Annotated in this window: 51 protein-coding genes and 8 pseudogenes (1 of these 59 only partly in view); 32 read left to right on the forward strand and 27 right to left on the reverse strand. The window is 59.5% G+C overall.

Annotated elements, in window-relative coordinates; translation table 11 throughout:
* Positions 1–238: 238 nt before the first annotated feature.
* Positions 239–568 (reverse strand): helix-turn-helix domain-containing protein, encoded by a 330-nt coding sequence (locus tag V7S54_RS30785; protein ID WP_336409751.1) that lies wholly within the window; start codon positions 566–568, stop codon positions 239–241.
* A gap of 35 nt (positions 569–603) precedes the next feature.
* Here V7S54_RS30785 and V7S54_RS30790 point away from each other — a divergent pair, with 35 nt between their 5' ends.
* Positions 604–1,494, forward strand: coding sequence for a LysR family transcriptional regulator (locus V7S54_RS30790; protein WP_336409752.1), 891 nt, complete (start codon positions 604–606; stop codon positions 1,492–1,494).
* 42 nt (positions 1,495–1,536) lie between these two features.
* Here the strand turns inward: V7S54_RS30790 and V7S54_RS30795 are convergent, their stop codons facing one another.
* From V7S54_RS30795 to V7S54_RS30815, 5 genes and pseudogenes are all read right to left on the reverse strand, one after another.
* Positions 1,537–1,860 (reverse strand): helix-turn-helix domain-containing protein, encoded by a 324-nt coding sequence (locus V7S54_RS30795; protein WP_336409753.1) that lies wholly within the window; start codon positions 1,858–1,860, stop codon positions 1,537–1,539.
* A pseudogene (locus V7S54_RS30800) lies at positions 1,850–2,209 on the reverse strand (type II toxin-antitoxin system RelE/ParE family toxin). Before V7S54_RS30800 ends, V7S54_RS30795 begins: the two are co-directional and overlap by 11 nt.
* A gap of 27 nt (positions 2,210–2,236) precedes the next feature.
* Positions 2,237–2,996: pseudogene (locus tag V7S54_RS30805) on the reverse strand (hypothetical protein); the annotation flags it as partial.
* 20 nt (positions 2,997–3,016) lie between these two features.
* On the reverse strand, positions 3,017–4,792 hold the full coding sequence (locus V7S54_RS30810) for an adenylate/guanylate cyclase domain-containing protein (RefSeq protein WP_336409754.1): 1,776 nt from the start codon (positions 4,790–4,792) through the stop codon (positions 3,017–3,019).
* Positions 4,793–5,291: 499 nt separating this feature from the next.
* The gene (locus V7S54_RS30815; protein WP_065375096.1) at positions 5,292–5,636 is read right to left on the reverse strand and encodes a heavy metal-binding domain-containing protein; all 345 of its coding nucleotides are present in this window, start codon (positions 5,634–5,636) and stop codon (positions 5,292–5,294) included.
* Between the two features lie 214 nt (positions 5,637–5,850).
* On the opposite strand from V7S54_RS30815, the gene V7S54_RS30820 reads away from it, so the two are divergent.
* The 3 genes from V7S54_RS30820 (at position 5,851) to V7S54_RS30830 (ending at position 6,981) form a co-directional block, all read left to right on the forward strand.
* The gene (locus V7S54_RS30820) at positions 5,851–6,105 is read left to right on the forward strand and encodes a FitA-like ribbon-helix-helix domain-containing protein (protein WP_065375095.1); all 255 of its coding nucleotides are present in this window, start codon (positions 5,851–5,853) and stop codon (positions 6,103–6,105) included.
* Positions 6,102–6,554: a type II toxin-antitoxin system VapC family toxin gene (locus tag V7S54_RS30825; RefSeq protein WP_336409755.1), complete on the forward strand. Its 453-nt coding sequence runs from the start codon at positions 6,102–6,104 to the stop codon at positions 6,552–6,554. Before V7S54_RS30820 ends, V7S54_RS30825 begins: the two co-directional genes overlap by 4 nt.
* Before the next feature lie 181 nt (positions 6,555–6,735).
* A complete protein-coding gene (locus V7S54_RS30830; RefSeq protein ID WP_336409756.1) occupies positions 6,736–6,981 on the forward strand; it encodes an NAD-dependent epimerase/dehydratase family protein in 246 nt (81 codons plus the stop codon).
* A 312-nt stretch (positions 6,982–7,293) separates the two neighbouring features.
* On the opposite strand, the gene V7S54_RS30835 is transcribed toward V7S54_RS30830, so the two are convergent.
* Positions 7,294–8,193 carry a LysR family transcriptional regulator gene (locus tag V7S54_RS30835; RefSeq protein ID WP_336409802.1) on the reverse strand — a complete coding sequence of 300 codons (900 nt, stop codon included), beginning with the start codon at positions 8,191–8,193 and terminating at the stop codon, positions 7,294–7,296.
* A 106-nt stretch (positions 8,194–8,299) separates the two neighbouring features.
* Between V7S54_RS30835 and V7S54_RS30840 the strand changes: the two genes are divergently transcribed.
* From V7S54_RS30840 to V7S54_RS30860, 5 genes are all read left to right on the forward strand, one after another.
* Positions 8,300–9,040: an SDR family oxidoreductase gene (locus V7S54_RS30840; RefSeq protein WP_065375092.1), complete on the forward strand. Its 741-nt coding sequence runs from the start codon at positions 8,300–8,302 to the stop codon at positions 9,038–9,040.
* A gap of 109 nt (positions 9,041–9,149) precedes the next feature.
* Entirely contained in the window at positions 9,150–10,049 is a 900-nt protein-coding gene (locus V7S54_RS30845; RefSeq protein ID WP_336409757.1) for an SDR family oxidoreductase, read from the forward strand.
* A gap of 114 nt (positions 10,050–10,163) precedes the next feature.
* Positions 10,164–10,658: a DUF1097 domain-containing protein gene (locus tag V7S54_RS30850; RefSeq protein WP_336409758.1), complete on the forward strand. Its 495-nt coding sequence runs from the start codon at positions 10,164–10,166 to the stop codon at positions 10,656–10,658.
* A 74-nt stretch (positions 10,659–10,732) separates the two neighbouring features.
* On the forward strand, positions 10,733–11,002 hold the full coding sequence (locus tag V7S54_RS30855; protein WP_336409759.1) for a hypothetical protein: 270 nt from the start codon (positions 10,733–10,735) through the stop codon (positions 11,000–11,002).
* Positions 11,003–11,165: 163 nt separating this feature from the next.
* The gene (locus V7S54_RS30860) at positions 11,166–11,327 is read left to right on the forward strand and encodes a Thivi_2564 family membrane protein (protein WP_176707576.1); all 162 of its coding nucleotides are present in this window, start codon (positions 11,166–11,168) and stop codon (positions 11,325–11,327) included.
* Positions 11,328–11,705: 378 nt separating this feature from the next.
* On the opposite strand, the pseudogene V7S54_RS30865 reads toward V7S54_RS30860, so the two are convergent.
* Both V7S54_RS30865 and V7S54_RS30870 read right to left on the reverse strand, forming a co-directional pair.
* Positions 11,706–11,939: pseudogene (locus V7S54_RS30865) on the reverse strand (leucine zipper domain-containing protein); the annotation flags it as partial.
* A gap of 84 nt (positions 11,940–12,023) precedes the next feature.
* Positions 12,024–12,392 carry a hypothetical protein gene (locus tag V7S54_RS30870; protein WP_234793083.1) on the reverse strand — a complete coding sequence of 123 codons (369 nt, stop codon included), beginning with the start codon at positions 12,390–12,392 and terminating at the stop codon, positions 12,024–12,026.
* A gap of 197 nt (positions 12,393–12,589) precedes the next feature.
* On the opposite strand from V7S54_RS30870, the gene V7S54_RS30875 reads away from it, so the two are divergent.
* The 6 genes and pseudogenes from V7S54_RS30875 to V7S54_RS30900 form a co-directional block, all read left to right on the forward strand.
* Positions 12,590–12,985: a hypothetical protein gene (locus V7S54_RS30875; RefSeq protein WP_336409760.1), complete on the forward strand. Its 396-nt coding sequence runs from the start codon at positions 12,590–12,592 to the stop codon at positions 12,983–12,985.
* Positions 12,986–13,090: 105 nt separating this feature from the next.
* Entirely contained in the window at positions 13,091–13,225 is a 135-nt protein-coding gene (locus V7S54_RS30880) for a hypothetical protein (RefSeq protein ID WP_336409761.1), read from the forward strand.
* 347 nt (positions 13,226–13,572) lie between these two features.
* Positions 13,573–13,862, forward strand: a pseudogene (locus V7S54_RS30885) (DUF1488 domain-containing protein).
* Positions 13,856–14,668 (forward strand): transglutaminase-like domain-containing protein, encoded by an 813-nt coding sequence (locus V7S54_RS30890; RefSeq protein WP_336409762.1) that lies wholly within the window; start codon positions 13,856–13,858, stop codon positions 14,666–14,668. The pseudogene V7S54_RS30885 and the gene V7S54_RS30890 overlap by 7 nt, the downstream one beginning before the upstream one ends.
* A 51-nt stretch (positions 14,669–14,719) precedes the next feature.
* Positions 14,720–15,163: pseudogene (locus tag V7S54_RS30895) on the forward strand (Na+/H+ antiporter NhaA); the annotation flags it as partial.
* A gap of 35 nt (positions 15,164–15,198) precedes the next feature.
* A pseudogene (locus V7S54_RS30900) lies at positions 15,199–15,468 on the forward strand (DUF1003 domain-containing protein); the annotation flags it as partial.
* Positions 15,469–16,056: 588 nt separating this feature from the next.
* On the opposite strand, the gene V7S54_RS30905 reads toward V7S54_RS30900, so the two are convergent.
* The 5 genes and pseudogenes from V7S54_RS30905 to V7S54_RS30925 all read right to left on the reverse strand — a co-directional run bounded on the left by V7S54_RS30905 (position 16,057) and on the right by V7S54_RS30925 (position 21,442).
* The gene (locus V7S54_RS30905) at positions 16,057–17,835 is read right to left on the reverse strand and encodes an SLC13 family permease (RefSeq protein WP_336409763.1); all 1,779 of its coding nucleotides are present in this window, start codon (positions 17,833–17,835) and stop codon (positions 16,057–16,059) included.
* A 538-nt stretch (positions 17,836–18,373) separates the two neighbouring features.
* Positions 18,374–19,111, reverse strand: coding sequence for an NYN domain-containing protein (locus V7S54_RS30910; protein ID WP_058329891.1), 738 nt, complete (start codon positions 19,109–19,111; stop codon positions 18,374–18,376).
* A 116-nt stretch (positions 19,112–19,227) separates the two neighbouring features.
* Positions 19,228–19,416, reverse strand: a pseudogene (locus V7S54_RS30915) (hypothetical protein); the annotation flags it as partial.
* A gap of 31 nt (positions 19,417–19,447) precedes the next feature.
* Positions 19,448–21,082, reverse strand: coding sequence for a chaperonin GroEL (gene groL, locus V7S54_RS30920; RefSeq protein ID WP_336409764.1), 1,635 nt, complete (start codon positions 21,080–21,082; stop codon positions 19,448–19,450).
* A gap of 48 nt (positions 21,083–21,130) precedes the next feature.
* Positions 21,131–21,442 carry a co-chaperone GroES gene (locus tag V7S54_RS30925; RefSeq protein WP_336409765.1) on the reverse strand — a complete coding sequence of 104 codons (312 nt, stop codon included), beginning with the start codon at positions 21,440–21,442 and terminating at the stop codon, positions 21,131–21,133.
* A 1,288-nt stretch (positions 21,443–22,730) separates the two neighbouring features.
* Here V7S54_RS30925 and V7S54_RS30930 point away from each other — a divergent pair.
* Positions 22,731–23,168 (forward strand): YybH family protein, encoded by a 438-nt coding sequence (locus tag V7S54_RS30930; protein WP_234793078.1) that lies wholly within the window; start codon positions 22,731–22,733, stop codon positions 23,166–23,168.
* 294 nt (positions 23,169–23,462) lie between these two features.
* On the opposite strand, the gene V7S54_RS30935 is transcribed toward V7S54_RS30930, so the two are convergent.
* Both V7S54_RS30935 and V7S54_RS30940 read right to left on the reverse strand, forming a co-directional pair.
* On the reverse strand, positions 23,463–23,846 hold the full coding sequence (locus V7S54_RS30935; RefSeq protein ID WP_336409766.1) for a type II toxin-antitoxin system VapC family toxin: 384 nt from the start codon (positions 23,844–23,846) through the stop codon (positions 23,463–23,465).
* Positions 23,843–24,043: a type II toxin-antitoxin system VapB family antitoxin gene (locus V7S54_RS30940; RefSeq protein WP_013851145.1), complete on the reverse strand. Its 201-nt coding sequence runs from the start codon at positions 24,041–24,043 to the stop codon at positions 23,843–23,845. Before V7S54_RS30940 ends, V7S54_RS30935 begins: the two co-directional genes overlap by 4 nt.
* A gap of 357 nt (positions 24,044–24,400) precedes the next feature.
* On the opposite strand from V7S54_RS30940, the gene V7S54_RS30945 reads away from it, so the two are divergent.
* Complete coding sequence (locus V7S54_RS30945) at positions 24,401–24,943, forward strand: isochorismatase family protein (RefSeq protein ID WP_057248299.1); 543 nt, start codon at positions 24,401–24,403, stop codon at positions 24,941–24,943.
* A 16-nt stretch (positions 24,944–24,959) separates the two neighbouring features.
* Here V7S54_RS30945 and V7S54_RS30950 read toward each other — a convergent pair whose 3' ends face one another.
* Both V7S54_RS30950 and V7S54_RS30955 read right to left on the reverse strand, forming a co-directional pair.
* Complete coding sequence (locus V7S54_RS30950) at positions 24,960–25,808, reverse strand: PhzF family phenazine biosynthesis protein (RefSeq protein WP_336409767.1); 849 nt, start codon at positions 25,806–25,808, stop codon at positions 24,960–24,962.
* A 415-nt stretch (positions 25,809–26,223) separates the two neighbouring features.
* Entirely contained in the window at positions 26,224–26,955 is a 732-nt protein-coding gene (locus tag V7S54_RS30955) for a prolyl oligopeptidase family serine peptidase (protein ID WP_093234836.1), read from the reverse strand.
* A gap of 964 nt (positions 26,956–27,919) precedes the next feature.
* On the opposite strand from V7S54_RS30955, the gene V7S54_RS30960 reads away from it, so the two are divergent.
* Positions 27,920–28,219 carry a hypothetical protein gene (locus tag V7S54_RS30960; RefSeq protein WP_336409768.1) on the forward strand — a complete coding sequence of 100 codons (300 nt, stop codon included), beginning with the start codon at positions 27,920–27,922 and terminating at the stop codon, positions 28,217–28,219.
* Between the two features lie 70 nt (positions 28,220–28,289).
* Here the strand turns inward: V7S54_RS30960 and V7S54_RS30965 are convergent, their stop codons facing one another.
* On the reverse strand, positions 28,290–28,733 hold the full coding sequence (locus V7S54_RS30965; RefSeq protein ID WP_336409769.1) for a MarR family winged helix-turn-helix transcriptional regulator: 444 nt from the start codon (positions 28,731–28,733) through the stop codon (positions 28,290–28,292).
* Between the two features lie 111 nt (positions 28,734–28,844).
* Here V7S54_RS30965 and V7S54_RS30970 point away from each other — a divergent pair, with 111 nt between their 5' ends.
* The 10 genes from V7S54_RS30970 (at position 28,845) to ggt (ending at position 40,901) form a co-directional block, all read left to right on the forward strand.
* A complete protein-coding gene (locus V7S54_RS30970; protein ID WP_336409770.1) occupies positions 28,845–30,290 on the forward strand; it encodes an aldehyde dehydrogenase in 1,446 nt (481 codons plus the stop codon).
* 12 nt (positions 30,291–30,302) lie between these two features.
* Positions 30,303–31,133 carry a p-hydroxycinnamoyl CoA hydratase/lyase gene (locus V7S54_RS30975; protein ID WP_192494978.1) on the forward strand — a complete coding sequence of 277 codons (831 nt, stop codon included), beginning with the start codon at positions 30,303–30,305 and terminating at the stop codon, positions 31,131–31,133.
* Positions 31,134–31,154: 21 nt separating this feature from the next.
* A complete protein-coding gene (locus V7S54_RS30980; RefSeq protein ID WP_336409771.1) occupies positions 31,155–32,597 on the forward strand; it encodes an AMP-binding protein in 1,443 nt (480 codons plus the stop codon).
* A gap of 418 nt (positions 32,598–33,015) precedes the next feature.
* A complete protein-coding gene (gene mhpT / locus V7S54_RS30985) occupies positions 33,016–34,206 on the forward strand; it encodes a 3-(3-hydroxy-phenyl)propionate transporter MhpT (RefSeq protein WP_336409772.1) in 1,191 nt (396 codons plus the stop codon).
* A gap of 291 nt (positions 34,207–34,497) precedes the next feature.
* On the forward strand, positions 34,498–35,727 hold the full coding sequence (locus V7S54_RS30990) for a serine hydrolase domain-containing protein (RefSeq protein ID WP_336409773.1): 1,230 nt from the start codon (positions 34,498–34,500) through the stop codon (positions 35,725–35,727).
* A 472-nt stretch (positions 35,728–36,199) separates the two neighbouring features.
* Positions 36,200–36,874, forward strand: coding sequence for a GntR family transcriptional regulator (locus tag V7S54_RS30995; RefSeq protein WP_336409774.1), 675 nt, complete (start codon positions 36,200–36,202; stop codon positions 36,872–36,874).
* A gap of 90 nt (positions 36,875–36,964) precedes the next feature.
* A complete protein-coding gene (locus V7S54_RS31000; protein ID WP_336409775.1) occupies positions 36,965–37,816 on the forward strand; it encodes a transporter substrate-binding domain-containing protein in 852 nt (283 codons plus the stop codon).
* A 66-nt stretch (positions 37,817–37,882) separates the two neighbouring features.
* On the forward strand, positions 37,883–38,596 hold the full coding sequence (locus V7S54_RS31005; protein ID WP_336409776.1) for an ABC transporter permease: 714 nt from the start codon (positions 37,883–37,885) through the stop codon (positions 38,594–38,596).
* Positions 38,593–39,285, forward strand: coding sequence for an ABC transporter permease (locus tag V7S54_RS31010; RefSeq protein ID WP_336409777.1), 693 nt, complete (start codon positions 38,593–38,595; stop codon positions 39,283–39,285). The genes V7S54_RS31005 and V7S54_RS31010 overlap by 4 nt, the downstream gene beginning before the upstream one ends.
* Positions 39,286–39,308: 23 nt before the next feature.
* Positions 39,309–40,901, forward strand: coding sequence for a gamma-glutamyltransferase (ggt, locus tag V7S54_RS31015; protein ID WP_336409778.1), 1,593 nt, complete (start codon positions 39,309–39,311; stop codon positions 40,899–40,901).
* A gap of 306 nt (positions 40,902–41,207) precedes the next feature.
* Here the strand turns inward: ggt and V7S54_RS31020 are convergent.
* Positions 41,208–41,321, reverse strand: a pseudogene (locus V7S54_RS31020) (helix-turn-helix domain-containing protein); the annotation flags it as partial.
* Positions 41,322–41,591: 270 nt separating this feature from the next.
* Positions 41,592–42,317 (reverse strand): DUF2726 domain-containing protein, encoded by a 726-nt coding sequence (locus V7S54_RS31025; RefSeq protein ID WP_336409779.1) that lies wholly within the window; start codon positions 42,315–42,317, stop codon positions 41,592–41,594.
* 584 nt (positions 42,318–42,901) lie between these two features.
* On the opposite strand from V7S54_RS31025, the gene V7S54_RS31030 reads away from it, so the two are divergent.
* On the forward strand, positions 42,902–44,608 hold the full coding sequence (locus tag V7S54_RS31030; RefSeq protein WP_336409780.1) for an adenylate/guanylate cyclase domain-containing protein: 1,707 nt from the start codon (positions 42,902–42,904) through the stop codon (positions 44,606–44,608).
* Positions 44,609–45,118: 510 nt separating this feature from the next.
* Here V7S54_RS31030 and V7S54_RS31035 read toward each other — a convergent pair.
* The 6 genes from V7S54_RS31035 to V7S54_RS31060 all read right to left on the reverse strand — a co-directional run bounded on the left by V7S54_RS31035 (position 45,119) and on the right by V7S54_RS31060 (position 52,705).
* Positions 45,119–46,558 carry an NAD-dependent succinate-semialdehyde dehydrogenase gene (locus V7S54_RS31035; RefSeq protein ID WP_336409781.1) on the reverse strand — a complete coding sequence of 480 codons (1,440 nt, stop codon included), beginning with the start codon at positions 46,556–46,558 and terminating at the stop codon, positions 45,119–45,121.
* A 151-nt stretch (positions 46,559–46,709) separates the two neighbouring features.
* The gene (locus tag V7S54_RS31040; RefSeq protein ID WP_336409782.1) at positions 46,710–48,323 is read right to left on the reverse strand and encodes an ABC transporter ATP-binding protein; all 1,614 of its coding nucleotides are present in this window, start codon (positions 48,321–48,323) and stop codon (positions 46,710–46,712) included.
* A complete protein-coding gene (locus tag V7S54_RS31045) occupies positions 48,320–49,138 on the reverse strand; it encodes an ABC transporter permease (protein WP_336409783.1) in 819 nt (272 codons plus the stop codon). The genes V7S54_RS31040 and V7S54_RS31045 overlap by 4 nt, the downstream gene beginning before the upstream one ends.
* Positions 49,135–50,079, reverse strand: a complete 945-nt coding sequence (locus tag V7S54_RS31050) for an ABC transporter permease (protein WP_336409784.1) — start codon at positions 50,077–50,079, stop codon at positions 49,135–49,137. Before V7S54_RS31050 ends, V7S54_RS31045 begins: the two co-directional genes overlap by 4 nt.
* A gap of 15 nt (positions 50,080–50,094) precedes the next feature.
* On the reverse strand, positions 50,095–51,654 hold the full coding sequence (locus tag V7S54_RS31055; RefSeq protein ID WP_336409785.1) for an ABC transporter substrate-binding protein: 1,560 nt from the start codon (positions 51,652–51,654) through the stop codon (positions 50,095–50,097).
* Between the two features lie 139 nt (positions 51,655–51,793).
* Positions 51,794–52,705: a GntR family transcriptional regulator gene (locus V7S54_RS31060; RefSeq protein WP_336409786.1), complete on the reverse strand. Its 912-nt coding sequence runs from the start codon at positions 52,703–52,705 to the stop codon at positions 51,794–51,796.
* 131 nt (positions 52,706–52,836) lie between these two features.
* On the opposite strand from V7S54_RS31060, the gene V7S54_RS31065 reads away from it, so the two are divergent.
* The 3 genes from V7S54_RS31065 to V7S54_RS31075 form a co-directional block, all read left to right on the forward strand.
* On the forward strand, positions 52,837–53,955 hold the full coding sequence (locus V7S54_RS31065; RefSeq protein WP_336409787.1) for a C45 family peptidase: 1,119 nt from the start codon (positions 52,837–52,839) through the stop codon (positions 53,953–53,955).
* 57 nt (positions 53,956–54,012) lie between these two features.
* Positions 54,013–55,341, forward strand: a complete 1,329-nt coding sequence (locus tag V7S54_RS31070; protein ID WP_336409788.1) for an aminotransferase class III-fold pyridoxal phosphate-dependent enzyme — start codon at positions 54,013–54,015, stop codon at positions 55,339–55,341.
* 663 nt (positions 55,342–56,004) lie between these two features.
* Positions 56,005–56,301, forward strand: partial view of a hypothetical protein gene (locus V7S54_RS31075; RefSeq protein ID WP_336409789.1) — the 5' portion only. Its footprint extends 414 nt past the window's final position; only the first 297 of its 711 coding nucleotides appear in the window; the start codon lies at positions 56,005–56,007; its stop codon lies off the right edge, out of view.

Genomic DNA, 56,301 nt, shown 5'->3' on the forward strand with positions numbered 1-56,301 from the left:
CCATAGAGTGCAGTGCAGTGATGCGCTCGCCGCCTGCCGCTCCTCCTAGTCATGGAAGGTTCCTGGTCGAATTTGAGGTGGACAGCTAGAAGTTCCGCCGCAGGCAGGATGATGCCGTTTTCACGCCAGCGTCGTTGGCGCGGAGCTGGTGAAGTTTGTCGTTCAACACATGTTCCCGCAATCGCATAATGTATCGACCGGAACCGCCCGCGGGTCAGCGAGCGCGTGGGCGCAAAGGCTAGTCCAATTCTGCCTTCCGCATGATCTCAAACGGATCTGCGCCGATCGCGCGGCTGACCTTCACGAACTCAGCAGGATCCAACCGGCGCTCCCCAAGTTCAAACTTGGAAACGAACGTTTGCCGTTGGCCAATGCGCTCCCCCAATTCGACTTGAGTGATGTTCGCCGCTTTGCGAGCTGCGATAAGCCCGTCAATCATTCGGCCGTAAACAATTGCGTGGAACGAAGACAAATTGGTGCGCCAGTTTGAGAAAACTGACGCCTTCAATAAAACCGATTTTCGGATACCCCAAAATAGGGTATTAATGGTTGCACGGGGGCGGATCACTCGCGTTTTCGTGGGCCGAAAATCGGAGCATGGACATGGAACTACGTCAGCTTTCCTATTTCGTTGCGGTGGCCGAGGAGCTGCATTTCAATCGGGCGGCTACGCGGATGTGCATCGCGCAGCCGGCGTTGAGTTCGCACATTCAGGCGCTGGAGAAGGAGCTGGGTGTACGGCTGCTGGAGCGATCGACGCGCAGGGTCGAGCTGACGCGGGCAGGGGAGGTGTTCTATGACCGCGCAGTCCGGATCATCGGCGATGTCGGATTGTCGGCCGAGGTGGCGCGATCGGTGGCAGGGAAGGCGGCGCGCACGATCAAGATCGGAACCGTCTATCCGGCAACGACCGGCGTGTTGCCGGCGTTCCTCGCCCGCATCGGCCGGAAGTTTCCCGATGTCGCTTTGCATGTGACGAGCGGCTCGACAAGCGACATTATCCGCGGACTAGAAAACGGCCAGATCAATCTCGGCTTTATCCGGCCGGTCGAAAACATCGGCTCCTTGCGCTTCTTCTCGATCGCGCATGAGCGCTATCTGCTGGCGGTCGAAAAGACGAGTCCGCTCGCGCTTCGAAGCGAGATCGACATTGAGGACCTTCGCTCCGAGAAGATCATCGCCTTTTCCCGCCAGAACCTTTCCTATTCGGAGCGCTATTTCTCGGAGATGTTTGAGACCCATGGTCTGACCGGCAACATCGCCTATAGCTGCGATGACACCTTCTCGCTGGTATCGCTCGTCTCCGCCGGTCTAGGTATCGGCTTTGCGCCTGAATGGACGAAGGACCTGCCGAACCGTAACTTCGAGCTTCGTCCCGTGCGCGGTATCGATCTCAAGATCGGTCTCGGTGTTGCCTGGAATAAGGAGGATCCGACCGCATCACGGGACGATATCATCGATATTGCCCGGTCTCTGGCTCGGCCGGGTAGGTGAGGGAAGTTAGGCGCTGGATGGAAGCCGGATGGCCTTCCGCAGTTAAGACAGCATTCCGAGACCATGCTTTTGCACGATCGAGAGCAGCTTTAATGCGGGGCCGCTCGGCCGTTTAGCGCCGGTTTCCCACTTTTGTACCGTCGACTCGCTGGTGTTTAGATAGCGCGCGAAGACTGGCTGGCTGACATGATTATTCTCGCGCAGCGCCTTGATCTCGCTTGGCGTCAGTTCCTGTGGGATGGACAGGCAAGTCTCATCGAAGGTCTTCATGGTTTCCTTGTCGATGGTGCCTGCCGCGTACATGTCTTCGACGGCGCTATGGATCGCCTCAAAGGCATCGCTCTTGAATTTGCGCTTAGTCGCCATTGCAAATCTCCAATAGGGCGCGGTCCCGTTTTCGGCATCAAGCTCGGCCTGCGTCTTGCGCCGATAGAGTTCGGCGAGCTTCCGGAATGCCAGGAGCTCGTCGTCATCGATGTTTGCGCGGTCCTTCTTCGCGAACAGATAGGCGAACACCCAGGACTCACCGGCTTTTGCCAGAACGATCGAACGATGCAGGTTGTCGTTGAGCCGCTTCTTGAACACGCCGCCACCGAGATCATCAGCCTGTCCGCGTGCGACTTGCTCAATCGCCTTGCAAAGGGCCTTGGTCAGAGATCCGCGCCTTCTTCGCTGCCTTGGAAAACCACGCCGTTTTGAAAGTCCGTTCTGACATCGCTTCATATAGCACTAGGTGCTACACCTAGCAAGTTGTCGAGAAAAGTTGTGGAGAATACGCCGCTTCCCATACCTGATTCAAAATCTTGGCAGCAAGAGCCGCTTTGTCTTGTGGCAAGAAGCGCTCTAGCGGTTGGCGACCATCTCCGGCGTATCTTGGATTGCGTAGCTTGCCTGCTCGTAGGACCCGGTCTGCTTCAGGATATGAGTGGCAAGGACGTCGCGGACATTGTGAGGACCATACGGAAGCAAGCCCATGATTGCGCCGCGACCAGCGTACGGGTTGTAGATCCCATAGGGTTGGATTGCAGTCCGCCACGCCTCGTAGAAAGTTGTCTGGTTATAAGAAACGTCTTTGCTCGTGGTTTTGACCGTCTTCACGAATAGGGTGCCCGGATCTTCGGCACCGGCAAGCAGCAAGGCGCGGTGCCACTCGATGTAGGCGCTCAGATGAGGGTACAGGTCCTGGAGGTTGGGGAGAACCAGACGGAACGGCTTCCCAAAGAATGAAGAGTTCGCATTCTTGAAGCCGTTGGAGGGGATCAGAACTTCTCAGCCGCCACCTCTCTCGCTCCAGCGGATCTCACCACGCTTCATGTCTTCAAGACGGCACTCCGACGTCGGGAAATGTCCCCGCGGGCAATCAAGAAGTCGCCTGAGGTTCTTCTGGCGGAGACCGAGACGGAGGCCGAGGCGAAGCATGAGGAAGGACCGGCGGCTTCAGCGGTTGGTCGGGGATAGCGATGCTCGTCCGGCATCCGCCTGATGATTTCGTCGGTGCTTTTGTGCTGGCAGTACGACGCGATTATTCTTCGATACGACGCTTCTCTCCCGGGGGAAGCCCATGCTCGATCAACCTGTCGAGGTAGTCGCAGTAAGGACTGCCTTCATAGAATGGGTGGGCCGCCTCTCGGACGTATTCCGCATTCAGGTTTGGAAACTTCTTCAAAGCGTCAGAGATCCAGATCTTTACTTCATCGGTATTGCCCGCCCTGAGGGCGAGCAACGCTGCCCCAATGAATGGATAATAGGTTGTGCGTTCGAAGGACGCGCCTTCCCGTAGATGCATCCGGGCCGTTGAGAGGTCATCGGGCTCGCCCCTCAGCATTAAGCCAATACCGAGTAGTGTCTTGAACGCAAACGTAGATGGATCGTGAGGACTGAGATCGATGGCATTTTGTGCGGCCCTAATCGTCGTATCGGCGTCCCTGAGCCGCACAGCTGCCATTCCATGTGCGAAGTGAAGAAACGCGTAGTTGGGATTTAATGCAAGGCCCTGTTCAGCGACAGGCATGGCCTCAGCCGCTCGCCCGTCCACCGTAAGAAGGAGCGACATCATCGCGTACGCGATATCGCTCCGCCTGTCGATTTCTAATGCCTTCGTGGCGAACGATAATCCTTCCTTGACAGCGACAGGCACGTCTGCGGCACGCCCCCAAAGGACGAGTGCGTATCGGTGACGAGCTAAATAGGCGTAGGGAAGTGCGAAATTCGGATCGTGTTCGAGAGCTTGTCGAAGGAATTTCTCGGCAGTGGCTTGAGAACCTGCTTCGAAGGAAAGCAATTCAGCAAGGCCGCGGTGACAAAGTTCCCAAGCAGTAAGGTTGTCGGTCGATTTGGCGAGGGCGAGGCCCCTTTCGTGCGCTCCCAGTTCTGGTTCGATGCCCGCGATAATTCGGCGCGTTATCTCATCCTGCACATCAAAAAAATCGGCGATCGGACGATCCCACCGCTCGGCCCAGATGTGTGCTCCGGACAGCGCGTCGATTAGCTGTACAGTAATCCTCAACCGATCACCTGACCGCCGAACCGATCCTTCCACGACATAGCGCACACCAAGTTCTCGGGCGATCTGGCGTACGTCCTTAGCTGTTCCCTTGTAGGCGAAAGTCGAGTTGCGAGCGATCACGAACAACCATCGAAAGCGACCTAGTTCCGTGATGACGTCTTCGACCAGTCCGTCGACAAAGAAGTCCTGATCGGGGGTGGCAGAAAAATTTTGAAATGGGAGAACCGCGATCGAAGCACGTTCCTGCCCAGAGAGCCGAACCGGGCTCGGCGCCGTGCCGTCCACCTCGACCTGCCACACGTCAATTGGTTCGGGGATGTTCTTAACGGACTGCGGCCCGAGCCGCGTCATCCCAGCCTCTATCTTGCCTTGCACATGATCGTAGATTGCACGAGATATGCAGATGCCTCCGGCGGGTGCGATGGTTTCCAAACGCGCAGTGATGTTGACGCAGTCGCCGAGGATGTCGTCCCCATCGATCACCACGTCTCCCAGATGAATACCGATCCGGAAACGCAGACGTCGGTCTTCCCCTTGAGGAGACTCGCGCGAGATCAAGTTGCGCTGCATTAGAAGAGCCGCTCTTACCGCCAACACTGGCGATGAGAAATCGACTAGGAGCCCGTCGCCCATGGTTTTGACGATGCGGCCACCGCCTTCCATAATCGCCGGGTCAATCACGCAGGTTCGCGCGTCGCGCAGCCGCGAAATGGTGCCTTCCTCGTCCGCCGCCATGAGACGAGAATAGCCGACCAAATCGGCAGCCATTACTGTGGTAAGGCGACGTTCCATGCTTGCCCCTCCGCCAAGAAAATACAGTATCGCCTGACAAGCAAATGCGAAAGCGCTCCTGAACCGCGCCAATTAGTTGTCGGTTTTAGAACTAATGTCCATCCGGTAGAAGGCCGCTCCCGACTTGTGACCTGAGTCGTTGCAACTCCATTCGCTCGCCAGCGATCCAACGCTGCGAGCGACCGGTACTCTCGATATTGGGGTTTGAGACGTCATGATCGGCCGCCGAGATCGATGAAATCCCCGGCTTTGGGGTGTCGGATAGCGTTAGAAACAAGGCCGCGCCGCGAGACAAAGGGGTTGATAGGCTATGCATTGCGCCCTTGTTGTAAAGCACCCCGATGTCACCCATGATGGAGCGATCGGCTGCCGAGATATCGTGGTGACGGCTAGCCACTTGGTTGAGCGTGGCATCGGTCCCGATGAATGTCACCGGAGCCCGCTAGGCAGGGTCGAGCGTTCGACTTGGTTCAAGACGCGAGATTTGTATGGGAGTGGTCTAGGAAACCTCTGATGCTGCTGCCAGCTTCACGGCGGTTCCGGTAACCACCACAAGTAGCATGCCGTACTTGCCGCCGCCCGCCAGTTCCTGGAAATCGAGATCTATTCCTACAACCGCATCAGCGCCAAGATTGCGTGCTTCGACTGTTAGCTCATCGAATGCTGCCTTGCGGCTGTCGGCGAAAACCTTTTGCTGGGCCTTTGCCCGTCCGCCGACGAGATCGCGGACCTCCGTGAAGATGTCCTTAAAGATGTTCTGGCCGAACGCGACTTGAGCCGAGACAATGCCGAGGCATTCTGTGATCTCTCGACCGGGCACCATTGGTGTGGTTGCCATAACCATTGGCGCCGGAGCGGGATGCTCGGACTTTAGACGCTTTTCTTCCTGAATCTGGCAGTTGCGGCAAAGTCGTTTTCAGATATGGCCACTGCATGGCGTCGGTTTCGGTTTAGGCTCTTGCTTGCCTTCCATTCTGGCACTCAAACTTCGAAAACTTGCAGAATGACTGCACCGGAACTATATTGCAGTCAGTGAAGGCGACTGCGAGGGTCTGACTATGGCTATCCTGACAGTACGAAATGTACCTGATGAAGTGCACCGGGCTTTGCGCGTCCGGGCGGCGATTCACGGCCGCAGCACAGAGGCGGAAGTCCGCGAGATTTTGGAACGGGCGGTAAAGCCCGAACAGCGTGTTCGCATCGGCGATGCCTTGGCTGAGCTGAGCGGGCGGCTTGGCCTGACCAATGATGATTTTGAAGTGTTCGACCAGGTGCGAGATAAAGCGCCGGCGGAACCAATGAGGTTTGAATGATCGTCCTGGACACGAATGTCGTCTCGGAGGCGATGAAGCCGGCCCCGGATTTGGCTGTGCGCAATTGGTTGAATGACCAGGTAGCCGAAACCTTGTATCTGTCCAGTGTAACGCTGGCGGAGCTGCTGTTTGGCATCGCTGCGCTACCGGAGGGCCGGCGCAAAAAGGCGTTGTCCGACACGCTTGATGGCCTGCTCGAACTGTTCGACGATCGCGTATTGTCATTCGACACTGCAGCCGCTCGGCACTATGCGGACCTTGCGGCAACCGCGCGAGCAGGGGGGAAGGGATTCCCGACACCTGATGGATATATTGCCGCTATCGCAGCCTCAAAGGGATTTACAATCGCGACACGCGATACAAGCCCCTTTGAGGCGGCAGAAGTCCCCATCGTCAATCCTTGGAACCACCCTGACGCTGCCTTGCGCGGTCGCGAAAAGTTGGATTGAATGGGAGCCTGGACGCGCTTGTGATTTCCTTCGCACGGTCCTGGAACAAGCAGAACTTGCCGAAGGGCGTCAATTTCTTGATTTCTAGACGCGCCCCCCGGCGGCATTCTCTGAGTGCCTCATGGAGATCGCGTCATGACGAAAGCGCTAGTTACGGGGGCGATCACGCGCCCCTGGACGCGTGATCGCGACGACGCTCGCAAAAGGAGGCTGGGAGGTGCATGCTCTCGGCCGTGATCGGGTGGTTCTTGAAGAGAAGCGCGGCGACCATGGCATCGCCCCGATGGCAATGGATTTGACCGATCGCGACTATGTTCGTTTCGTTGTCGAAGGAATGGAGCCCGAGGCCGTCATCCACGCGGCATCGGTGGCCCGAGGAAATCGGATTTCTGAGCCTCACGGAGGCGGACATCGATATGGCGCTTGAGGTCAACCTGTCCGCGACGCTGCATGTCACGTGTGCCGTCCCGCCTTCGATGATCGCACGGCGCCATGGCGCCTTTCTGATGGTCGTTAGTGGACAGGCTTTAGAAGGTCCGGGTTCATCATGAGTTTTGGGAGGATAAAATTGCCGAGATCCAGGCGGCTCCATTCTTCTCCCTCGCGACCGCGACCGATGATGCCGTCAGTTGTTCATTCAAGGGCGGTGAGCCGGGTTTTGTGAGAGAGACCGGTCCCGCAACGTTGGAGTGGTCCGATTACACTCGATCCTTCAACCTGACAGGGCGTGCGGGGCCGACTATTCCTGGAGCCGTGCTTCACGGAAGACGCCGGCTAACCAGTCAATAAACACTCGGACCCGCGGAGACAATTGCCTGTTGCGGGGGTAGTAAAGTGACACTGGAGTAGGTGTGGGTGGAATGTTCGGTAGGACGTGGACCAATGAGCCAGTGTCGAGTTCCATCTGGGCGTGATAGCGCGGAATTTGTATCAGTCCGAGACCCTGTCTGGCTGCGGCAATGAAGCTTTCCGCGGCATTGACCGAGACGATCGTCGGAAGCTGACGATAGATGACTTTGCCGTTCACTGAAAACTCCAAAGGGATCAGTGTGCCGGTCGATGATGACCGAAACCCAACCATGACATGCCCATCAAGCGCATCGGCGCTTTGCGGCGTACCATATCGCTTCAGATAGTCGGGCGAGGCGCATGTTACCTCTTCCAGCACGGCGACACGTCGTCCGATCATATCTCCGCCCTGTGGCTCACCAACACGCAGAACACAGTCGATGCCTTCGCGAACGAGATCCACAAACCGATCGCCTTCAGTCATGCAAAGTTCGATATCCGGATATGACTTAAAGAAAGAGGGAAGGTTCGGCATGACGAAGTGCCGCGCAAGCGTCCCATGTACATCAACGCGGAGAAGTCCTTTCGGGACCGCTCCTGCAAATGCTCCTTCCGCATCCTCGATGTCATCAAGGATTGAGATGCAGCGCTGGTAATAGGCTTCACCGTCGAGCGTTGAGCTGACGTGCCGGGTTGTTCGTTGCAGAAGGCGCACCCCAAGGCGCGCCTCCAATTGTTTGACGGCATCCGTAACGGTGGAGCGTGGAAGCCCAAGATCCTCTGAGGCCGCAGTAAAGCTTTTGCGCTCCACCACACGACTGAAAATTCGCATCGCATCCAGCCTGTCCATTGTTCGCAGTCCCCGCATAGTATTGGCGGATAATGCATGATTATCCGCAGAACGGATAGTGACATCTTCCTCCTTGTCAACAAGCGCTGAGCGCAAAGGAGAACAAATGTCCATCACCACGAACCAGGTCGCCATCGTTACCGGCGCATCCCGCGGTATCGGCGCAGCAATTGCTGAGCGCCTTGCAGCCGACGGATTCACGGTTGTCGTCAACTATTCGGGCAGTGCAGCGCCTGCTGAGGATCTCGTCCGCAAGATTGAAGCCAAGGGTGGCAAGGCAATCAGTGCCCAGGCTGATGTGTCCGACGCGATTGCAGTGGCTCGCATGTTCGACTCGGCGGAAGCCGCGTTCGGCCACATCGATGTACTCGTCAACAACGCCGGGATCCTGAAGACACTGCCCCTTGCTGAAACTAGCGACGAAGAGTTCGACCGCCACTTCGCCATCAACGCCAAGGGCACGTTCAACACGATGCGGGAAGCTGCAAAGCGCCTTCAGAGCGGCGGCCGCATTGTCAACTTCTCTTCGACGACGCTGGCTCTGAACATGCCGGGCTACGCGGTTTACAACGGCACCAAGGCCGCCGTTGAGGCCTTCACCCACGTCTTCGCCAAAGAACTGCGTGGCCGCAACATCACGGTCAATGCTGTGGCTCCCGGCCCCATCGCCACCGAGCTGTTCCTGAACGGCAAGTCCGATGAACTGATCGCCCAGTTTGCGAAAATGCCGCCGCTCGAACGCCTCGGCCAACCGGACGACATTGCCAACGTCGTATCTTTCCTCGCCGGCCCTGACGCTGGCTGGGTTAACGGCCAGATCGTTCGCGCCAATGGCGGCGTAGCCTGACCTCGGTCGGTTCCCCAGATTTCAATCAGTGAGCCGGGCGGGTTTGAACACTCGCCCCTCCTTACCGCCCAACATTCCCCCAATCTGACAGATACGAAGGATAGTTCCCATGACTAAGCAAGTTATCGTCATCACCGGTGCCTCCAGCGGTTTCGGTGCCCTCACAGCCCGCGCGCTCGCCAAGGCCGGCCACACTGTCTACGCCGGGATGCGCGCTACCACCGGACGAAACGCCAAGGCCGTTGCCGACGCGGCGGCCTTCGCCAAAGACAACGGCGTCGACCTTCGCTCCGTGGAACTGGACGTCGGCTCCGACGCATCGGTAGAAGCAGGAATTGCCACGATCATCGCAGATGCCGGTCGCCTCGATGTCGTTATGCATAACGCCGGTCATATGTCGTTCGGGCCGGCAGAAGCGTTCACGCCAGAGCAATTCGCCGAACTCTTCGACATCAACGTTCTGTCCACACAGCGCGTGAACCGCGCCGCACTTCCTCACATGCGCCGCCAAGGCAAGGGTCTGGTAGTTTGGGTCTCCTCCTCGAGCACTCGCGGCGGCACTCCACCGTACTTGTCTCCCTACTTTGCAGCGAAGGCGGCTATGGATTCGCTTGCTGTATCTTACGCAGCCGAGTTGACCCGTTGGGGGATTGAGACATCCATCATCGTTCCGGGTGCGTTTACCAAGGGCACCAATCACTTTGCTCATTCCGGCTCGCCGGCCGACACAGTGCGTGCAGCTGAATACAACGAAGGCCCTTACAAAGGCGTTCCGGAACAGGCTTTGCAAGGTCTTGCAGCGCTTGAGCCCGCCGATGTGGATGCCGGATCGGTGGCTGTCGCAATCGTCGACGTGATCGACATGCCATTCGGCAAGCGGCCCTTCCGTGTTCACGTCGATCCCTCACAGGATGGTGCTGAGATCGTCAATGGCGTTGCCGATCGCGTGCGGGCGGAAATGTTCCGCAACATCGGCCTGCAGGACCTGTTGAAGCCGGCCAATCTGTAAACATCGCAAACGTTGAAGCAGTCCCAATCGTGACGTTGGGGCTGCTCCTCCAGATCGCGCACTATCACCTCCCGATTGCGGGTTTCCCACCACCGATGAAAACTGGAAAACGAGATGACTGACAAATCGAAAAACAAACCCATCCTGACGACCCTGAGATTCCATGCCATTACGCTAATCGCCGCCGTAGTTGCCGCGTTCGCGGCCACGTCTTCAGCAAGCCTTGGTTGGCCGGTTTGGGCAATGTTTATGGGATGGGTCGCGTTCTACACGCGTGGGCACTCTGCAAAGGACGCCTTCTGCAGCTATCTTTGCCTGGCGGCCGGAATAACAATGGGAGTGGCAGCCGTGCTGGCAGTAGGAATGTTAATCCCCGCGACTGGGCCATTGGCTTTCGGGATTGTCGTGTTCGTCGTTGCGATGCTTGTTGTATCGCTGCGAGTGGTCGCTCCACTCAACAACATTCCAGCCTACTTCCTCGGCTTGATCACCTTTTTTGCAGCGCATCTCGAACCAGGTCTCCTTGCAGTCGCCGAACTCCTATCCGTCAGTGGTCTCGGTTCCGTTGCGGCCTGGTGCGCATCCCGCCTTCAGCGGCAGGTGGCGTAAAGGAACATTCCTCGCGTCCGGTCGCCCCGCTGATTGGACGCGAGGTCTCACATCAAAATAGAGGATGTCGTGAAATGCATACCATCAAAGTCATTGCGGCGGGGCTCTTTGTTTGCGCCGGCATAATGCTGCTTTCCAAACTGTGGACGACAACAAAACCTTTGACGGGTGCAGCATTAAGCGTCTTCCTGGCCATCTGGTTGATCATTTCTGTCGTCAATCTTTGGATCGGTGTCTACCGTGCCGGCTATTCGATCGCAGAGGAACTTCCGATCTTCGCTCTCGCGTTTTCCGTTCCCGCCATCGCAAGTCTGTTTGCCGCCTGGTTTCTGATAAATAATTAGACCTCCGGGGACGGCGAAGGGTACGGCACCAACCTGGAGCTGAACGAACCTTTGTCGACGTGGCCTCGATGCCGCCGCGTCCATGCCGCTCTTCCCATTATAGAACTCAGCCATATTTACACCTTCACTGCCGGAAGGCGGTTCCTTCAAAGGGACCTGGGGCATGTCCATCATAATCAGCATCCTGATCACGGCCCTTGTCATCGCCTTGGTGCTGTATCTCGTGCAAAAACTTCCGATTGACTCGACGATGAAGCAGATGGCTCAGATCGTCGTTGTAGTCGTCGGCATAGTCTTGTTGCTCAGCTCGCTGGACGTATTCTGATCAGTGCACGGGGCTTGCCATTACTCGACTCAGCCGACGCCACCGGCCGGGAGTTGCTCTCAGCCCGCTTTTCCCGCCTTTGCGGTGCGGATTGGCGAAGGCGTCAACAAACCTGCGCGCCAGCCGGGGTTGCAAATCGCAAAAGGCTCAATTGTCGAACTGCTGAGCCGGCTCGCTTGAGCAGCGCTAGATGTGGAGCCTCAACAGGTTGTCCTCGGTTAGACCGAGGCGACTGATGGGTGTTTTGGACTTTAGGCTGAGGGTTTTCCTGAGGTGCTTGAGACCGAGGTGACGGCAAGCCCTGGCGAAGGCTTTCGATCTGTAGCAGGAGCCATAGCACCTACGGAAGGAGCGAGTGGACGCCGCTGAGACAGCGGTGCGCTCGACGACAATCCTTCCGGTCTGGCGCGGCATGCGGCCCGGCCGCGACGAGCGGTCCGCCATGCCGGCGCGTCCATCGCACTGGTAGCGCTCGATCCACCGCGCCACAATCTTCGCCGACACGCCGTAGACCTGCGCCGCCTCGGCCTTGGAAAGACGGCCTTCGCTGACCGACCGTGCCATCTCCTCTCGACGCAATGGCGCCAAACGGGCGTTCTTGTGGATGTTCATTCGGACCCTCCGGTGCGTGCTGAAGCCTGGTAACTCCAGTCTCCCCGGTCCGCTCCGAACGGACAGCCTCCTGAAAGCTCACAGCTAGAGCAACTCATTCCGGTCCTTGGTCGCTCTTGCCCGCCGCCTTCTGCCCTGCGTGTCATCACCACTCCTGCCTTGAGTTTCGCTGCGCGGCGCGCCGCCTTCATTATCCCATTCTTCAAGCGAAACCCTCCTCCGCGCCGCGGAAGCAGGATCCGGGGTGTCGACGTCAAAACCCGCCACGGATGCTTCGCTGGTGATTGCATCCATGAGATCCGTGTCTGAAATATCCAGATCAGGGAATACGCGCCGTACTGCACCTAGGGCTTCAGACGTCGCAAAAGGCCGGGCTTCTTTCTGACACGCGCTCAGAAAGGCGCCGATCGCCGCGCGCACCTCAGGCGATATCGTTCGGGAGTGCTTTCTCATCATCACCTCCCAGTGCATGAGGCCTCTGAATCTAAACGCCGCCTGCGTCTCATAGTTCCTGGTTCCTGGCGAACTGCTACCGCCGGCGCAGACGGATGGGAGGCCTTCTCGCAGCAAACCCTGCGGATTAAGGGAGTGAATTGTATCCAATTGAGACCTCTCCTTACTGTCGGCCGAAAACAAAGACGCCGAGGACCTTGTTTAAAGCCCATTTGAGGCCAATGATGAACGCTACAGACATTCTGCAGCGCAATGACAACCCGACCCGCCGCGACGCAGCAACACATCTCTTTACCGTCGGTCAAGCCGTTCGGCTGAAGGGCGAGCATCGTGGATCGGCTCTGCCAGCGGACGTCTACCACTTCACCTTCATGCGCCCGCCGAGCGACGGTTCGACGCAATACCGCATTCGAAACGACGACGAACGTCATGATCGGGTGACGACGAAGGGCAGGCTCGAACCGGTGTGCATGGCGTCGGCCGATGACGGCGCAACTCTCACCGAAAGGATGTTCGGTCATGGCCAACGGACAGAAACGCAACAATCGCGAAATCAGAAAGCCGAAGCAGAAAAAGGCTTCGCCCAATCTTGAAGGCCAGTTCGGCAACCAGGTCAGGGCCGCCGCGACCGCCAAAGCATCGTTCGGCAAGGGCAAGCACTGACAATACGACGCTTCTGCAGAACGGAGAGCGTGGCGATGAAGATCGTGATTGAGTTCTACCGGATCCGAAATGTGGACGACGCGCATGCGGTCCTGGAAGCTGCCGATCTCGACGAGGCGATAGAGTTTGCGCTGGAGCTTTCGAGGACGCTCGACATGCCACAGCCATGACCATCGCCGACGGTGATGGAAGCACGATCCATTCAAGCAGGCTCGACTCCATCGATAATCTTGATGAAAGGCCACCATCATGAACGCCCGCCGCAATGAAATTGAAGCCGGGCGACATGCACTTGCGATCAGCATCTGGGAAAATGAAGGTGGGACGTCAGCACCCTAATGGATCATCAATACGGCCGCCACATTGAAACGGATCGCCCCTGGAGGATCTATCACGTCTCCATAGGCGCACCGGCGCCTGTCGACGACAACGTTCGCTATATAGAGCGGCGGATAAAGCGGATCAGCCTATCGGCACCAACGCGGCCCGCGTCGCGCGAAACAGAGGTTCGCTGATGATGACGCTGTTACTTCCGAATCCGAGCCGCAGCGTCGATGAAAAGCGAAACGCCGTGCGCTTCATCGGCATGACGGTATGTTCGAGGTGCGGTTCTTCGTCGAGGCCGAGGCGCTCGTGATGGCGGATGCCGAATTGGGCAGGTCGGAAATCTCGGAATCGAAGCTCCTTTCTGCTTTCGACGCGTTGCGCCTTTCCATCTACAAAGTCGCACGCAAGGCCTATTCCAGTGGCCGCGATTCCTACACACTGACCGCCGCCGATTTCCACCAGGATGGATTCAGATGCTGATCCGCTACGGCTATGAGATCACCATGAACTTCCAACAACCGACCGCGTTGGTATGCCTGCTGTCGGTCCACGAGGATCGCGCGGCCGATATCCGGGTTCCTGAAACGATATTCACTGCCCCCGATGTGCCGACATCGACCTATCGCGATCTCTTCGGCAACCGATGCCGGCGGCTTGTCGCGCCGGCGGGTGACCTGACGATATGGGGCGATGCCACAATCGAGGACGACGGCAAACCGGACAAAGTGCTGCCAGCCGCTCAGGAGCTCCCAGTGCCGGAGTTGCCGGACGATTGCCTCACCTACCTCATGGGCAGCCGCTATTGCGAAACCGACCGTCTCAGTCAGAGCGCTTGGGACATGTTCGGCACGGTCGCGCCCGGTTGGGGTCGTGTGCAAGCGATCTGCGATTTCGTCCACCACCATATCCGCTTCGACTATATGCAAGCCCGGTCGACGCGGACGGCCTTCGAAGTCTTTCATGAGCGCGTTGGTGTCTGCCGCGACTTCGCACATCTTGCGGTCACGCTTTGCCGCTGTCTCAACATTCCCGCGCGCTATATCAACGGTCATCTCGGCGACATCGGCGTCCCGGTCTTCGACCCGATGGATTTCAGTGCCTGGTTCGAGGTCTTCCTGGACGATGGATGGCACACGTTCGATCCGCGCAACAATACGCCGCGTGTCGGCAGGATCGTGGTTGCGCGCGGCCGTGACGCGGCCGATGTCCCTCTCATCAACTCGTTCGGGCCGCACGTCCTCAAGTCGTTTCGGGTGTGGACTTATGAGGTGCCGGCCTTGCAATAGCCCGCTGGGAACATTGCCAGTCGCGATCAAAACGCAGGAACGGTTCACGGCATGAAGGACAGCTTCTCACAGCTTCCAAGGGAACCCGCGGATCGGCTTACTAAGCCATTCATTCGATTCCTCCGCATTGAGGCTACGGCGGGCATTATCCTGCTGCTCAGCACGCTCTTGGCGCTAGGCCTCGCAAACACAGCGTGGTCGTCGTCGTTCCTCGCCTTATGGGAGATGCCCGCGGGCGTCAGAGTTGGCGACATCGAGACCTATCGTTCTCTGAAGCACTGGATCAACGACGGGCTGATGACGCTCTTTTTCTTCGTCATCGCCCTTGAGCTAAAGCGCGAGCTGGTGCTGGGGGAGCTACGCAATCCGCGAATAGCCGCTCTACCCATCGCCGCCGCTCTCGGGGGAATGGCTGTGCCGGCCGGACTGTTTTCGCTGCTTGTCGGCGGCGGGGCGGGTGCGAGCGGCTGGGGCACCGTGATGTCCACGGATACGGGTGGCGGCATCTGGCTGGCATTCGACACTTCGGGCGTTATCTCTTCATCTTTCTCAATCTCATTCTATCGATGCTGGCAGCCGTTCAAGCACCCGTGATCATGATGAGCCAGAACAGGCATTCAATCAAAGATAGGGTCGATGCGACACACGACTACGAGGTTAACCTGAAGGCGGAAATTGAGATCATGGCGCTGCATGACAAGCTGGATCAGATGCGCGACATTGAACTGAAATCCCTGATTGACAAGCAACAGCAACAAATCGAGCTGCTGGCAGGACTTCTCATCAATCGCAACAAATAGGTCGTTGGCGCATGTCACTCAGATAGTCTTCGGACGAATGCCAATTCCCTTGGCTACCTTGGGTCGAACAGGTAGACCGCAATTAGCAAGGCCCATGGTTTGAGACATTCGCTAGCCTGACAAAGAACGAACTCACAAGCGCTTCACGGCCCGTCACTTGTCCATGCTCATGGTGAGAAAATGGGAAGCTATCCCGGTGGCGTCTCCTCCGCGCCCCAATTAAGGGCACCGGGTTCCCACCACTCTTCGTACGCAGTTGAGTATGCCCCACGCGTGTTTCTTCGCGGCGTGTTCGTGGAGTTCGCGGTACCTACCCTCAATGACTAAACATCTCCATCGGTGCCGATCAATGAAATGCTCGATCTCGACGCATACAAGCGGATTACTCCGCATGAATTCAATCTTGCTTCCCGGCGTCGGAAAGCTGAAAATTCGGCGCTCTCGGTCTTATCGTATTTCTATTGGGTGGACACGGCGGCATTGGCGCCTCGGCGTCGTGGCGATCGATCTGCTCATTCTGGTCCCGACGGGCAGACTTTAGGCTGACGCCACGGTGAACCTGAAATCGGAATTGAAACGACGCTTGCGCTAAACGGGCGGCCAAAACCACAGGATCAGAGGCACGCCGATTAAGACCACAATGAACGAGAGCGGCAGCCCCAACTTCCAATAGTCGCCGAAGCGATAGCCGCCGGGGCCCAGCACCAGGGTGTTGCACTGGTGTCCAACAGGCGTGAGAAAATCACAAGCCGCCCCCACCGCGACTGCCATCAGAAATGCATCCGGATTGTAGCCAAGGCGCTGAGCAAGGGTCACCGCGATCGGGGCGACTACGAGAACGGTGGCTGCATTGTTCAGAAACGGGGTTGCTGCCATTGCGACCATCATGATCATTGCAAGGGCCCCATAGGGGGGCAAGGTGGTAGCAAGTTGAGCAAGGCCGCCGGCGATAAGGTCGGCACCACCGGTCGCGCGGATCGACTCGCTTACAGGAATGAGAGCGCCCAGCATTATCAGGATGGGCCAATCGACAGCCTCGTAAGCTTCCCGAAGCGAAAGTGAGCCGAGCAGTACCGTCAGCACAGCAGCCGTAAAGAAGGCCGTGGCGACGGGCAGCAGGCCGAATGCCGTTAGCACCATGGCACCAGCCAGGACCACCACCGGAATCAGACCTTTTCGGGGATTCCCCAAGCGGATTTCGCGCCCGGCCAACGGAAGAAGACCGAGTTCCATCAACCTGTTCGGGAGAAGCACGAGATCGCCCTTCAAAACGAGAACGTCGCCTGATCTTAACACGATGTCGCGCAATCGATCAGTGAATCGCTCGCTGCTTCGGCTTACTGCGAGCAGATTGATGTTGAAGCGATCATGCAGCGCCAAACGCTTGGCGGTTTGCCCGATCAAGACTGATTTCGGGCCGATCACCGCCTCAATTCCTGCAATCTCCTCGTCGGTTCCCTTCGCTTCCGTGGGGCGGTCGTGCCCCTCCAGTTCCAGACGTGCACGACTGATGCCTCGCTCGAGCGCCTGAGGGTCTCCCTCCAACAGAACGATATCCCCTTGTCGGAGTTCGACGTCCGGCAGTGGAGTCACGCGCTCGACCCGATTGCGAATGAGGCCAGTGACAAGGACCTCCTCGTCCAACAAGATCGACAGGTGGCTGATCGACTTGCCGATGACGGACGAAGTGGCAGTAACACGCGCCTCTGTCATGTAGTCCTGGATGTTCAGCGCCTTCTCCATTGTCGCGACCGCCTTGCGTTCCTTGGGAAGCAGCCGGTAGCCAAACGCCAGAAAGACTACTCCCGCTGCGGCAAGCCCTATGCCGACGGGGGTGAAATCGAACATGTTGAATGGGCGGCCCGTCAGTTCCTCGCGCATCCGGGAGACGACGATGTTCGGCGATGTGCCGACGAGGGTCATGAGCCCGCCAAGCAGGGAACCAAACGCCATAGGCATGAGAAAAGACGAGGGGGAAGCTTTCGACCGACGCGCCATCTGGAATGCGACTGGGATCATCATCGCCAGTGCGCCGATGTTCTTGATGAAGATGGAGAGAACCGAGACAGTCGTCACGAGAATGACAACCTGACCCTGCACAGAGGTCACGCTGGGCGCCACCCGATGGAGCAATGCCTCTAGGACGCCACTGCGCTCAATCGCGGCGCTGACGACAAGCGCGCTGGCTACAATGATGACAATATCGTCCCCGAAGCCGGAGAACGCTGCCTTGTGCGGCACGATACCGGTGAAAACTGCGGCAAGCAGCGCGAGAACTGCAATGAGGTCGTAGCGGAGCCGTCCCCATATGAAAGCGACCATTAGGCTGATCAGAATGGCGAAGGCGAACGCCTGAGCCTGTGTCATGGATAAAGTCCCGACCTACTTTTCCCAATGCCAGGTCCATTTTACTCGCCTGAAAGAGCTAATGTCGGGATAACTTACCAGCTTCATTCAACGGCGCGGCACCCCGAAAGTCCGTCCAGGGTGTTATTCAGCTTCGTAGAGCGGATGCACGCATGATTAGGCGACTACAGGATGCTTCCGAACAAGACCGAATAGACAATCACAGCAATCGCCAGCGTAAACGCAAGCGATACGGACAGGCGCGTGAAATCGTAGGTACCGACGCGGGCGGGGGAACACCCGTAGCGTTTTTTTTGACGGGAGGCCCGCGGTACGCGTCCTTAACATACCGTCGGCTGAAGCCCAATTATGTCGGAGATCGCTACTCCATGCTGCAGAGCCCGCTACGGAGCTGATACGGCCGTTTGCACTCCCAGGCGTTACCGGAAGAATCGAGATGTGCATTCTCAGGAATACTTGATCTCTGAACCCGGCGACCGCAACGGCTGATTTTGGCGTCTGGTGCGAATTTAGGTTGGAGGGCGTATGCCTGCAATCGCTACTGGGCCTTGGTTCCTTGCTTCAGGCGAATGCTGACGGGTCTACCCTCCGCCTGCTGGACCTCGAACTTGTTTGTTTTTCGGATGAGGTCGCTGAGCTTTCGAAACCCGAAGGTGCGCGGATCAAAGTCTGGTGCCAAGTTGAGCAGTTGCTTGCCAACGGTACCGAGGTTTACCCACCCTTCCTCGGTTTCCTCTTGGGCAAGAACTTTTTTTATCAACGGCACGGCGGCGCTCACCGGTTGCAAGGACTTTGCGGCTGATGCGGCATCCTGTTCGTCTTTCCCTGCGCCTGCGAGCAGGTTCTCAGTGTAGATGAATCGGCGGCAGGCCTGCCGGAAGCTCTCCGGAGTCTTTTGTTCGCCAAAGCCAAAAACGTCGATGCCCTGCTCGCGAATACGGGCGGCCAAACGCGTGAAATCGCTATCGGACGAAACGAGGCAGAAGCCATCAAACCGACCACTATGCAGCAAATCCATGGCGTCGATCACCAGCGTAATATCTGAAGCGTTCTTGCCGGTCGTGTAGGCGAACTGCTGCTGCGGAATGATCGCGTGTTTCGCAAGCACATCCGCCCATGCCTTGGAACGCGTGCCCGAGAAATCGCCGTAAATGCGGCGGACGCTGGCCTCCCCGATCTTTGCCACCTCTTCGAACAACCCGTCGGCGATCTTTGCCGAGGTGTTGTCGGCGTCGATAAGGACCGCAAGGCGTGGTGATCGAGGCTCAGACGGCATGCTTTGCTCCTCTCGTCCAATCGTCAAAGCTTAGCAGCCGCTTCGCCATCGCACTATCCGGCTTTCCAGCCAGCACTCTTGTTCGCCCGCATCAGTGCCATCAGCATCGGGCAGAGCGAGAATTCCCCTCGCCGCGCCGCTGCGCGTGACGTACCGCCCGTCACCCAGCCCGCCCAGATGAATCCGATGATCATCGTGGCGACCGCCGTGGCGACGCAGGCCCATACGAGAAACGTCTTGGATGGCTGGTAGCTCTCGAAACGCTGGGTGATCGAGACGGTTGCTGTTTGGGCTCCGCCGCCCAGCCGTGCTGACCGAACGATCCAGGCACTGTTCTCAGTATCCCATCCCACCCATGCCGCCGTTACCGGCCGGCCGGGAGGATTCTCTTGAGGGAATGTCGGCGATCATCGCTTCGGCAGTGATCAGAAGCGCCGCGATTGAGCCGGCGTCCTGCAAAGCGGTCCGCACGACCTTCGCCGGGTCGACGATGCCGGCTTTGATCATATCGACATAGGTCTCCGTCTGCGCGTCAAAGCCCTGGTTGTGATCCCTGCTGTAGGTGAGTTTTCCCACGACGATCGAGCCTTCGACACCGGCGTTCTCGGCGATCTGCCGGATCGGGGTTTCAAGCGCCCTGAGCACGATCGAGATGCCCGCTGTGACGTCCGCATTCGCTCCCGTCAGTCCGACCAGGACCGACCTGGCGCGGAACAGGGCAACACCACCGCCAGGAACAATGCCTTCCTCAGCCGCGGCGCGCGTGGCGTTTAGCGCATCGTCGATGCGGTCCTTCTTTTCCTTGACCTCGATTTCGGTCGCACCGCCGACGCGGATTACCGCGACGCCGCCGGCGATTTTCGCCAGGCGTTCCTGCAGTTTTTCCCTGTCATAGTCGGAGGTCGTCTCCTCGATCTGTGCCTTGATCTGCTGGATGCGCGCCTGGATGGTCGCTTTATCGCCGGAGCCGTCGATGATCGTGGTGGTGTCCTTCTCGATCAGCACGCGCTTGGCGCGGCCGAGCATGTCGAGCGTAACGTTTTCGAGTTTGATGCCGAGATACTCGGAGATCATCTGGCCGGCCGTGAGGACGGCAATGTCTTCCAGTATGGCCCTGCGGCGGTCGCCGAAGCCCGGCGCCTTGACGGCAGCGACCTTCAGGCCACCGCGCAGCTTGTTTACGACCAGCGTCGCCAGAACCTCGCCCTCGACATCCTCGGACAGGATCAGCAACGGTTTGCCGCTCTGCACGATCGCCTCGAGTATCGGCAGCACCGCTTGCAAATTGCCAAGCTTCTTTTCGTGGATGAGGATGTAGGGGTCCTCCAACTCCACGCGCATCTTCTCGGCATTGGTGACGAAATAGGGCGAGAGATAGCCGCGGTCGAATTGCATGCCCTCGACTACGTCGAGTTCGGTCTCGGCAGTCTTGGCTTCCTCGACGGTGATGGCGCCTTCATTGCCGACCTTGTCCATCGCCTTGGCGATCATCTCGCCGACTGCCGCGTCGCCATTGGCGGCGATGGTGCCTACTTGCGCAATCTCGCCCGAGGACTTGACCTTCTTGGCGCGCGCCTGGATTTCCTTGACGACAGCAGCGACACCAAGGTCGATGCCACGCTTGAGATCCATGGGGTTCATGCCGGCGGCGACGAGCTTGACACCTTCGCGCAGGATGGAGGCAGCGAGCACAGTCGCCGTCGTGGTGCCGTCACCGGCGAGGTCGTTGGTCTTAGAGGCCACCTCGCGCACCATCTGCGCGCCCATGTTCTCGAACTTGTCGGCCAGCTCGATTTCCTTGGCAACGGCGACGCCGTCCTTGGTGATGCGCGGCGCGCCATAGGCCTTGTCGATGACAACATTGCGGCCCTTGGGACCCAGCGTCACCTTGACGGCGTTGTTGAGCAACTCGACACCGCGCAGCATGCGATCGCGCGCATCCGTGGAGAATTTGATTTCCTTGGCAGACATTATGTTCGTCCAGTTCGGTCGTGAGGTTGTGGGGTCGGAAATCGACCGTCAGGCAGCTTTGTTGGCCGCGACGGTCTTTTCGACGATGCCCATGATGTCGGCCTCGTTCATGATCAAATCCTTGCCGTCGATCTTGACATCGGTGCCGGACCATTTGCCGAACAGGATCGTATCACCGGCCTTAACGTCGAGCGGAATCAGCTTGCCGCCTTCATTACGCGTGCCTAGATCAACGGCGATCACTTCGCCTTTCTGCGGCTTTTCCTGGGCAATGTCGGTAATGATGATGCCGACCTTGGATTTGAGATCGCCTTCCGAGCGCCGGATGACGACGCGGTCATGGAGTGGACGGAATTTCATGGAGATTCTTTCTGCGGTCGGCGCATAGGGCGACTGCAATCCTTCATAGCACGATTGGCGCTCGATTGATAGGAGTGCCAAGAAATATTATTTTATACAAGGAATAATGTTGTAAAATATAAGACGATAATTCTGGCCAAGACAGCGCGGGTAATTCTAGGAGTTATACGGATAATACGTTACACTCCACACGCCTTTATTTTGTCTAACTAAAAATTATTAAATACGACTTCGTAAGAAAACCTTGACTACGCCTTTGATTGGACCCCAATCGACTCGTGGAGGTGGGAAAGCCGAGGCACGAAAAGGCTCCACCCATGGCCGAGAAAAACTGGTCTTGCCGGTGCCATTCGGGCCATAGAAAAGGATGATACGCTTCTGGAGATCGAAGGGCTCCGGTGTGCGAAAACCACGGAACGGCCCAAGCGTTGGATGCCGCAAGCGTCTCCATGGCCAAGCCCCGTTAGCCGCGGCGAAGCTGAGCAATGGGCGCCTCGTCCGAGGCCGGACGAACGAGCCCGACCAGATAAGCGGAACGCTGACTGCGATGGCGTGAGGTCTGGGCCAAAGCGTCGAAATTCGCGAGCGCTAGATTGGCAAGGACACCGTACATTCGACGGGATTTCCCTTTCCGGCTGGTGAAGCCTGGCGATAAAGCGCTCAAAGTACTGCTTGGCTGACGCCATGTCCTTCCCCCTCGAACTCCCAGTCAGAGTCCCGACGCTTTTGCAAAACCGAACGCACCAATTCTCCCCACATTCTAGGATTGTATTAGTTAACTTCTGGAATTCGCGTACCCCTTCGCCGTATCTCCGCCAGTTGCAGGGCCCTGGGTCGCAAGGGGCATTCGTGGCTCAAAATGTCGGCCTGGAAGCTGAGCAGAGCTGGCTGGCCTGCATCGTGAGTCAAAATGCACCGGTAGTTGCACCTGGTCTTCCTAAACGATGATGTTTTGGGTGCGTTGAGCCGTTCGGACTTCCGCGCTCATTCGCAGTCAAGGAATACGCGGGTCTGCGGTACGATTCCCTTCAAGGCGAGGGATTTGCAGTCGGCTTGCCGCCATGTCGCTCGGGCAAGCGACGATCGTCTCGAGCGGGAGGAGAGCGGCCATTTACCGGGCCGTCTCAAAACGCTGTCGCGAACCTTGTCTGGCGCCCATGCTATGCTGACTAAGCCAACTTGCGTTGCGCCGCAGTTAGGGAAATTGCCTCCATGTTGCGGACACACGGAATGTTGACCTGCGGGAGTCGCCAGTCCGCATCAGAGATAAAACGACAGGGAGGATGACGTGTCCCTTGACGCCAATGACTTCGATCAAGCAGTTGAAAAATACCACCTGGCTCTCGATGCTTTCATGAAAGGAAACCCCGCGCCTGCGGCGAAGCTCTTTTCCCAACGAGACGATGTAACATTGGGCAATCCCTTTGGCCCTTTCGTGCATGGATGGAAGCAGGTCGTTGAGACGATGGAGCATGCGGCATCGCATTATAGGGACGGCGACGCTATCGGCTTCGAGAACATAGCGAAGTGTGTGACGTCTGAGCTGGCATACCTCGTCGAAGTAGAGCGGCTCAGGTCCAAGGTTGGCGGTCGGAGTGATGTCACCCCTCTGGCGTTACGAGTGACGAGCGTCTTTCGCCCAGAGGACGGTCTCTGGAAGATTGTTCATCGTCATGCCGATCCGATAACGACGGCTCAGCCGGCCGATTCAGTACTCCGCCGATAGACGCGGTTGCGGTTTGGGGATGCGGTTCGATCCCGTACCCCCTTGCTGCGGCAGCGCGGCTATTCTCCGTTCTCTGCCAAGGGGTCGCCCGCGTCATCGGGCTCGCAGCATCGGGCGGCCGCTCTGGGTCGAGAGAAGCCGTTCTTCTCGAGCCCTGTGCACGGCTTTGTTGCGAGGATGTTCACGTTCTGGGCTAAAATGATCGCATAATGTATCAACCGGAATTTTGCGCCCTGTGGCTCGACCCGTTTGACCAGCAAGAGCAACGGCCATGGCCTTTCATTAATTAATTGTTTAGTTCCGCGAATGGGCAGGGGTGTGCAGCGACGCCCCGGCCTTTTGGGCCGCTGCCCTCAAACGCTTGTCTCTTGTCCACAAAGCCACTCGCTGATCGAGGAGAACCGAGGCCAGCAAATGGGCATCCGTGTAGCCAATGCCCATGCTAAAAACGGCGTGGCGATCAATCATCATCATGACTTCGTCGTGCGTTGCGACGAGCGCTTCGCGCTGAGCCAACAGGAATGCTATCACGCTACTGCGATCCCGAAGGCTGCCAAGTGCAAGCTCTCCGCTCACGGCCGGATGGCAGAGGAGACGATCGTCCTCAATAATCCTACGCAGCTCGGCATCGGTATGCCGGAAATGATCAATCCAGATTGAAGTGTCGGCAAGGATCACTTGGCAGCTGCGCTCCGGCGGCGTGGAGCTGCCTCCGCATCCGGCATAGTTCCCCCGAGCGCGATGAGGCGTTTTCCGGACTCCACTCGAACAAGCGTCTCCAATGCCTGGCGGACCAGAGCGGCAGTCTCTTTCGTGCCGGTTAGGGACTTGGCCCTTTCCATGAGAGTGTCGTCGAGGTTGATAGTCGATCGCATGATTGCTTCCTGATTTCGGTGTTATAAATAGCACCATTTGGTGAAGAAATCTACGCCTGAATCGACCGTCGTAGTATTGGAAGTCCGGAATGTGGGCATACCGCGGGCGGGCTCGGAAGCGTAGGGCGAACGCGGCTTAGACTAGCCAACGACATGCGACCGCATCGGCCGCACGAGACTGAAAAACAGCTCAGGGTCGAGGGTTCGTATCCGCTCAAGGCGAGGGATAGGAGACATCCGTGCTGCCGGCTTCCGGTCGTCGAGTGATCTGAACGACCGAGCAGCGGCCCTTTGCGGACATGATTGGCCCATGGTAGGCCCCTTTCGTCGCCTCACGGGGCCTGAGAGGATTGGAAATTGGAACAAGCGCTTGTAATTATCGACATGCAGATGCTGATGCAGCATCGTCTCGATGCAGGGCGCGATCACGTCCACGGTGATGCTCCGGCCAAGATCGCCGCCTTAGCTGCTGAATTCCGCAGGGCTGGACAAAGGGTGATCCACGTTCGCCACAGCGACCCTGATCCAACATCCCCGATGCACCTTGGTTCACCCGCTCAACAGGTGATGCCCTGCGCAGAAGCGCTCGACGACGAACCGATTTTCGTCAAGACGACTTCTTCGCCATTTGCTTCCACCGGGATGGAAAAATATCTCCGCGACAATGGCATCGGCACCCTCGTCGTGACGGGCGCAGTTGCAGGTTTTTGCATCAATACCACAGTTCGAGTTGGATCGGACCTCGGCTTTAGGATGATCGTCGTCCGTGATGCCGTCATGGGCTTTGATATGCCGGACGAGCAGCTATCCGCGCGTGCGATTTTCGATGTAACGATAGCCCATCTCAAATCCGACTTTGCGGAAATCATCGATAGCGATGCGATCGTGGCGGCCAGCTAGTCTTATAACCAGCACTTTAGAAGGCTGCGACGCCCTCGATGCAAGTTGTAACGTCGCCACCGACCCAAATCTGATCTTCGACCAGCTCCACATGAACACGTCCTTCCCGTCCAAGGACGGTACCTTGGCTGGCAATGTATGATGAGGAAGCGATGCCGTTACCAATCAACCATTGAGCAATGCCTGCATTTAAGCTGCCGGTTACCGGGTCTTCAAAACCGGCCGCGGTAAAGGCACGCACCTCGAAATCCGCTTCCCGCCCATCCTTTGTTGGATCCCAGGGGGCAACGACACCGACCCGTAATCCGGACAGGATGGCGAAATCCGGACGAAGCGCGAGGACGTCAGCCCTGGAGCGCAGTTGGACAGCGAGCCAGCCAGGGCCATTGTCCACCCAGTTGGCGTCGACGATGTCATCGGATGTCAACCGCAAGCCTTTGAGGACTAGCTTCAGTGTGTCGAGTTCCACCGGGCCTGATCGGCGCAGTTCGGGGGCTTCGAAGGAAAGTCGTCCATTGTTGCGCCGAATGTGGACTAGTCCCACCTCGCACTCCTGGACAATCTCGCTACTCTTTGGCTTTCCACCAGAAGACAGCCATGTGTGGCAGCTCCCCAAAGTGGGGTGGCCCGCGAAGGGCAACTCAGCAACAGGTGTAAAGATGCGAACGCGGTAGTCGGCATCTGCCGAGTTCGGCTGTAGAAGGAAAGTCGTTTCGCTAAGGTTCGTCCAGCGCGCGAAAGCAGCCATCTCAGATGCGGTTAAAGAATCTGCTCCAATGACAACCGCCAGCGGATTGCCTAGCAAAACTTTCGAGGAAAAGACATCAACCTGCTGGAATGAAAATTTTGTGATTCCGTGTCTCATTGTGATGTCCTGATGCTCTCAATGTATGCGCTGCAGCGTTTCGGTGCAAATTGGTTCACCGCCCGGTTTGGGGCAGCATTTGTCCCTATACCAAAGCTCGAGTAATCTGGAGAGCAGGCCAGATTGAGGTGCCATTATGGTAGGCATGAAATTGCCCTGTACGTGGCCCGTGTCAAGCTCGACGCGAACGCCAACCACTACGCGTGAAACATACCAAACACATCTTTTGGCAGATTGTCTCGGCTGTAGGATTGTAGGACTTGCCTCGGCGACCACTATTGGCGCGCAGGAGACATGACGCCGCCGCGGAGCTATGTCCGCTTTCGGGCGCGCGCGATGACGACCTCTACGACCGACATGAGGGCGCTAAGCAGACGCCGTTCGCATTCCGCGGTACGCGTAGAGGATTGAAAGGTTACTCAGGCGCGACCTCAAGGCGCTGTTTCAGAAGCCAATCCCAAAGCTCGGGATCATTTAAGGCGGCCCGTTCGACGCCCGAGTGGTCCACGCCCTCCAGAACACTCAAACGAGCATTACGCTTCAGACCCACGAGGCGCTCGTACAGCACGACCGAATCCGACAAAGGGATGACTTCATCGTTCGTGCCGTGGAACACCCAGAAAGCTGCCTTTTCATTTGTCCTGCTAAGGTAGTGGCGATTACCGCCACCAGCGATCGGAACGACAGCGGCGAATGTTTCGGGAAACTGTTCTGCCATGGCCCAAGTACCGAACCCCCCGCGGCTGAACCCCACGACATAGACACGCGCGCGATCTACGCGATACTTCGAGATAACCTCATCGAGTGCCGCCTCCACTTTCTCGATCGGATAAAGCAGTTCTTCACTCGGATTCTGAGGCGAAAACACTAGGAAGGGGAATGTCTTTCCATCCTCAATCAGTTTCGGAATGCCACTCGATTTGACCTTCTCGATATCGGTCCCGCCCTGATCGCCGCCGTGTAGCCACACAACAAGCGGATACGCGTTGCTGGACGAAGCATAGTCGTCGGGCGTGTACATCAGATAGTTGAGATCATTCTGTATGCTGGCGCTCGATCTGGCTGCCAACTGCTCGGCATGCGCCACGCCTGCACTACACATTCCGATTACGGCCGTGAAAGCCAGTGCCATGATGTTCCGCGTCATTCGACCACCTCCTTCATGATGTTGAGCCTGTCGGCACATCAAATGGAACCGAAGAACCAGAACTCAAGCCTTCCCACTCGGAGGATGGAAGTCGGCTCTGGGAAGCGTTCTCGCGGAAAGCCCGGCAAACTCAGAAGCGCAACGGTAGGAGTGTGTCCGATGCCGAAATTCGTAACGATTGGATATGGAGGCGAAGCCGGATTCGAGCGCCTTGGGAAAAGCCCCGCGAAAATCCAGTCTGCCAATCGTCCTCCAACATGTTCTCGTCGGGCGCCTTCCGGACGCGGCCATTGGCGAAGCAGACCGCCGGCTTCCAGGAGCTCGCGCGGGTGGTGTTAGTGACCAAAATGAGGGCGCAATGCTGTCGTTTGCAGACTTAAGCGTGGACGCGCCTTACGGGCCGGACAGAACTGTGCTTCCACGAGCCCTGCAAGCCTTGTTGCTGTGATGTTCACCCTTTGGGCCACGAGGATCGCATGATGTATCGATTGGAATATTGGAATCAAGCACGACCGCGTATCAGCGCTCGGCGGGCAAGGTGCCTTCCCGCGCTGGACACACTGGAACGCCAGCTCAATGCCACCCTCATCTGGATCCGAGGGAAGAGCGAGTGGCCCGAGGCGATCCGTTGCTTATCAAATCGCGCGGCATGACCGTCCACGGGACTGACTGACGACGCGAAGTGAGCGAGAATACCGTTAAGCAGGCTATCCGGTCTTTTGCCCTCGGAAGAAAGGCCGCCCCTGCAGCGGCTCGGACGCCCCGCTCGCAGAGCCCACTCCTGGCCCTTCTCAGATGCGTTTGATAGATTCACTTATCGAGGGGGTATGCCGAGCGCACTCCTTATGGTTGCCGAATCAAACATGACACATTGAGTCATGATTATGAGGAGCGAGCGCGACCTTGATTCTTGCTCCATTTGCCTGGGAGGGAATTCGCGAAGTGCAGTTTAGGAACGGGCGGCTTGATGTGGAAGCTGATTGTCGCGATCAAAGACAAAATCGCTGATATATTCAAGATAGAGCGTGATGGCGCTTGGGATTTCACCGTTGGTCTTATTGCCTTAGCTTTGGCCCCAGTTTCCTGGTTTATATCCAGATCGGAAATTGTAACTGTAATACTACTCATTATTGGTTGCGGAATTACAGGACGATATCCTCTTTATATAAAAGATGAAGTTTTTAATAAGTTTTTTAAATGTGGGAGGCGGAAAAGAAATAATAGAGACCCCGCCACTATCGAAGTAGGCCGGATTGAGGGCTGAGCTCGAGCGGCGGTTCGTACTACCGATTGAGAATAATTGGGCGATGAAAACCTGGGACGTGGCTAAGCGGCTAGCGCCCGGGCGCATCCATCCAGACCTTGCTCAGCAAGCGCCGAAGTTCGGCACGTTCTTGCGCGTCTAGCCGTTCCAGCATCCGGTCCTCGTGCTCGTTCAGGCGATGCAGCCAATCGGCAGCTGCTTCCCTGCCGGCCTCCGTCGGAAATAACCGTTGGACGCGCTGGTCCGACGCCTCCGCCTCGCGGGTAAACAGCCCCTTTGCCTCCAAATCTGTGAGGAACTGAACGATGTTGGCGCGTTGCATTCCGAGGATGCGGCAAATCTCGGCCGACGTCAGGCCAGGCTTTTCGACCATGCACAATAGCACACTCAGGCTGATTGGGCGGGCATCCACCTGGGCCAGTGCTTCCACTGCTCCGTTAAGGTCAAAGACAGATGCGCGACGGAGGTGATAGCCGACCAAGCTGAGCAAGGCGCTCTTTTCATTGTCATTCATTTGCCGTCAGACACCTTTCTAAAAAAACGCTATGCAAGATAGCAATATTCGCGCTAGTTTCCGTTCGAGCGATATGCCCAGCGATCTGGGCAGCATTTTTGGAGGACTGTCGTGAGCATTGTCAATCTTCGCATCGCAGGGGCGGAGCGGGCAGCGAGCCGCACGTTTCGCAGATATAACCCGGTGACGGGCGCACTTGCCAGCGAGGCTGCCGCCGCCAGCGTCGAAGACGCTTGTGCAGCCGTGGAGGCAGCGGCTGGTGCGTTTCCTGCCTGGGCCGCCCTTGGTCCTAATGCCCGTCGGTCGGTGCTGCTTAAGGCCGCCGACGCGATCGCGAAAAAGGGTGACGCCTTCGTCACTGCAATGGCTTCCGAGATAGGCGCAACCGAAGGCTGGGCGCGGTTCAATGTGATGCTCGCGTCGTCAATGCTGCGCGAGGCTGCGGCATTGACCACGCAGGTATCGGGCGAGGTTATCCCTTCGGATAAACCGGGCTGCCTTTCGATGGGCATCCGCGAACCTGCGGGCGTATGTCTCGGCATCGCGCCCTGGAACGCGCCCGTTATCCTTGGGGTGCGCGCGCTTGCCACGCCACTCGCCTGCGGTAATGCCGTGGTGTTCAAGGCGTCCGAAATCTGCCCTCGCACGCACGCCCTGATCGTTGAGGCGCTTGAGGAAGGCGGCCTTCCGCCGGGACTTGTCAGCCTCGTGACCAACGCCCCCGAGGATGCGGCCGAGATTGTCGGAGCGCTGATCGACCACCCGGCAATCCGACGCATCAATTTCACTGGGTCAACCAAGGTGGGCCGGATCATCGCGGAACGCGCTGGGAGACAGCTGAAGCCCTGCCTGCTGGAGCTGGGGGGCAAGGCTCCGTTTCTGGTGCTGAAGGACGCCGATATCGACGAGGCGGTCAAGGCGGCAATCTTCGGAGCGTTCTTCAATCAAGGTCAGATCTGCATGTCCACCGAACGCATCATCGTCGTGGGCGAAGTTGCCGATGCTTTCGTGCAGAAATTCACCGCCCGCGCCGCGCAGCTGAAGGCGGGCGATCCGGCACAGGGCAAGGCCCCTCTGGGTGCGGTCGTGGACGCGCATACGGTGACGAAGGTCCAGTCGTTGATCGAGGACGCGCAATCAAAAGGAGCCACCGTGACCAGCGCCGGCACGACTGAGGGCGTTCTAATGCCCGCGCAGGTCGTGGACCGCGTCACCTCGGAGATGCGGATCTATGCCGAGGAGAGCTTCGGTCCCGTAGTCGCCATACTGCGCGCAAAGGATGAAGAAGACGCCGTACGGCTTGCCAACGACAGCGAGTACGGGCTGTCGGCGGCGGTATTTACCCGCGACATCTCGCGCGGGATCGCGGTGGCGCGGCAGATACGGTCTGGCATTTGCCACGTCAACGGACCCACTGTGCATGACGAGGCCCAAATGCCCTTCGGTGGCACCGGTGCGTCGGGCTACGGTCGCTTCGGTGGCCGCGTCGGCATAGCAGAATTCACCGAGCTGCGCTGGATCACGATCGAGACTCAGCCCGGACATTTCCCGATTTGAAAGGACGAACACATGGCAAACGACATTGATACTGTGACTTGGGATATCGCGGACGGAATCGCCTGGCTGCGCTTCAACCGCCCCGACAAGCGCAATGCCATGTCGCCCACGCTGAACCGTGCGATGATGGAGGCGCTGGACGACTTGGAATTCCGCGATGACGTGGGCGTGCTGGTGCTGACCGGCGAAGGTTCCGCCTGGACCGCGGGCATGGACCTGAAGGAATACTTCCGCGAGACCGAAGCCGAGGGTCTTGCCGGCACCCGCAAAGCGCAGCGCGAAAGCTACGGGTGGTGGCGGCGGCTGCGCTGGTACCAGAAGCCGACCATCGCCATGGTCAATGGCTGGTGCTTCGGCGGCGGTTACGGACCGCTCTTCGCCTGCGACCTGGCCTTTGCGGCCGACGAGGCGAAGTTCGGCCTTTCCGAGATCAACTGGGGCATTTTGCCCGGCGGCGGGGCGACGAAAGTCGCGGTAGAGCTGCTGCCTTTCCGCAAGGCGATGTATCATTCAATGACCGGCGAGCCGATCGACGGGAAGACCGCTGCCGACTGGGGCCTTGTGAACGAGAGCCTTCCCTTGAAAGAGTTGAAGGCCCGCGTAACGGAGGTGGCAAGGGTGCTTCTGGAAAAGAACCCCGTCGCGCTGAAAGCCACCAAGGACGCCGTCCGCCGCGTCGGCCCGATGAGCTACGACGACGCCGAGGACTACCTCGTCCGCGCGCAGGAGGCCGCGAACTCCTACGATGCCGAGGGGCGAAGGGAGGGTATCCGTCAGTTCATTGACGAGAAAAGCTACAAGCCCGGCCTCGGCGCTTACGACACCTCACGCAAGGCAGGCTGACGATCTCAGGGAGGAGATGTGATGCTGGACTTTACAACCCCCGACCCGGTGGCGCTTCACGCGCGCCTCCGGCCCGATGCTCTTGCGTGTCTCGACCTCGCTACGGGCAAGAAATGGACCTACGCCGCGTTGGATGCTGACATTGAGCGCGCCGTAGCGGTACTGCGGACCAAGGGTGTGACGGAAGGCGACCGCGTGGCTGTATTAGCTCGTAACTCGGGCTGGCAGGTAGTGATGCAGCAAGCGTTAATCCGCATGGGCGGTATTTTCGTTCCGCTGAACTGGAGGCTTTCCGAGCCCGAGATCGAAATCCTTTTGGCCGATTGCGCCCCGAGGCAATTGTATCGTGACCTGACGGGCTTTGCTGAAGCTGTTGAACGGGCCGTGCCGGGTCCCCGTTGCACGCCTCGTTCGCAGTCCGAAACCTGCACGATCCTCTATACTTCCGGCACCTCCGGCACCCCCAAGGGCGCGATGCTGAGCGCGAGCTGCCTCCTGGCCACCGCTGTCAATTTCGGCGTGCTAGGTGAAGTGGACAGCAACAGCGTCTTCCTTTGCGACACGCCGATTTTCCACGTCATCGGCTTGGTAACACAGATCTGGCCCGCGCTCCTGCGCGGCGGGACATGCGTGATCTCACCCGGATTCGATCCTGAACTGACCAATACGCGGTTGGCCGATCCGGCGTTGCGTGTCACACATTACTTCTGTGTCCCTCAAATGGCCGAGGGGCTACGCCACGCACGGAATTTTGCACCGGATCGATGGGCGCTGAAAGCCCTGTTCACCGGCGGCGCGCCGAATCCCGCCGCTCATATCCACTGGTGGTTGGACCGCGGCGTGTCAATGGTCGATGGCTACGGCATGACCGAATGCGGCACGATCCTGGGAATGCCTCTCTCGGCCAGGATCGTGCGCGAAAAGGCCGGCGCAGTCGGCCTGCCCGGCCCTCTTACTCGCGTACGGTTAGTGGACGAAGAGGGGCGGGAGGTGCCCCTCGGAACCGAGGGCGAGGTACTGGTGCACGGACCGAACGTGATTAGGGGTTACTGGAACCGGGAGGACAGCGCGCTCGGCGCCGATGGTTGGTTGCGAACGGGCGATGTCGGCCGCGCAGATACTGATGGCTACATCACTATCGTAGACCGGCGAAAGGACATGTTCATCTCCGGTGGCGAGAACGTCTATCCGGTTGAGGTCGAATCCGTGATGGCCGCCCATCCAGCCATACGCGAGGTCGCTGTTATCGGCGTGCCCGACTCGCGCTGGGGCGAGGTTGGCCGTGCCTTCGTGGTGCTCGTGCCTGGTAAGGCGATTTCGGAGAACGAACTGGCCCAGTATTGCGAAACCTGTCTCGCCCGCTACAAGATCCCGAAAACCTTCGTAACCGTCGATGCCTTGCCGCGCACCGCCTCTGGCAAGGTCATGAAGCACATCCTGCGCGACGAATTCCTCACGGCGTGAACGAAACGCCCGACTGCTGGCGACGCTCTGTGCCCTGCCCACTCTGTCCGGCAGGGTGCCGAGAGTTCTGCCGCCGATTCCGACCCGGCGCATATCTGACCATTCCGTGCATGCGGTCGAAATCGTGACCCCGTCAAACGAGCAATATGTACATCCAGGCCTGCATTTGACGGGCTGGATAGCGACGTGGGCGAACGTGCGAGTGGCAAGATTTATAGCCGCCTCTTTCAGACCGTTCCCGATTCCCCTGCGGAACGGTGACCCACCGCTGCGCGACAACAGCAAGATTGCTATTTTATATCGCTATTATACATAGCGTTTTTTCTTGACATAATGCATGTCCTGACGACATCTTCCTCGAACGGAAGTCGCAGGAGGAGACGCGCCTTCCATTTACCATTTTGATTTTGGAGGATCGATGGGAATCGGGACATCAGGCACCGGCAATAGCCGGGCCATACTCATATGCTTCGCCGCAGCCCTTGTCGAAGGTTTCGACATCCAGGTCGCAGGCATCGCGGCGCCGCGCCTCGGTCCGGCGCTCGGTCTTTCGCCTGCCCAGATGGGGATGTTTTTCTCGTCTGCAACTTTCGGGCTGATCTTCGGCGCATTGGCAGGCGGATGGCTTTCCGACAGGCACGGACGGCGAGCGGGACTTGCCATCTCGCTTGCCATCTTCGGATTGTTTTCCATCGGAACGGCGTTGGCGGGTAAATACGAAAGCCTTCTGGTGATGCGGTTCATGACTGGTGTGGGGCTGGGCGGAGCCCTTCCAAATCTCGTGGCCATCGCATCAGAATCGGCAGGAGCGGAGCGGCGTGGCCGCGCCGTCGCCCTGATGTATGCGGGCATTCCTTTGGGCGGTGCCGCGGTTAGCCTGATCTCGATCGCCGGGCTGGGCGATGGTTGGCGAGTGCTGTTTGTGATCGGCGGTCTCCTTCCCTTGATGATCGTGCCTCTTGTCATGACCCTACCCGACATGCGCATGGCGCCCAAAGGGCGCGATATGGGAGGGCTTGGACCAGTTCTTGGAAGCGGCAACCTCGTGCCGACTCTATTGCTTTGGGCTGGTTTCTTCTTTTCGCTACTGGTGCTTTATCTCCTGCTCAATTGGCTTCCGGCGCTTATGGTCTCGCGCGGCTTCGGGCGGGCGGAAGCGGGGATGGTCCAACTTGGCTTTAATCTGGCTGGGGCGGCTGGCAGCCTTCTAGGGGGCGTGGCGCTCGATGCTCGAAACCAATCCTTTTGGGTTGCCGGTTCCTTTGGCGGACTGGTTGTTGCGCTTGCGCTTTTGGCCGTGGCACCGGCGAATATCTTCGTGACGTTCGTGGTTGCGGCGATACTTGGCGCCGCGATCATCTCGGTGCAAGCAGTGCTCTACGGCATCGCACCGCAATGCTATCCGGCAGAGGTGCGCGGTCAGGGCGTCGGCCTTGCCGTCGCGGTGGGGCGCTTCGGATCGGTGGCAGGACCGCTGCTTGCAGGAGCACTCGTTGCCGCGGGTCAGAGCGCCTCCGAAGTGCTGACGGGCATCTTGCCCATTGCAGTTCTCGGCGGCATTGCGACCTGGCTTTTGACCCGCCGCAGGCGCGCGACGTCAACCTCGTGAAAAGGTGGGTGCCTGGCGCGCCCGCCTTTCCCGCATTGTTGTCATGCCTGCAACACTGGCAGCTATTCAGTTCGTTCCCCTGTCGCGTCGGTTCATATGCCGTCAGGGCACCGAAATCGCTGCACAGGTTACGACCATCCGCAATTTTGGAGAGCGGATTTATCATCGCGCGTTTCAGCTGGTCGAACGCAAATTCCATGGACGGTGCAATTGGCAAGCGTCTGCGATTTCGAAGGAACAGTCGAGCGAACATGTGTTCACGTTCGACGCAACAGACAAATGGGAGGAAAAATGAAGAAAATGATCAGTCTGGGCGCCGCCATGACGGTCGTCATGCTAAACACCACGACGGCCGGGGCACAGCAGCGACTGCCTGACGAGATTGCGAAAGGTAAGCCTTCAGACGTTCCGATCGCGACGCAGATAATGCGCTGGCATATGAATGACGGCGACGTCAACGCGTTTGCTTTCCGCAATATGGACGAACTTTTCACCATTCGCACCGTGCCTCACTCCGGCGCTGCATGGGTCCTCCCGCGGGAGGATCATAAGTTAGATTTTTCATATGAATTCAACGGGAAGACTTTCATCGCCGAGGATTTTCTGGAACGCAGTTATACAAACGCATTCCTGGTGATGAAAAACGGCAAGATCGTCACCGAAATCTATCGCAATAACAGCGATGCGAGTACCCGTTTCATGGGTTGGTCCATGACGAAATCCATCACTGCCATGCTCGTCGGAGCCGCAGTTGCCGATGGATACATCGAGTCCATCGACGATCCCGTCGTAAATTACCTGCCAGAACTGAAAAGTGGCGGATATCGTGATGTGACCCTTCGACAGATTTTGGAAATGCGTTCGGGCGTCGATTACGAGGAGCGCTACGACTTTGCAAATCCGGGCATTGCCGCTAGCAATCATATCAACGCCCTGGTCAAAAACGTCGCGCGGTTTGCCGATGCTGGACTCGACATTGGCACTGCCGCCAAACCGGGCGAGGTCTTCGCCTATAAAACCATCGACACTGCAATTCTCGGCTGGGTGATCGAACGTGTCACTGGCGGAACAGTTGCGGCCTATACGACCGAAAAGCTGTGGGAGCCTTTGGGTGCAGAGGCGGACGGCTTCTACATCATGGACGGAAAGCCTGGAGTTGGCAGAGAATTCAGCGGGGCCGGTTTCAACGCGACATTGCGCGACTGGGCCCGGTTCGGACAAATGCTGATGAACGAAGGGACGGTTAATGGGCGCCAGGTTGTCACCTCGGATTGGATAAAAGCGGCGCGCACACCGGTAGGTTCCGAGGCGGGCCCCGAGGGCGGATACGGCTTTCAGTTCTGGACGCGCGAGGGATCGGAGGCCTACAAAGCTGTCGGTTTGCAGGGGCAGTACGTCTACGTAGACCCTGACACGCAGACTGTAATGGTCAAGCTCAGCTATTTCCCGCCGGGCGACGACACCCCCTATGCGGAGACGGAAGCTTTCTTTGGTGCGCTGACGAGCTGGACTCCGAAATAATCCGTCTATCCAATCGCCTGTTGGTACATCCCGTTTGGCACGGCACCTCAGTCGCGCCAAAGGCGGGTCATTTGCCCCGCCCCTCGGGACGGGCCAGAAGAATGCACAGCAAGCAAACCAACCTTCTGACGGGTCCCGATCCGTTACCCTACACCTGCGCGAAGGCTGATGATTGACGTCCCCGCCCTTTTCGGGGCGGAGACACTAATATCCTGGCGATCGCGCACCCAAGTTTCGAAAGCGCCCCCCAAGCTCGATCGTTCTTGCCTGCGCCCGGCATTGGCGTGCTCGTCGCGTCCGCTTCCGCCGACCGGGCGACCGTCTCGGCGTTTTCCCGCGGGTGCGGGAGCGGTTCAGCAAGGGGTTCGTCCCGGCTTCCGACGCTGGCTGAGTATTTGATGCCCCCATCTTGACGGCGCATATCGGTGGTGATTGGATAAGTGGATACAAAAATACTTTTTGGATCCATGCCATGCCCACAAGCTTCTCCAGCCAGCCAAATTCCGCCGCCACCGCCGAGGAGGAGGCCTATCGTCATATCCAACAGGCGCTTCGTCTCGGCCGCTACAAGGCCGGCGAACGGCTGATCCCTGAAGACATCGCCGCCGAGATCGGCATGAGCCGCATGCCGGTGCGCGAGGCCTTCCGGCGGCTCGCTTCGGACGGTCTGGTGGTGCTGCGTCCCAACCGTGGCTGCATTGTCGCCGGCCTCACGCTCGACGAACTCTACGAAGCCTTCGAGATGCGCTCCGTACTGGAGGGCCTCGCCGCCCGCCTGGCCATTCCCCGAATCGACGAGGACGTGCTCGACGAACTGGAGCGGTTGCTCGAGCGCATGGAGCGCGCCGGCCAGAGCGGCAGCAGCGACTGGGTGGTCCGCCATCAGGAATTTCACGGCCGGATCTATGCGCTCAGCGGGCGGCCCAAGCTCATCCACCAGATTTCGGCGCTGCACGTGGTCATCGAGCCCTACATGCGCATCTGGTTCGACTATGTCGACAAGCCGCTCTCCGCGCGCGAGGAGCATGCCGCCTTGATCGTCGCGCTACGCTCGGGCGATGCGCGCCATGCCGAGCAGGTGATGCAGGATCATATTCTCGGCACGGCACCCATGCTGGCCGAGTTTGCGAGCCCGAGCCGGCGCTAACGCCGGCCGGTTAATCGCCCGTAGCCGGGAAGATACCTGGCGCGGGCAGGGGAACAGCCGTTCAACGGCACGACAAAAAGAGGATAACCCATGACGATCCGTCGCATGGTCGCGCTCGCGGCCGCATTTAGCATTCTTGGATTTGCCCCGGCCGTGTTCGGCCAGGACGCGCCGAAAACGATCACGATCGCCACCGAGGGCGCCTACGCGCCCTGGAACTTCACCACCGCCGACGGCAAGCTCGACGGTCTCGAGGTCGAACTCGCCAACGACTTGTGCGCCCGGATGAAGGTCCAGTGCACCGTGGTCGCCCAGGACTGGGACGGCCTGATCCCCTCGCTAACGGTCGGCAAGTTCGACGTGATCATGGCCAGCATGTTCATCACGTCGAAGCGGCTGGAGACCATCGATTTCACCCAGCCCTATGCCGTCGATCCCTCCGGCTTTGCCGTGGCGAAGGACAGCGATCTCGGCAAGCTCGGCCTCTCGGCGGAAAAATTCAAGCTGGAGGACGAGGCGGCCTCCGTAGCGGCGATCGAGAAGCTCAAGCCCCTGCTCAAAGGCAAGGTGGTCGGCGTTCAGGCGGCCACCACCAATCTCGAATTCGTGAAGAAATATTTCGCCGACACGGTGGAAATCCGCGAATACAAGACGACTGAACAGCATGATCTCGACCTGTCCGCCGGGCGGATCGATGCGTTGTTCGCCCAGCAGACGGCGCTCGCGGCAACGCTCGCCAAACCTGAATTCGCCGACTTCACGCTGGCTGGCCCCGGCTTCGTCGGCGGCGTCTTCGGCCTCGGCACCGGTGCTGGCCTGCGCAAGGAGGACGCCAAGCTCAAGGACATGCTGAATGCGGCCATCGAAGGGGCGATCGCCGACGGCACGATCAAACGCATCTCGGAGAAGTGGGTGAAGACGGATGTAACACCGGTCAAGTAGGCGCAGGCGGACCCTGTCCGGCGGGCTATGCGCGCCGGGTGGTGGGCAGGAAGGCTTTGAGTGTCCATGGTTGATGTTATGCATGTACTCGGCTTCGGCGAAGGCGGCTGGGGCGCCGCGCTGTCAGTGGCCGCCGGCGTCACCCTTGCTTTGTCGCTTCTCGGCTTTCTGCTCGGCGCACTCTTCGGCGCGCTGGCAGCAGCCGGGCGGCTTTCCCCATCCCGGATCAGCGCGTGGCTGGCCGGTGCCTACGGCACCGTGTTTCGCGGCGTTCCGGATCTGCTGACGATCTACCTGCTCTACTACGGCGGCAGCGTGGCGCTGACGGCGATCGGCCGGATCTTCGGCGGCGCGGGCTTCGTCGGCCTGCCCGCGTTTGCGACCGGCGTTATCGCTATCGCCGTCATTTCCGGCGCCTACCAGGCCGAAGTCTATCGCGGCGCCTATCTCGCCGTCGATCGCGGCCAGTTCGACGCTTGCAAGGCGCTCGGCCTCACCCGATTTCAATCCCTTCGCCTGGTCATCGTGCCGCAATTGATGCGCCATGCGCTGCCGGGGCTCGGCAATGTCTGGCAGCTGGTGCTGAAGGATTCGGCCCTGATCTCCGTCATCGGCCTCATTGAACTCATGCGCCAGACACAGATCGGAGCAGGATCGACGCGCGAACCGTTCGTCTTCTACATCGCGGCCGCAACCCTCTATTTCCTGATTGCGGGTGCGACCGGCCTCGTCTTCCGCCTTGGCGAAGCGCGGGCTTGGCGAGGCGTGGCATTCGCATGAGCGATCTTGGTTTCTTCGTCTCGATCATCCCGACATTGCTTTCCGGTCTGCCGCTGACCTTGCAGCTCGCGGGCACCTCGCTGGGACTCGGTTTCGTGCTCGCGCTGGCGCTGGCGCTCGCCCAACACGGAAACCATCGCGCGGCCGTCTGGCCCATCCGGACGTTCGTGGCGGTCTTTCGCGGTACGCCGCTGCTCGTCCAGATCTTCCTGATCTACTACGGCCTCGGCCAGTTCCGCCCTTCGCTTCAGGCGGTCGGCCTGTGGTGGTTGATCCGCGAGCCCTACTGGTGCGCCATCCTCGCGCTCACCCTCAACACCGCCGCCTATGGCAGCGAGATCCTGCGCGGCGCCATCCGCGGCGTTCCGCGCGGCCTGGTCGAGGCAGCGTCCGCCTCCGGCATGTCGCGGCTTCTGACGCTCAGGCTCGTCGTGCTGCCGCTCGCCTTCCGGCAGGCGATCCCGAGCTACGGCAACGAGATCATCCTAATGGTCAAGGGCACGTCGCTCGCCTCGATCATCACGCTGATGGAGGTGACGGGAATTGCGCAGGGCCTGATTTCCCAGACCTATCGTGCCGTGGAGGTTTTCGTCGCTGCCGGTGCGATCTACCTGACGCTCAACTTCACGATCATACGGGCGCTGAACGCGCTCGAACTTTGGCTCACCCCCTATCGAGCCCGCCCCTGACTATCTGCGAGGAGAGGAACAGAATGCGCAATTTCGAGAAGCCGACACGATCCGTCGCCGTGTCCCGCCAAGCGATGGCGGCGACGTCACATCCGTCGGCGACCCTTGCGGCCCTGCAGATTATGGAGGCCGGCGGCAACGCTATGGATGCGGCCATTGCCGCTTCGGCCGTGCAATGCGCCGTCGAGCCGGGCTCGACCGGCATCGGCGGCGACTGTTTCGTGCTTTTCGCGCCCGATGGTTCCGACAGGGTCGTCGCCTATAACGGCTCCGGCCGCACGCCGGCAGCGCTGACGCTCGATTGGTTCACAGAGCGGGGCCTGACCGAGGTGCCGCGCCAGTCGCCGTCGGCGGTGACTGTTCCCGGTGCGATTGACGCCTGGGTGCGGCTCCATGCCGATTATGGCGGGCTTCCCTTCGCCGATGTGCTTGCGCCGGCGATCCGCTTTGCCGAAGGGGGCTATGCGATCTCGCCGCGCGTGCATCGCGACTGGCTGCTGGAGGAGGAGCTGCTCAAGTCCGACTCGACCGCTGCGCGGATTTTCCTGCCGGAGGGACGGGCGCCGAAGATCGGCGAGGTCCACCGCCAGCGGGAGCTTGCGGCGACGCTGAGGCGCATAGCGGCCGATGGGCGCGATGGCTTCTACACAGGCCCCGTTGCAGAAGACATGGTCTCCTATCTCCGCTCGCTCGGCGGCCTGCACACAATGGAGGATTTTGCAAACGCGCGCGGAGACTATGTGACCCCGGTTGCCACGGACTTCCGCGGATACACGGTCCACGAATGCCCGCCGAACGGCCAGGGCATCATAGCCTTGCTGATCCTCAACATCCTTGGCCGCTTCGAGGCGAAGGGCGACCCGCAATCGCCCGACCGCCTGCACATAGAAATCGAGGCGACGCGGCTCGCCTATGCCGCGCGCGACGCCTGGCTCGCCGATCCGGACAAGGCGGACGTGCCGGTAGAAGAGCTGTTGTCGGATGCGCTCGCCGATCGGCTGGCTGATATGATCGACCTGCACCATGCGCTGACCGACCTGCCGGCCTTCGACATGCCGCTTCACCGCGACACGGTCTACATTTCCGTGGTCGACCGGGACCGCAACGCCGTCAGCTTCATCAACTCGGTCTTCGACAGTTTTGGCACCGGTCTCGTCGCGCCGCGCTCTGGCGTGGTCCTGCACAATCGCGGCCAGAGCTTTTCGCTGAATCCGGGTCATCCGAATGTCGTGGCGCCGTTGAAGCGTCCGCTCCATACGATCATTCCGGGGATGGTGACCCGGGATGGCAGGGTGGAAATGCCCTTCGGCGTGATGGGCGGCTACTACCAGGCCATGGGCCACGCGCATCTGATTTCCAAGGTGTTCGACTATGGCATGGACCTACAGGAGGCAATCGACCTGCCGCGGCTGATCCCGAGATCCGACGGTACCCGCGTCGAGGCCGAACACACGCTGCCTGCTGCCACCGCCGATGAACTCACACGGCGCGGTTTCGCGATCGTTCCGGCGGAAGACCCGATCGGCGGCGCGCAGGCGATCCGCATCGACTGGGAGAACGGCACGCTGACCGGTGGATCGGAATCGCGCAAGGACGGTATCGCGCTTGGCCTCTAGATACCGGTCCCTTGTTGCGTCAGCGCTTTGCCATGTAGGTACTACCGGCAATCGGCTAACAGGAGGTGCACCACCCTGCATCCCGTTTTCAGGAAAAGATTGCAAGTTAGAACCTAGCCCGATGAGGATTGGTCCTCGAATACCAGACCAAATCTAACCGACCCACACAAACGATGTACGTCGCGACTGATTTTCGTGATCTGATTTTAACAGGAAAGCTGAAACCAAGAATGCGACTGAAGATCGATGAAGCGGCCGAATTGCTGAAGCCAGCGAGGGTCGCTCTAAAAGATCTCGAAGCTGAGGGACCTCGCGAAGGAACGTTGAACGATGCCGTCCGAGTTTCTCGGCAATAACATCAATGCTGACCTTTGCAACCCGCCAGCGCTCGATCTTGCGGCGCTCGCGATAAGCTATCAGGAACGCACGACAAGAGCCTAACGTAAGAAGTTTGTGGATATTCCAAACGGTTTAAGGAAGCGCCTCTCGGCAGACATAGCGCTCTGCGGATGGCCGGTCCCCCCGGTCAGGCCATCCGCAATCACACTTAATCTCTGCTCATTCCTTGCTCGACGTCAGGCCGCTTTCAATAGATCGCCATGCGGGTGCGTCTCGATTCTTCCATCAAGCCAAGGCAATGTTTTCCTCCAATGGAAGTGGCTCGACCGTGCAGGCATGGGTGATGGCGCGTTAGGTGACACTCGGTTTATCCACCAGCTTCTCGACCAAGCGCTTGAGTTCCGACGGGGTCGTTTGGCCAGCCACGACCTCGTAGTATCCGATCCCGGCGCGTCGCAGCGCCTCTTTCTTTACTGCGTCGCGCGCGGCCGCGGCCCCTTGGTGGTGCGCTCCGCCCTGGTATTCGATGACGTGCCGCGGTTGGCAATTGCTGTCTACGAGCAGCAGATCGACACGCTTGGAGTTGATGCAACTGTAGGCGTCCGCATCGGTGCTTCGGAGGATCTCACCCAACGAAACCTGCGCCATAACCTGCCAAGAAGGATTGCAGCCGATCACGACGCTGTCGAGTTCCCTAAACACGCGTGCTTCGCTCTTATTCAGCAGTGGTTGAATGGTGAAATGCGAGCGCATCACGATACGCAGTTGATCCGTGGCGTCGACTGGTCTCAATGGTTCCGCAATTGGCTTCTGAAGCCAGGGTCCCGGTATGATGCGCTCATTGCTGCGCTTTTCCTCCCAGCGTGATCTGTTGCTCGCCCGCCACGCTTGTTTTCTCATCGTGGATAGGAACTGCTCAATGGCCATGCCGATGACGAGGCCGACAAACAACGCGGCGATCAGTAGTTCTGGCTTATCGAAATCTGCGACAGTTACGCCGCTCGAAGCGCCTAGTGCGGCAGCTCCGATGATCAGTCCAGGTGCCGCGAACAGAACCGACCTTTGGCGATATTGCATGCCCCTCTCCAGATTTCCCGCCAAGATAGTAGAACGCGTGTAGGATGCGCGAAAAGTCACCCAAAAGAATTAGGTTCCGCGGGCGCCGAGCCAGGACTTATCGCATGCGAAAGCCTGGGCGGAAGGTTCGATTCCCTTCAAGGGGAGGGATAGGAGACATCCGTGCTGCCGGCTTCCGGTCGTCGAGTGATCTGAACGCCCGAGGAGCGTCAGGAGCTGATACTTGGTCAGTGCGACCCGAGCGTCTCAATTGGGCCGGAAGGAGACTGGCCGCATCTGGAGAGTTGGCCAGAAATGCCGACTTAGCGCAGTTGCTGTTCGGGTCTCCCCCGGAACGCAATTTCGCGAGCAGAACTGGGCACTTCCGCCGAAAGACCCGCTCGCCGCCCATCACCAGGCGTTCAAGAACCATCCGCTTTCCGTGGATACTCATTTCCGTGTCGTCCACTTCGACGCCGTCGGTCACAAAGACGGATGACGGCTCGATGGAGGTGGAGATCGCCTGGACATTACCTCTGACCATTTGTTGACTCACCCGCGGCTGAACAATAACTTGCGAACTCGGTCGTTAGGCTTGTCCTCACATGACGGATCAGTCTCTTCAGCGTCGCCTTGCCGCCATCGTCGTTGCCGATGTGGTGGGATATTCACGCCTGATGGAGGCTGATGAAGTCGCAACGCTGGCGAACCTCAGGGAACTCCGTTCTGGCGTTATCGAGCCGGCTGTGATGCGCCACAACGGTCGCATCTTCAAGGTCATGGGCGACGGATTCTTAATCGAATTCATTAGCGCGGTGGACGCGGTCACAGCAGCGTTGGAAATGCAACGGGCCACCACTGCTGTTGAGGCTTCTGGAGACCGGCGCCTGCTTTTGCGTGTAGGCGTCAATCTGGGAGATGTCATTGACGACGGTTCAGACGTCCTCGGCGACGGCGTCAATGTCGCGGCGCGCCTCGAGACGCAGGCCGCACCGGGAGGTATCTGCATTTCAGCCAAAGTTCACGGCGAGATCGTCGGCAAGATCGGCGACCGGTTCTTTGATGCAGGCGAACGCTACCTAAAGAACCTGACTCGCCCGGTCCACGTGTGGCATTGGCCGGATGCGCTGCAGAGCATATTGCCGCTGCCCGAATGTCCCTCGATCGCTGTATTGCCGTTCACGAATATGAGTGGGGATGAAGCGGACGCGCCTTTCGTCGACGGCTTGACCGAAGACCTGATCACCGACCTTTCCCGTACGGCTGGCCTGTTCGTCATCGCGCGCAATTCCGTGTACGGCTACAAGGGCAAGCCGGTCGACGTACGGCTGGTCGCCCAGGAGCTCGGCGTCCGCTACGTCCTCGAGGGGAGCGCCAGACGCGCAATGGGCCGTGTCCGCATCAATGCCCAATTGATCGACGCGCTTGGCGGCCAGCACTTGTGGGCCGACCGGTTTGACAGGACGGTGGAAGATGTTTTCGAATTACAGGATGAAGTTAACGCCAAGATTGTTGAAGCCCTCGTCGGCCGGCTGACCATCCCGACGCAGCGCAATCGGCCGAAGAACTTTGAGGCGTACGATCTGTGTGTGCGCGCCCGCCTCCTGACGGAAGAGTCGCCGCAAACTGAGCGTGAGGCCTATATGCTGCTCCAACGCGCGGTTAAGCTCGAGCCATCATATGCCGAGGCGCTCAGTCTGCTCGCCTACAACCGTTGGCTTGCCTGGACCCATTTCGGCGAGCCCGAAGATCCTAACCGTCGGATGGCGGCGACGTTCGCGCAGAAGGCGGTCGACCTAGATCCCAACGATGCCGGCTGCCGTTACGTTCTGGGAACCATTTTGGCTTATGAGCGGCGATGGGAGGAATCGGAGGCTGCCTTCGCCAAGGCCCTGGAGCTGGACCCCAACCACGCCGACACCTGGGCCGCCATGTCGGACATGTCCGTGCTGGACGGCAGGGTTGCCGACGGACTAGCGCAGATCGAAAAAGCTCTGCGGCTCAATCCCTATCCAACCTGCTGGTATCTTTGTCATCTTGGGCAGGCGCAATACGCCGCGCGTGACTATGAGGCGGCAACCGCTACACTCCGCAGGAAAGAGACGTATCGTACCAACTCACGCAAATTCCTGGCTGCTTCGCTTGCGCAGTTGGGCCACCGTGAGGAGGCGCGGCGAGAAGCAGAATTGTTCCTGATCGCCCACCCTCATTTCACGATCGGCCATTGGCTCAGCTCCCAGCCGCTGCGCGATGCATCTGTACGAGACCACTTTGTCGACGGCTTCCGAAAGGCTGGCCTGCCGGAGATGTGACAGCGGGTGGGGACAATCCCGACGCGTTCGAGGACTTGATCAACGGATATGCGCTGCGCGAGAACGGCGGTCTGGATCGCAGTGCCAAGCTTCTTCAGACGCTCCACAAAACGCGTCAACCAGTCCGAGTCTCGCATGACTTTTCCGCTGGACCGCCTTGCATCATGGTGGCGATGGGCCCGTAGCCCAGAATGAAGACAGGATGCTTTGCGAAACATTTAAGCAGCTTCGCCGAGACATGAAGGCGACGACGCTTACTTCCGCTATCGGCGGCGCAAAGATGCCGTGACCTTGAAACTAGACAATGTCTGCTTTCCGGCAGGTGCAAGGTCTGCTTCAACGGCCGAAATGGCGGCGCAATGCTGCCGTTCGCAAACTTATGCGTGGAACTCGCCTTAGGGGCGGACAGAATCGTGCTCCCACGAGCCCTGCGCGGCTTGTTGCCGTGACGTTGGATGGCGCCCAGGGGGCGCGGCGGTCGCCGAGGGCGGGCGCACTCGCTCAGTCGGCTCAGATGCTCTTGCGCGTGACGAAGCGCGTTTCCAGATAGGCCTGGATCGCCTCCGAACCGCCTTCGGTGCCGTAGCCGGAATCCTTGGTGCCGCCGAAGGGCACTTCCGGCAGCGCCAGGCCGAGATGGTTGATCGAGATCATGCCGCTTTCGACCTCGCATGCAAGGCGATGGGCGCTTCTCTCCGACCCGGTGAAGGCGTAGGCCGCAAGACCGAAGGGCAGGCGGTTGGCCTCGTGGATCGCCTCATCCAGATCGGCGAAGCGGTTGATGATCGAAACCGGGCCGAACGGCTCGTCATTCATGATCCGCGCCGTCACGGGTACATCGGCGAGAACCGTCGGTTCGAAGAAGTAGCCGCGGTTGCCGATGCGATTACCGCCGGTTGCCAGGCGCCCGCCGTACTCCACCGCATCGGCCACAAGGCTCTCGATTGCCGGGATGCGTCGCTCGTTGGCGAGGGGTCCCATATCGACACCGGCTTCGAGACCGTTGCCGACCTTGATCTTTTTCGACGCGGCGACGAAGCCGTCGAGGAACTGGTCGGCGACCCGTTCTTGCACCAGGAAGCGCGTCGGCGACACGCAGACCTGGCCGGCATTACGATACTTGCTGCCGGACATGACCGCGACGGCCTGCTCGATATCGGCGTCGTCCGTGACGATAACAGGTGCGTGGCCGCCAAGCTCCATCGTCGCGCGCTTCATGTGCTGACCGGCGAGGGATGCGAGCATCTTGCCGACCGGCGTCGAGCCGGTGAAGGACATCTTGCGGATGACCGGATGGGCGATCAGATATTCCGAGATCACCGCCGGCACGCCGTAGACGATGTTGACGACGCCGGCCGGAAGCCCGGCGTCGACGAAGCAGCGGATCAGTTCGGCTGGCGAAGCCGGTGTTTCCTCCGGCGCCTTGACGATGATCGAGCAGCCGGTCGTGAGCGCCGCAGAGAGCTTGCGCACCACCTGGTTGATCGGGAAGTTCCACGGTGTGAACGCGGCCACCGGACCGACCGGCAGCTTGACCGTCATCTGGGTGACATCGGGCGAACGCGGCGGAATGATCTGGCCATAGGCGCGTTTTCCTTCCTCGGCGAACCATTCGATGATATCGGCCGCAGCCAGGATCTCGCCCTTCGACTGGGCAAGGGGCTTGCCCTGTTCGCGGGTCATCAGCCAGGCGATGTCGCTCGCCCTTTCGCGAAGCAGGGCTGCCGCCGTCCGCATGACCTTGGCACGGTCGGAGGCGGAGGTCTTGCTCCATACGTCGAAGCCCTTCTTTGCAGCGGCGAGTGCCTCATCGAGGTCTGCAATCTCGGCCCAAGCCACATGACCGATCGTCTCTTCAGTTGCGGGATCGACGACCGGAATGGTCTTACCGGAGCGTGCGGCGCGCCAGCTGCCATCGATGTGAAGGAGAATGTCCGGATACTGTGTCATGGAGAGCCTTTGATGAATGTTCAACGCCTCGTTCGCGCGAGGTGAAGTGATCGGGCCAGCGGGCCTTGCCGGGCATTCCTGATCGCCAACAATGGCGGCGCAGCAGCAAGACAGCCGATACTGCGCCGTCCGCTATTGCTGAACGCCTAGACTAAGCCGCTCGCCAGACGAGGTCGATGCCACCGCCGTCAGCCGGAGCAAGCATGGGAACCGCCGACAGGAGCTTCCTCGTGTAGGACGACGTCGGCCGATCGAAGATTTCATCACGGCTGCCCTGCTCCTCGATGACGCCGCGATGCATTACCACGACGCGATCGGCGATCTGTTCGACGACGCCAAGGTCATGCGAGATGAAAAGGCACGCAAATCCCTGCTGTTCCTGCAACTGCGTCAACAGTTTGAGGATCTGGGCTTTTACGGTCATGTCGAGAGCCGAGACCGCTTCGTCGGCGATGACGAGGTCCGGCCGGCGAGCGAGCGCACGGGCGATGGCAACACGCTGCCTTTGTCCGCCCGAGAGCTGATGCGGAAAACGATCGGCGAATTGCGGACCGAGCCCGACCTCGCTCAAGACTTCGTTCACCCGCTCGCGGCGGGAGGTCGAACGCATCGACTTTTCGTGCCGGAGCGGCGCGGCGACGATCTCGCGCACACGCATCCTGGGATCAAGCGAGGAGTAGGGATCCTGAAACACCATCTGGCAATTGGCACGGTAATCGGCGTAGCCGCCGCTTTTCCGGTTCACCGCCTGGCCACGGAAGGTCAGTGTGCCTTCGTTCGGCTGTAGCAGCCCTGCGATGATGCGGCCAAGCGTCGTCTTGCCTGAGCCCGATCCCCCGACCAGCGCGACGATCTCGCCGGGATGGATGTCGAGGTCAATGCCGTGCAACACAGCCTTGGCGCTGCTGCCGCTGCCATAGGCAAGTTTCATGTTTCTGACGCTAGCAAGCGGCGCGTTGGGTGCGATCGCGCGTGCCGGCGCGCGGCGGGGAAGGGCGGACAAAAGTTTCCGGGTGTACTCATGGCGCGGAGCGCGCAACAGTTCGCTGGTCGCTCCCTCCTCGACGCACACGCCCTTCTGCATGACCAGGACGCGATCGGTGTACTGGGCCACCATCGCCATGTCGTGGCTTATGAGCACCATTGCGGTGCCTTTCTCTTCGACCAGTGCGTGCAGCAGTTCCAGCACCTCTCGTTGGACGACGGCATCGAGCGCGGTCGTCGGTTCGTCGGCGATCAACAACGCAGGCTCCAGCAACATGACGGATGCGATCATGATGCGCTGGCGCATGCCGCCTGAAAACTCGTGCGGAAAGGCGCGAACGGCGGCATCGGGATCGGCAATGCCGACACGCCTCAACATCGCAAGGATTGCGTCCCGGCGTCCCGTGGCGTCCATCGCGGTATGCAGTGCCAAGCCTTCCTCCAACTGGCGGCCGATTGTGAGCGCAGGGTTGAGTGAGGTCATCGGCTCCTGAAAGATGAGCCCTATGCCCTTGCCGCGCAGCTTGCGCACTTCCTCAGGCTGAAGATCTCCCATGTCGCGATCCTCGAACCGGACGCTGCCGCCGAGCTTGGAGATTCCGGCCGGAAGAAGGCCGATGACGGCGCGCATCAGCATCGACTTGCCGGAGCCGGATTCACCGACGATGCCGATGCGCTCGCCGCGGCGAAGCGTCAGGCTGACGCCGTCGACGACCTGGGTGGCGACGGCCGTGGCGCCGAGCACCAGCCGGTCGACCGTGAGGAGGGTTGGCGTGTTCATTGCATGCCTCTCATTTTCGGATCGAGCCGATCCCGCAGTGCGTCGCCGAGCAGATTGATGCCGAGCAGCACAATTGAGATGCAAAGGCCCGGGAAGATCGCAAGCCAGGCGGCCTGGGCGAGGTAAGGGCGGGCAGCGGCCAGCATGTTGCCCCAGGTCGGCGCTGGTGGGGGTACACCGAGGCCGAGGAAGGAAAGGGCGCTCTCCGAAAGCAGGGTCCAGCCGAACATCGATGTCGTCAGAACCGTCAACGGGGCGATGCAATTGGGCAGGATGTGGCGAAGCAGCGTGTATATCTCGGAATCACCTGATATCCGCGAGGCGTCGATGAATTCCCTCTCCCGTAGCGAAAGCACGGTGCCGCGCACGATCCGGGCGACCGAAGGGGTGTAGGCGATGCCGAGCGCCAGCACGATGCCGTATTTGTTGGCGCCAAAGATCGCGAGCAGGCCGAGTGCGAGCAAGATACCGGGGAATGCAAGCAGGGCGTTGGTGACGGCGACGAGCAGCCGGTCGGTCCACCCGCCGAGATAGCCCGATATCGAGCCGAGCGCGGTGCCGAGGACGGTCGCAATCGCGACGGTCGTGAGACTGACGATGCCGCTCGCCGAGGCGCCGAGCATCAGACGACTGAGCACGTCGCGCCCGAACTCGTCGGCGCCGAGCAGGTGCTGGGTCGACGGTCCGGCCAGGCGCGCCTTCATGTCGAGCGCCATCGGATCGTAGGGCGTCCAGACCGAACCGATGCAGGCTGCGATCACGAAGGTGCCGACGAACAGGCCGCCAACCATCGCATTGGCAGATAGGGACTTCATGTGATTTTCACTCGCGGATCGAAGAGCGGATAGCAGAGGTCGACGATCAGATTGACCAGCACGTAGATGACAGCGATGAACAGCAGGCATCCCTGGATCACCGGATAGTCACGGCCGAAGATCGCATCAACCAGAAGTCGCCCGAGGCCAGGAATGGTGAACACGGTCTCGACGACGGCGATGCCGCCCAGCATGTTGCCGAGAACCAGACCGATCAGCGTCAGCGTCGGCGCAAAGGCATTGGGAAACACGTGTCGCCACAGCACGGTGCGCTCGGGAAGGCCCTTGGCGCGGGCATGGGTAATGTAGTCGAGCCTTAGGACTTCGAGCGCCGAGGCGCGCGCCATGCGCAGGAGCACGCCGATCTCGTGCAGGAACAGGGTGAGGATCGGCATCAGTACGTAAAGCAGCCCCCGGCTCGGGTCTTCGGCAACCGATACGTAGCCGACCACCGGCAACCAACCGAGCTTGAGGCCGAAGATGAGCAGGATGACGAGGCCGAGCCAGAAGGTCGGGATCGACAAGAGCAAGGCCGCAACCGATACGAGCGTCAGATCAAGCGTCGAGTTCTGCCGGAGCGCGGCAATGAAGCCGGCGGGGACCGCAGCCAGCGAGGCAAGGGCGACGGCAACGAGGACGATGCCGGCGCTCACCTTGAAACGCTCGATGACGAGATGGGCCACCGGCTCCTTCGTCGCGATCGACGTCCCGAGATCGCCCTGGAACACGTTAGTCAACCAGATCGCAAACTGCGTCAGGATGTTCTTGTCCAGGCCGAGATCCGACCGCAGGGCGGCGACGCTCTCGGGCGACGCCATGTCTCCAAGCTGGAGCGCGGCTGGATCACCGGGAACGAGGCGGATCAGGAAGAAGACGGCGACGGCGACGAGGAAGACCGTCGGAACGGCCATTCCTATTCGCGACAGGATGAAGCGCAGCATCTCGACGGTACCTTCTTACTCGGCGATCGTGACTTCCCATGCCCTGGGCATGGAGAAGATCGAAGCCGTGTAGTTCTGGACGTGTTTCTGGTAGGCCGACGCCTCGAGCCCGTTATAGAGCATGATGAAGGGCACGGTTTTCAGGAAGCGCGCATGCAGCTTGTCGAAAAGCTCCTGGCGCTTGGCCGGGTCGGAATAACGCACGGCGTCGGCGAGCATGGCCTGTGCGTCCGGATCGTCCCAGACCTTGCGCGGCTCCTTGTCCTTGTTGCCCATGACGGAGTCCATGGTCAGTGCGGGGTCGTAGCGTCCCGAATAGGGAAACACCATCGCCGTGTAGTTGCCGCTCTGATACCGGTCGAGCTGTGCCGCCCATTCCAGCACTTCGAGTTCAGCGGTAATGCCGACCTGTTGCAGCATTGCCTGTGCCACGATTGCCGCATCGTACGTGTTGGAATAGCGCGTATTGGCGATGAGCTTGATCGGCTGGCCGTTGTAACCGGCTTCCCGCAGCAGCGCCTTTGCCGCTTCGGGATCGTAGCTGTAGCCCTGGGTCTGGGCTGGGGAATGGTATATTGAGGTCGGCGGTATCAGCGAATTGTTGGCCTTGCCGAGACCGAGCGTAATTCCCTCGACCATGGTCTTGGTGTCGAGAGCCATGGCGATCGCCCTGCGGATGCGCATGTCCTTGAGCAGCGGATCGCGCGTCTGCAACAGGAGCGCGACGATGCCGGGATTGGTCGCCAGCGAGACGGCGGTACCGGCGTTCTGCTTGAATTCCTCGACATCGGCATATGGAACGTCCGGTACGATATCGATATCGCCATTGAGCAGCGCAGCCTTGGCGGAGGAGCGGTCGGGAATAACGGCGAAGCGGACGGCCTCGACAAGCGGACGCTTGGCGCCGGTGTAGCCGTCCCGCTTTTCTTCGCTGCGTACCGCATAGTCGGCAAAGGCTTCCAGGTCGATGAATTCGCCCTTGCGCCATTCCTTGTACCGGAAGGGACCGGTGCCGACAGGCACGTTGATCGAGCCGTCGGCGTTGAACGATGATTTGTCGAGAATGCCGGTCATGCCGCAGTCGGTTCTGGCAAGCGTTGCCTGAAAGAGGGCGTTCGGCTTTTCGAGCTTGAACACGACGGTTTTGTCGTCGGGTGCCGTGACGGATACGACATGGGCGGCGCCGCCCTCGGCAAAGTCGTTGCGGCATCGCCATTTCGTGGCTTCGTTCATGTAGCGGCTCCAGTTCCAGACGACGTCGGCTGATGTGAGCACGTTGCCGTTATGGAACTTGACGCCATCCCTGAGCGTGAAGGTGTAGGTCAGGTCGTCGTCCGAGACAGCGACCTCCTTGGCGAGCAGCGGCTTTACTGAGGCGTCCTCGCTGTATGCGACGAGACCCTCGACGATGTGCAACACGACGGCGTCGCTGTTGGCGTCTCGGTTTACGCCCGGGTCGAGGCTGCGGATGTCGGCATTAAGCGCGATCTTCAGCGTTTCGGCTGCGGCCGGGCCGCAGGTCAAGGTCAACGCTATTGCTGCGGCCGATGCGGCAAGTCTCTGTCTACGGTTCACCTCAGTTCTCCTCTTTGTGGTCTGTCCCGTTTTTTGTGGTTGATCGAACTGTGCCTTTTGTTCGCTCATAATGCAATACAAAAAATCGCTGACCTTTTCCGCCTCTGCAAATGAGGAGGTTATGCGCTCTCGGCAGGCGTTATCGTTCGCTGCGGATACGGTCCTCGACTTTCTGCAGCGTGGATTCGAGGTGGCGCCGCAGCGCAAGCTGGGCGAATTCGATCTCGCCGGAGCCGATGTACCTGAGGATCTGGATGTGCTCCGTCAGCGACCTCTCCATGCGCTCGGGCCGTAGCCGATCGAACACCGAGGACTCGCGCAGCAGTCTGAGGTCGTTTTGCATGCGCACGGATTGCAGGATGAAGCGGTTTCCGGACCAGGCAGCCAGCGCCTCGTGAAAGGAGGCGTTGAGTTTCAACCAGCTGTCGCGGCTGACGCTGCCGGCGGCATTGATCTGGTCGAACATGTTTTCGTGTTCCGCAATGAGGGCCCCAAGTGCATCCGGATCGGCGCGATAATTCGGCTCGGCAAGGCCCGCAAGCTCGATCGCAATGCGAAAACGGTAGCTTTCGGCCAGGCTTTCCGGGCTGTCGAGCGAATCGACAAATGCCCATCCGTGGCCGCGCTGGCGGTGAATGAGACCCTGCGATGATAATTGCGTCAACGCCTTGCGGATCGTGCCGCGCGCAATGCCGTAGCGTTCCGTCAGCTCGTTTTCCGACACTTCCTGCGGAATGGTGCCGACAGAGCGGTCACGCAGGATCTGCTGCTTCAGGCGTTCCGTTTCGCTCTCACTGAATGTCTCGATGTAGGTGCCGTTGCCGAGATCGGTGGCGGCGACAAAGCCTTTGTTGGGGATGAGGCGCACGAGATCCTTGGTCGCAAGGATCTCGAGGGCGGCCCGCATCGGTGTGCGCGATACGCCGAACATCGTCGCCAGGGTCTTCTCGACAATCGGATGACCGGCCCGCCAGCCTTCTTTTTGTGCCTGAAGCAGGATCTGTCGGGCAATGTCGATCTGCAACGCGCTCGGGCTGCTTTCCGTGCTCATCAACTGGCTCCAGGGTCTGGTCGGTCTTTGGGGTGCGCTTCTGACATAGCTGTTCGATTTCCTCTGGACAATTCCTTGTGATAGTGCATTTTAACATCACAAAACGCAACATGGAGTGAAAGAGAAGACAGATGACCGCCGCACCGTTTCCGTTCGTTTCGATCTCAGGAACTCCGCTCGAGCGTGGGCGTCAGTATGGGCAACAGGCGAAGGACCGTGTGCGTCGCAGCGTCGAACTGTATGCTGGCCGGCTTGCGGCGCTCGGGGTCTTGGCCGACGACCTGAAATCGATCGTTGCCGGCTATGTGCCGCTCATCGAGGCATTCGACCCAAACTTCGTGGTGGAGATGAAGGGCATCGCCGAAGGTGCGGACTTGCCGTTCGAGCACGTCGTGCTGATCAATGCCCGTACCGAGATCCTTGCGAGGGCACGAAGGACCCAGGCGGCGAGGGCCGAGCATTCGGGCGACGGCTGCACCGGTGTCGTTGTTCTGCCCGAGCGCAGCGCCACGGGAGAGCTCGTGCACGCGCAGAACTGGGACTGGATGGCAGAATGCGCGGAGACGGCGATCGTCTTGCGCGTCAAGCCGGATGAAGGTCCGTCCTACCAGACGTTCACCGAGGCCGGTGGCCTTGCACGCAGCGGCATGAACGACAAGGGCATCGCCGTCACGGCCAATTATCTCGAGAGCGATCGCGACTTTGCCGGCGACGGCGTGCCACTGGCACTCATCCGGCGCATGGTCCTGCAGCAGGACCATCTGGCGATGGCGATGCGCGCCGTGGCTGGAACGAGGAAGTCGGCGTCGAACAACATCATCGTGAGCCACAAGGATGGCTTTGCCGTCAGCTTCGAATGCGCGCCGGACGAAGCGTTCAACATCTATCCGGAAAACGATCTCATCGTGCATGCCAACCATTGGCAGAGCCAAACGGCGCTTCTGAAATTGCGCGAGCAGGCCCATTCAAGCTGGTCGGACAGTTTTTATCGCGACTGGCGCGTTCGCCGCATTCTCGAAAAGTCCGACAAGATCGGCGTCACCGAAGTCAAGGCCGCGCTTTCTGACAAGTTCGGTTATCCCTACGCCGTCTGCCGTCCGCCACATCGTTCGTCGCGTGGCCATGTCTCAGCGACGGTCGCGACCATCGTGATGCGGCCTGCGGCCGGCGAGATGGAACTCGCGGTTCTGCCGGCCGACAATCCGAGCTTCAAGAGCTACCCGACCTACCGAGATGAAATCGCAGCCTGAAGGCCTACCGGCGCGCCTTGCCGGTGCGCTTGCCCAGCGAACAGAAGGCCCAATCACATGGATACGCTCACCACGCCCGGCCCGAACAGCCTTGATGCCTATTGGATGCCGTTCACGGCAAACCGGGATTTCAAGGCGAATGCGGCACTCATCTCGCATGCCGAAGGGCTCTACTACTTCACCAGCAACGGCCATCGTCTGCTCGACGCCATTGCCGGTCTCTGGTGCGTCAACGCCGGGCATGGTCATCCGCGGATCGTCGAGGCGATCCAGAAGCAGGCGGCGCGGCTGGACTTTGCTTCCTCGTTCGGCCTCGGGCATCCGCTGGTCTTCGAATATGCCAATCGGCTGACGTCGATCGCTCCGGCGGATATGAACCATGTATTCTTTACCAATTCGGGTTCCGAAGCCGCCGATACGGCGATCAAGATCGCGCTTGCCTATCATCACGCACGGGGGGAGGGGCAGCGACAGCGTATCGTCGGGCGCCAGCGCGGCTATCACGGTGTTGGTTTCGGGGGCCTGTCGGCGGCCGGAATGGGGCCGCACAAGAAGCAGTTCGGCATGCTCTTGCCGGGCGCGGTTCACCTGCCACATACGCACGATCCGGCAAGGAACGCCTTCAGCCTCGGTCAGCCTCGCCACGGTGCAGAGCTTGCCGATGCACTGGAACAGATGATCGCGACCTACGACGCCTCGACGATCGCAGCCGTTATCGTCGAACCTGTCGCCGGTTCGACCGGCGTGCTCGTACCACCGGTCGGCTATCTCGAACGGCTGCGCGATCTCTGCTCACGCCATGGCATCCTGTTGATCTTTGACGAGGTCGTCACCGGCTTCGGGCGGCTTGGCCGGCCCTTTGCGGCCGATCGCTTCGGGGTCATACCCGATCTCCTGATGGTCGCGAAAGGTATGACCAACGGTGCGGTTCCGATGGGCGGCGTGATCACCTCAAGCGTCATCTACAACACGGTCACCGGGAAAGCGGCCTCGGGTGCCGTCGAACTGTCCCACGGCTACACCTATTCCGGCCATCCGCTGGCAGCGGCGGCCGGCCTCGCGTCGCTCGATGTCTATGTTTCCGAAGGCCTGTTCGAAAGGGCAGCGCGGCTTGAGCCGCATTGGCAAACATGCGCCCACAGCCTCAAGGGTCTTGCAGGGGTCGTCGACATCCGCAACCTCGGTCTGCTCGCCGGCATCGAACTTGGAGAGGATCCCGTCAGCGGCAAGGCGCTGGCCAGGAAAGTCTACGAGCACTGCTTCGAACACGGAGTGCTCGTTCGTCCGGTGGCAAACACGATCGTGCTGTCGCCGCCGCTCACCATCGGTGAACATGAGGTCGAGACGATCTTCGCGACCATTGAGGCCGCGCTGAAGGCGGACTGAACCTGCGATCGCCATTGATGGACGGCGGCTCCCAGAGGCGGTGGCCAGGTCGCCGTGCCGGCGATCGCAAAGGCCGGCGGTGTTCAAGCAAGAGAAAGGCCGCGCCGGTAGACCGGCGACTTCGTTGAGTGCGTGCTGCTAGAAGTAGAGCTGGCAGGGAAGAACTTGAGAGCCGGCGATTCGATGAGTTCGCGAATTGCGACAGACGTTCCAGGCCCCTCAACAACGACAACAACGGGATGCACACGGCCTTGGATGGATAGAATAAGCTTCAAGATCGATTCCAGCAGCACAAGGCCAAGCTTAGCCGCTCTGAGCTTGCGGTTGCCGGACGCCAAGATAGCAGAACAAACGAAGACTGGCGTCTTCCCGATCCGTCTGAAGCCTGATGATTGGACCAGCGGCGAGATTGTGTGGTTATTGGACGTGATCGCGCCATCGCGGGAAATGGCAACAACCGTGCAATCGCGTTGCCAAGCAGCATGCAGTTAGATCCATCCCCTCGTTGCTCGGTTGGTTGATGCGGAAGTGCTGCAAAAACTTGTCCGCAAAGTTGACGACGACAGGTCCTCCAACGACTCTAGTTCTCTGAATTGAAGTCCATTGTAGCTTGCTCGCGTTCTCAGCGGGCAAGTACCGGGCAAAGCGGGCATGTAGGCGTCAATGACCCGAACGCGATTTGCACTGCTGATATTGTCGGCCGCCTTGCTGGCGGGGCTGGCAGGCTGTGACTTGTTCGGATTCCGGACATACGAATGGCACCAGAAGATCACGGTCATTGTTGATACTCCCGATGGCCCTGTGTCCGGTAGCGCGGTGAGCGCCGTGACGCTTTCGGTTTCCCCAAAGTGGTTCGGCCTAGGAGATGTCTCGGGAGCGGCCGTGGGCAAACTTGCGGGAGAAGCGGTTGTCGTTGAGGTGCTTAAGGGCAGATACCTATTCGCACTTCTACGGCAGTAC

The sequence above is a fragment of the Ensifer sp. CCNWLY38 genome, from assembly GCF_037120565.1.
In the GTDB taxonomy this organism is placed as follows: Bacteria; Pseudomonadota; Alphaproteobacteria; order Rhizobiales; family Rhizobiaceae; genus Ensifer; species Ensifer adhaerens_H.

Coding starts and splice junctions, on each gene's coding strand:
- V7S54_RS30815 (WP_065375096.1), bottom strand. CDS start 5,636: ATGGTTATGGCAACCACACCAATGGTGCCCGGTCGAGAGATCACAGAA.
- V7S54_RS30820 (WP_065375095.1), top strand. CDS start 5,851: ATGGCTATCCTGACAGTACGAAATGTACCTGATGAAGTGCACCGGGCT.
- V7S54_RS31010 (WP_336409777.1), top strand. CDS start 38,593: ATGAGCGATCTTGGTTTCTTCGTCTCGATCATCCCGACATTGCTTTCC.
- groL (WP_336409764.1), bottom strand. CDS start 21,082: ATGTCTGCCAAGGAAATCAAATTCTCCACGGATGCGCGCGATCGCATG.
- V7S54_RS30840 (WP_065375092.1), top strand. CDS start 8,300: ATGTCCATCACCACGAACCAGGTCGCCATCGTTACCGGCGCATCCCGC.
- V7S54_RS30855 (WP_336409759.1), top strand. CDS start 10,733: ATGCATACCATCAAAGTCATTGCGGCGGGGCTCTTTGTTTGCGCCGGC.
- V7S54_RS30795 (WP_336409753.1), bottom strand. CDS start 1,860: ATGGCGACTAAGCGCAAATTCAAGAGCGATGCCTTTGAGGCGATCCAT.
- V7S54_RS31000 (WP_336409775.1), top strand. CDS start 36,965: ATGACGATCCGTCGCATGGTCGCGCTCGCGGCCGCATTTAGCATTCTT.
- V7S54_RS30940 (WP_013851145.1), bottom strand. CDS start 24,043: ATGCGATCGACTATCAACCTCGACGACACTCTCATGGAAAGGGCCAAG.
- V7S54_RS30850 (WP_336409758.1), top strand. CDS start 10,164: ATGACTGACAAATCGAAAAACAAACCCATCCTGACGACCCTGAGATTC.
- V7S54_RS30910 (WP_058329891.1), bottom strand. CDS start 19,111: ATGCCGTCTGAGCCTCGATCACCACGCCTTGCGGTCCTTATCGACGCC.
- V7S54_RS30860 (WP_176707576.1), top strand. CDS start 11,166: ATGTCCATCATAATCAGCATCCTGATCACGGCCCTTGTCATCGCCTTG.
- V7S54_RS30905 (WP_336409763.1), bottom strand. CDS start 17,835: ATGACACAGGCTCAGGCGTTCGCCTTCGCCATTCTGATCAGCCTAATG.
- V7S54_RS30790 (WP_336409752.1), top strand. CDS start 604: ATGGAACTACGTCAGCTTTCCTATTTCGTTGCGGTGGCCGAGGAGCTG.
- V7S54_RS31045 (WP_336409783.1), bottom strand. CDS start 49,138: ATGAAGTCCCTATCTGCCAATGCGATGGTTGGCGGCCTGTTCGTCGGC.
- V7S54_RS30870 (WP_234793083.1), bottom strand. CDS start 12,392: ATGAGAAAGCACTCCCGAACGATATCGCCTGAGGTGCGCGCGGCGATC.
- V7S54_RS31070 (WP_336409788.1), top strand. CDS start 54,013: ATGGATACGCTCACCACGCCCGGCCCGAACAGCCTTGATGCCTATTGG.
- V7S54_RS30835 (WP_336409802.1), bottom strand. CDS start 8,193: ATGGACAGGCTGGATGCGATGCGAATTTTCAGTCGTGTGGTGGAGCGC.
- V7S54_RS30810 (WP_336409754.1), bottom strand. CDS start 4,792: ATGGAACGTCGCCTTACCACAGTAATGGCTGCCGATTTGGTCGGCTAT.
- V7S54_RS30980 (WP_336409771.1), top strand. CDS start 31,155: ATGCTGGACTTTACAACCCCCGACCCGGTGGCGCTTCACGCGCGCCTC.
- V7S54_RS30965 (WP_336409769.1), bottom strand. CDS start 28,733: ATGAATGACAATGAAAAGAGCGCCTTGCTCAGCTTGGTCGGCTATCAC.
- mhpT (WP_336409772.1), top strand. CDS start 33,016: ATGGGAATCGGGACATCAGGCACCGGCAATAGCCGGGCCATACTCATA.
- V7S54_RS30890 (WP_336409762.1), top strand. CDS start 13,856: ATGCTGATCCGCTACGGCTATGAGATCACCATGAACTTCCAACAACCG.
- ggt (WP_336409778.1), top strand. CDS start 39,309: ATGCGCAATTTCGAGAAGCCGACACGATCCGTCGCCGTGTCCCGCCAA.
- V7S54_RS30990 (WP_336409773.1), top strand. CDS start 34,498: ATGAAGAAAATGATCAGTCTGGGCGCCGCCATGACGGTCGTCATGCTA.
- V7S54_RS30975 (WP_192494978.1), top strand. CDS start 30,303: ATGGCAAACGACATTGATACTGTGACTTGGGATATCGCGGACGGAATC.
- V7S54_RS31025 (WP_336409779.1), bottom strand. CDS start 42,317: ATGCAATATCGCCAAAGGTCGGTTCTGTTCGCGGCACCTGGACTGATC.
- V7S54_RS31050 (WP_336409784.1), bottom strand. CDS start 50,079: ATGCTGCGCTTCATCCTGTCGCGAATAGGAATGGCCGTTCCGACGGTC.
- V7S54_RS30845 (WP_336409757.1), top strand. CDS start 9,150: ATGACTAAGCAAGTTATCGTCATCACCGGTGCCTCCAGCGGTTTCGGT.
- V7S54_RS30995 (WP_336409774.1), top strand. CDS start 36,200: ATGCCCACAAGCTTCTCCAGCCAGCCAAATTCCGCCGCCACCGCCGAG.
- V7S54_RS30955 (WP_093234836.1), bottom strand. CDS start 26,955: ATGACGCGGAACATCATGGCACTGGCTTTCACGGCCGTAATCGGAATG.
- V7S54_RS31060 (WP_336409786.1), bottom strand. CDS start 52,705: ATGAGCACGGAAAGCAGCCCGAGCGCGTTGCAGATCGACATTGCCCGA.
- V7S54_RS31030 (WP_336409780.1), top strand. CDS start 42,902: ATGACGGATCAGTCTCTTCAGCGTCGCCTTGCCGCCATCGTCGTTGCC.
- V7S54_RS31005 (WP_336409776.1), top strand. CDS start 37,883: ATGGTTGATGTTATGCATGTACTCGGCTTCGGCGAAGGCGGCTGGGGC.
- V7S54_RS30950 (WP_336409767.1), bottom strand. CDS start 25,808: ATGAGACACGGAATCACAAAATTTTCATTCCAGCAGGTTGATGTCTTT.
- V7S54_RS30825 (WP_336409755.1), top strand. CDS start 6,102: ATGATCGTCCTGGACACGAATGTCGTCTCGGAGGCGATGAAGCCGGCC.
- V7S54_RS31040 (WP_336409782.1), bottom strand. CDS start 48,323: ATGAACACGCCAACCCTCCTCACGGTCGACCGGCTGGTGCTCGGCGCC.
- V7S54_RS30925 (WP_336409765.1), bottom strand. CDS start 21,442: ATGAAATTCCGTCCACTCCATGACCGCGTCGTCATCCGGCGCTCGGAA.
- V7S54_RS30880 (WP_336409761.1), top strand. CDS start 13,091: ATGAAGATCGTGATTGAGTTCTACCGGATCCGAAATGTGGACGACGCG.
- V7S54_RS31065 (WP_336409787.1), top strand. CDS start 52,837: ATGACCGCCGCACCGTTTCCGTTCGTTTCGATCTCAGGAACTCCGCTC.
- V7S54_RS31035 (WP_336409781.1), bottom strand. CDS start 46,558: ATGACACAGTATCCGGACATTCTCCTTCACATCGATGGCAGCTGGCGC.